Below are 45124 nucleotides of genomic sequence, written 5' to 3'. Positions count from 1 at the left end.
GATGCCCCCGTCCCTCATGTCTGTCCCTAGGAGACCGTTCCTTTGGGGGCTTCCCGACAGTCCTTGTCTTTCCGTGTCGGGACGGGCGGTCAAGGGTGGTCGAAGGCCATCGCGAAGCGACGCGACGAAGGAGCGCCCTTGAGGGCCCGGCCCGGCACGGAAGGACCCTGGGACTGACGGGAAGCCCCCAAGACATCCCTGATTCGGTCGAGGGATAAGAGCCCCCCGTAGCCCCCGCCCCTCCGGCGATTCGTGTCGGCCTGTCAGGTTGTGCCAGAAGTCTGGTCCCGGTCAGCATTTCTGACGTACCGTCACATCTGCGCGCCACGCCCGCCCCCGCCACGCCGTCCAGGAGGTCCGCCATGCCCGCCGACCGGCCCGTTGCCCTCGACGAATACCCCATCCACCAGGCTCCGTTGTCGATGAAGCACGTGGTCAGCAGTGACCGCAACGCCTACGACCGTTGCATCTTCCACGTCTTCGACCACGCCGGCCGCGCCGTCCTCATCCTCGGCCTCGGTGTCTATCCCAACGCCGGGGTCATAGATGCCTACGCCACCCTCCGGATCGGCGGGGAACTCCTCGCCGTCCGGGCCTCCGACGCCCTCGGCGACGACCGGATGAACCTCTCGGTGGGCCCGTTGTCCATCACCGTCGACGTCCCGCTCAAGCAGCTCACCCTGCGCTGTGCGGCCGATCCGGACGACCCGCAGGGGCTCTCGTACGACATCACCTGGACCGCCGAGTTCCCCGCCGTCTGGGAGCCCCACCACGTCCAGCGGCGCGGTGACCGGCTGATCCTGGAGGGCCGCCGCTTCGTCCAGGCCGGCCAGGTCACCGGCACCATCCGGGCCAAGGGCGAGGAGTTCGCCCTCACCCCGGGGGAGTGGACCGGCACCCGGGACCGCAGTTGGGGCGTGCGGCCGATCCCCGGGGAGGACGGCGGCCGGGCCGCCGAGGAGTACCGGCCCGAGGGTTTCCACTGGCTCTGGATACCGGTCCGCTTCGAGGACCGGTTCGTCATGGTCATCGCCCAGGAGGACGCGGACGGCCACCGCACCCTCAACGAGGCCGTGCAGGTCTTCCCCGAGGACGGCGGACGCCATGACGTGCAGCTCGGCTGGCCGCACACCGAGATCCGCTACCGCCCCGGCAGCAGGCACCCCGAGAGCGCCGTCGTCCACCTGAGCGACCCCTCGCGCAAACCCCTCGAACTCGGCGTGGAGATCCTGAACTCCTCCCCGCTCGCCGTCGGCGCCGGCTACCCGCCCGCGGCCGACTGGCAGCACGGCACCTGGCAGGGCCGCGGCTGGACCGACCGCCGGGTCTACGACCTGTCCGACCCCGCGGCCCACCCCATGGCCGCCTTCGGCGTCACCGACCACTCGGCCCGTTTCACCCTCGACGGCCAGGTCGGCCACGGCATCTTCGAGCACGGCAGCTTCGGGCGGCACGACCCCAGCGGCTTCGCCGACTACTCCTCCGTCGCCCCGTAAGGGCAGCAGGCACCCGCAGATGCCCGCCGGTGCCCACCAGCACCCGCAGAACCCCGCAGGCACGACCGCCACCCGCAGGAAGGGGCTCAACCATGGCCACCGCACCCCGTCCGCGCACCTCCACCCGGGAGCCCGAGGAGCTCGGCCGGCGGCTCGCCGCCTGGCTGGACGGCGAACTCCCCGGCGCGCAGGTCACCAACGTCTCCGTCCCCGGATCCAACGGCATGTCCAGCGAGACCCTGCTCTTCGACCTGGAGCACCCCGACGCCCCGGTCCGCGCCTGCGCCCTGCGGCTGGCCGCCGACCCCGCCGCCTACACCGTCTTCCCCTCGTACGACATGCCGCGTCAGCACCGCGTGATGAGCCTGGTCGCCGAGCACACGGACCTGCCCGTGCCGCGCGTGCTGTGGCTGGAGGAGGACCCGGGGCCGCTCGGGGCGCCGTTCTTCGTCATGGCCCGCGCCGAGGGGCGCGTACCGCCCGACGTCATGCCCTACACCTACGAGGGCAACTGGCTGCACTCCGCCACGGACGCCGAACGTGCCGCGCTCCAGGAGGCCAGCATCGCGCTGCTGGCCCGCCTGCACGACCAGTTCCCGGCCAAGGAGGCCGAGTTCCTGCTCCCCGAAGGGGAGGGCACCGCGCTGCGCCGGCACGTGGAGGCCCAACGGGCCTACTACGCCTGGGTGGTCGAGGGGCTGGCCCCGTCCCCGCTCATCGAGCGGGCGTTCGCCCGGCTGGAGGAGCTGTGGCCCGCGGACGAGGGACCGGCGGTCCTCAACTGGGGCGACGCCCGCATCGGGAACGTCATCTACGACGGTTTCACGCCGGTCGCGGTCCTGGACTGGGAGATGGCCGCCTGCGCCCCGCGCGAGGTGGACCTCGGCTGGACCGTCTACCTCCACCGTTTCTTCCAGGACCTCACCGTCGGCTTCGGCCAGCCCGGCCTGCCGGACTTCCTGCGCCGCGAGGACCTGGAGCGGCGGTACGCCGAACTCACCGGACACACCCCGCGCGACATGGAGTTCCACACCCTGTACGCGGCGCTGCGGCACGCGATCGTGATGCTGCGCATCGCCTACCGGCAGGCGTACTTCGGTGAGGTGGAGGTCCCGGCGGATCCGGACAGCCTGATCCTGCACCATGCCAGCCTGGCCGCCATGGTGCAGGGCACGTACTGGTAGCTGCTCGGTCAGGCGGCCTGCGCGTGCTGCTGTCGCGTCTGCGGCAGCACGGGGCTCATGACACGGACCGGACGCGAGCCCGGGCCGCCGACGTGCGAGAAGGGCTGCGTCCGCCAGTCCAGGCCCTGGGGCAGGGTCAGCAGGACGACCGCGTCGAGTTCGGGGGCCGCGACCTCCGCCGGGAAGGCGCCGACGGTGGGCAGGGCGTCGGCGGCGGGCCGCCCGGTGCCGGCGCACACCGTGAGCCCGAACGGGTTCCACGGGGTCAGGCAGAGCGCGTGCTGCGGCAGGTACTCCTCGTCCGCGACGAGGGCGATCGCCTGGCCGCAGTCGGGGCAGATCGCGTGGTGGATCTCGAAGCCTTCGGCGTCCTCGAGGGTATCGAGGTACTCGTCGTCATCTGCGTCGAGAAGTTCCAGGGGCTCCGGTTCGGTGCGACCGGCGCGCTTGGTGTTCAGCATGGATGTTCTCCCCCTTGGGTGGGCCGGGCGGGCTGGTTCTTCGTCCACGGCCACAGCAAGCACTTCCCGTCGCGCGGCACGAGTAACCACAACGGGGCGTCGTACGCCGGTACAGCCTTGTGGCTTTGGTCACATGCCCGCCGCAGATGCCACCAGTGGGTGGACAGCGCTGTGCCTGGAGTGCCCTTGGGCCTTAGGTTGAGCGGCTATGAGCGCAATGGAGGAGCTGGACCGCCAGATCGTGGATCTGCTCGTGCGGGACGGCCGGATGAGCTACACCGACCTGGGCAAGGCGACCGGGCTGTCCACGTCGGCCGTGCACCAGCGGGTACGCCGTCTGGAACAGCGCGGGGTGATCCGCGGTTACGCGGCCGTGGTCGACCCGGAGGCCGTCGGCCTGCCGTTGACCGCCTTCATCTCGGTCAAGCCGTTCGACCCGAGCGCCCCGGACGACATCGCCGACCGGCTGGCGGGCGTCCCCGAGATCGAGGCCTGCCACAGCGTCGCGGGCGACGAGAACTACATCCTCAAGGTGCGCGTGGCGACCCCGCTCGAACTGGAGGACCTGCTGGGCCGCCTGCGCGCCCTGGCGCACGTGTCGACCCGTACGACCGTGGTCCTCTCCACTCCGTACGAGGCCCGCCCGCCCCGCGTGTAGTACCCCGGGCTCCGCGCAGGGAGCGGCAGGGAGGGTGCGGCGCCCGTACCCGGGTCGGGGAGCACCCCGCGGAGGGGCGAAACTGGTCCGCATGACCGAGCGCGCGATCCCCGCCCCCAGCGACCCCACCCGTACCGTCCTCCTGCGCGGGGGAGAGGTGCACAGCCCCGCCGACCCGTTCGCCACCGCCATGGTGGTCGAGCGCGGGCACGTCGCCTGGGTCGGCTCGGAGGGTGCGGCCGACGCCTTCGCGCAGGGGGTGGACGAGGTGGTGGACCTCGGCGGGGCGCTCGTCACGCCCGCCTTCACCGACGCCCACGTCCACACCACCTCGGCCGGCCTCGCGCTGACCGGCCTGGACCTGTCCGGTGCCCGTTCGCTGTCGGCCGCGCTGGACCTGGTCCGGGCGTACGCGGCGGACCGCCCGGCCGACCGGGTGCTGCTGGGGCACGGCTGGGACGCCGCCCGCTGGCCCGAGCGCCGGGCGCCGCGCCGCGAGGAGCTGGACCGGGCCGCCGGGGGCCGTCCCCTCTACCTCAGCCGTATCGACGTGCACTCGGCGGTGGTCACCACCGCCCTGCTCGACCTCGTCCCCGGGGTGACCCCCGAGGGGGACGAGCCGCTCACCCGCGACGCCCACCACGCGGTGCGCGCCGCGGCCCTGGCCGCGGTCACCCCGGTCCAGCGCGCCGAGGCGCAGCGGGCCGCCCTCGACCGGGCGGCGTCGCTGGGCATCGGCTCGGTGCACGAGTGCGGCGGCCCGGACATCTCCTCCGCCGAGGACTTCACGGCGCTGCTCGCCCTGGCCGGGGAGCGGCCCGGGCCGCGGGTGTTCGGGTACTGGGCCGACCGGGACCTCGCGGCGGTCAAGGAGCTCGGGGCGATCGGGGCGGCCGGTGACCTGTTCGTGGACGGGGCGCTGGGTTCGCACACCGCCTGTCTGCACAGCCCGTACGCGGACGCCTCCCACACCGGTACGGGCTACCTCGACGCGGGGGCCGTGGCCGAGCACGTGGCCGCCTGTACGGAGGCGGGTCTGCAGGCCGGGTTCCACGCGATCGGGGACGCCGCGCTGACGGCCGTGGTGGCGGGTGTCCGGGCGGCCGCCGGGCAGGTGGGCCTGGCCCGGATCCGTGCGGCCCGGCACCGGGTCGAGCACGCCGAGATGATGACCCCGGAGACGATCGCGGCCTTCGCGGAGCTGGGCCTGACCGCTTCCGTGCAGCCGGCCTTCGACGCGGCCTGGGGCGGCGAGGAGGGCATGTACGCGGACCGGCTGGGCGCCGAGCGGGCCCGCACGCTCAACCCGTACGCGGCCATGCTGAAGGCGGGTGTGCCGCTGGCCTTCGGTTCGGACGCGCCGGTGACCCCGCTGGACCCCTGGGGCACGGTCCGCGCCGCCGCCTTCCACCGGACGCCCGAGCACCGGGTCTCCGTCCGTGCGGCCTTCACGGCGCACACGCGGGGCGGCTGGCGGGCCATCGGGCGGGACGACGCGGGCGTGCTCGTGCCGGGCGCCCCGGCCGACTACGCCGTGTGGCAGACCTCGGAACTGGTGGTGCAGGCCCCCGACGACCGGGTCGCCCGCTGGTCCACCGACCCCCGTTCCGGCACCCCCGGACTGCCCGACCTGAGCCCCGGTGCGGAGCTGCCGGTGTGCCTGGCGACGGTGGTCGGCGGGCGGGAGGTATTCGTACGCCCACAGGGGTGATGCGGTGGGCCTCGGTTCGGTGCGGGCGGCCGGACCCGGATAGGTTCGGCCGGGTCCACCACAGGACGTCCGTGCCGGACGGATCCCTCTGCTCAGCGCGCCCGCGCCTCGGGGGCGAGGGAAGGTTTCGCCGGTGGGGGCACCCCCGGCGGCAGTCAGGGGACGGTGGCTCCGGGTCGGGGCCCGGCGGTCCAGTAGACAACGGTCAGGGCGGTCCGCAGCCAGCGAGCGCCCCGACCGGCCCGAAGGACCGCGGGCCCCGATCGCTGTTCTAAAATCATCCTCTGTGACAGGACGTGCAGGACGAACAGGAATACCTAAAGGGGACTCAGTGAGCGACGGCGGACAGCAGAACTACGGACCGCTCGGTACAGCCTTGGTGATCATTCCGACCTACAACGAGGCGGAGAACATCGGGCTGATCGTCGGCCGTGTCCGCGCGGCGGTGCCCGAGGCCCACATCCTCGTCGCGGACGACAACAGTCCGGACGGCACGGGCAAGCTGGCGGACGAGCTGGCGGCCGGTGACGAGCACGTGCACGTCCTGCACCGCAAGGGCAAGGAAGGCCTCGGCGCGGCCTACCTGGCCGGTTTCGCCTGGGGTCTGGAGAACGGCTACGGCGTCATCGTGGAGATGGACGCCGACGGTTCCCACCAGCCGGAGGAGCTGCCCCGCCTGCTCACCGCGCTGGCCGGTGCGGACCTGGTCCTGGGTTCCCGCTGGGTGCCGGGCGGCCGGGTCGTGAACTGGCCCAAGAGCCGCGAGATCCTCTCGCGCGGCGGTTCGACCTACTCCCGCCTGATGCTGAACGTCCCCATCCGGGACGTCACGGGCGGTTACCGCGCCTTCCGCCGCGAGACCCTGGAGGGTCTGGGCCTGGACGAGGTCGCTTCCGCGGGTTACTGCTTCCAGGTCGACCTGGCCCGCCGGGCGGTGCAGAAGGGCTTCCGCGTGGTGGAGGTGCCCATCACGTTCGTGGAGCGCGAGTTCGGCGACAGCAAGATGAGCAAGGACATCGTGGTGGAGGCCCTGTGGCGGGTCACCCAGTGGGGCGTCAAGGCCCAGGTCGCGAAGCTGACCGGCAAGGGTTCGGGCAAGGCCTGACCGTCCTGGTCCCCGGCCGCCGGGGTCCGGCGGCCCCTTAGGGGATGTCCGGTACCTCCGGCTGAGGCCGTCTTTACGCCGGCCCGGGCACACTGGATGGCATGACGACCGGCGTTCCCATTTCGACGGCCCCCCGGCGGCGCTCGCCCGCCCGTACGTTCCTTCCCCTGGCGGTAGCCGCCTGGCTGATCCTGGAGATCTGGCTGCTCGGCCTCGTCGCCGGTGCGGCCGGCGGTCTGACCGTCGCGGCGCTGCTCGCGGGCGGGATGGTGCTCGGCGTGGTGGTCATCAAGCGGGCCGGGCGGCGTGCCTTCAAGAACCTGGCGGAGACCTTCCAGCAGGCTCAGCAGGGGCAGCAGCCCACCCCGCAGCAGCCCGGCCAGGGCAATGGCCTCACCATGCTGGCCGGCCTCCTCCTGATCATGCCCGGCCTGATCTCCGACGCGGCGGGCCTGCTCCTCATGCTTGCGCCCGTCCGGGCCTGGATCGGCCGGCGTGCGGCCCGTTCGCTGGAGCGGAAGATGGCCGCGGCGCCCGCCGGGAGCTTCGGCGACGCCTTCCAGCAGGCCCGCATCCGCTACCCGGACGGCAAGGTGGTCCAGGGCGAGGTCATCCGTGAGGACCGGCCGCAGGGCCCTGGTCCCGGCCCTGACAGCGCTTACCGCCCGCCGCTCGCTCCGTAGCAGGACAGACAAAGCCGAGGGGCCCCGCCACACACTGTGTGGCGGGGCCCCTCGGCTTGTGCTGTCGTCCGGCTGTCAGGCGGACTTGCGGCTGTCCCGCGGATGCACGGCAATGTTCATGGCGCCGGAACGGAGGACCGCAAGCCTTTCGGCCAGCACTTCCTCCAGCTCCTCGCGGGTGCGTCGCTCCATGAGCATGTCCCAGTGCGTTCGCGCAGGCTTGCCCTTCTTCTCTTCGGGCCCGTCCCCGTCCACCAGGAGTGCCATGGCGCCGCACGCCTTGCACTCCCACTCCGGCGGAATGTCTGCCTCAACCGAGAACGGCATCTCAAATCGATGTCCGTTCTGGCATGCGTACTCCACCGCCTGGCGCGGGGCCAGATCGATGCCGCGGTCCGTCTCGTAGCTGGTAACCACGAGGCGCGTACCGCGGAGAGCTCGCTCACTCATGAATCGTGCCTCCCGGGCTTGTCGCCCACAGGACAGGTGTCGCTGTCGTCGTCATCCGGTCAACGTCCGGTCGGCGGTATAGATTCCCGCTCCGGGTCGTGCGTCGCCCGTCGTGCCGCCCCTTGTTGTACCCACCAATGCCCGTTTTGTCACATCTGGCAGCAGATGTCACCCAACGTCCACGCTTCTTGAGCGCGCAGTAACGGTCCGCCTGGCAGGCCAAAGGCGTACACTACCGGCCCTTTGCTTGAACGTCTAAATTCGTTCGGAATTCGTTCGCAGGTCCGGGCCGGGTGCACTCGCGGACCCCGCTCAGATCCGCTCGGGTACAGGATTGCCTGCCGCCTCCACCGCGCGCCGCACCGGCACTCGCGCGAGGAGCACGAAACCCAGTGCGAAGAACACCACCAACGAGATGATCGCGTCCCGGTAGCTGCCCGTGACCTGGTACGTCAGGCCGAAGACCAGCGGTCCCACCCAGCTCAGCCCGCGGTCGCTCAGCTCGTACGCCGAGAAGTACTCGGCCTCCTTGCCCGCCGGGACCAGGTGCGAGAACAGCGAGCGCGAGAGCGCCTGGCTGCCGCCCAGGACCAGCCCGATCATGGCGGCGAGTGCGAAGAACCACACCGGGGTCCGGGCGGGCAGGAAGTAGCCGACGGCCAGGGTCACCGCCCACGCGGCCAGCGAGCCCAGGATCGTCCGCTTGGCACCGAAGATCCGGGCCAGGCGGCCCATCCCCAGCGCCCCCGCCACCGCCAGGACCTGCACCAGGAGCACCGCCCCGATGAGGGTGGACTGCTCCAGCTCCAGCTCCTCCGAGCCGTAGATGGAGGCCTGGGAGATCACCGTCTGCACGCCGTCGTTGTAGATCAGGTACGCCAGCAGGAACGACAGGGTCAGCGGATAGCGCCGCATGTCCTTCAGCGTGGCGACGAGCTGCTTCCAGCCGCTCACGGCCGGACCCTTCCCCGCCTCCCGCACCACGGCCCGGTCCCGCAGCCTGCGCAGCGGGATCAGTGCGAAGGCCCCCCACCACAGGCCCGCCGAGGCCAGGCAGATCCGCACGGCCTCGCCCTCGGTGAGGCCGAAGGACTCGTGGCCCTGGTAGAGCACCAGATTGACCACCAGCATCACGGAGCCCGCGGTGTAGCCGAAGGCCCAGCCCCGCGAGGAGACCGTGTCCCGCTCGTCGGGCGTGGCGATCTGTGGCAGGTAGGCGTTGTACAGCACCATCGACACCGACAGGGAGGCGTTCGCCACGACCAGCAGCAGGCCTCCCAGCAGATAGCGCTCGCCGCCCAGGAAGAACATCGCGGCCGTCGCCGCGGCCCCCGTGTACGCGGCCACCGCCAGCAGCGGCTTCTTGCGGCCGGTCCGGTCCGCGACCGCCCCCGCCAGCGGCATGAGCACCACGGCCAGGAGCACCGAGGCCGAGACCGAGTACGCGAAGAAGGAACCGGCCCGCACCGGGATGCCCAGCGGGTGCACGAAGCCCTCGGCGTCCGCCGCGGCCTTCGCCACCGAGGTCAGGTACGGCCCCAGGAACACGGTGAGCACGCTCGCCGAGTACACCGAGACGGCGAAGTCGTAGAAGTACCAGCCCCGCTGCTCGCGCTTGCGCCCGGCGGCCGCTGTCGCCGCCGCTCTGCCGCCCTCGGCCCCCGGATCCGCCTCGTCCGTCGTCTGCGCACTCATCGGTGCCCCCTCGCTGGTCCCCGTACCGCAGCGGAAGCCGGATCCGGGGCGGCGGCCGGAGGGGGTGTCAGGCCCAGGCGCCGCGACGGTCCAGCACCGTGCGCAAGATGTCGATCCGGTCGGTCATGATGCCATCGACACCCAGGTCGAGAAGAGCTTCCATGCGTTGCGGTTCGTTCACGGTCCACACGTGGACCTGCAGGCCACGCTCGTGCGCGGTGCGCACGAACCGGCGGTCGACCACCCGGATGCCCGCCTGGGTCTCCGGGACCTGCGCGGCCACCGCCCCGACGCGCAGCGCCGCGGGGATCGCGTAGGACCGCAGCCGCAGGCCGACCACCCCGCGCACGCCGTAGGAGGTGGCCAGCCGGGGCCCGGCGATGTTCTGGGCCCGGGCCACCCGGCCCTCCGAGAACGAGCCCACGCAGACCCGGTCCCAGAGCCCGCGCCGGGCGATCAGGTCGACCAGCGGGTGCAGGGCCCGCTCCGCCTTGATGTCGACGTTCCAGCGGGCGTCGGGGAACTCCTCCAGCAGCTCCTCGAAGAGCGGCAGCGGTTCGGTGCCCGCCACCCTGGCCTCGCGGACCCGGCTCCAGGGCAGCTCGCCGATCTTGCCCCGTCCGTCGGTGACCCGGTCCAGGGTGGCGTCGTGGAAGGCCACCAGCTTGCCGTCGGCCGTGGCGTGCACGTCGGTCTCGAAGTACCGGTAGCCCGCTTCGGCGGCCCGGTGGAAGGCGGCGGCGGTGTTCTCCAGCCCGTCCGCGGCGCCTCCCCGGTGCGCGAAGGGGATCGGAGCCGGGTGGTCCAGATACGGGTGCCGAAGGCGTACGTGCGTCACGGCCGCAGTATCTCCCGTCCCGCGCGCCGGGGCAGCGCGAGGGCGGGTCGCACCCGGGCACCCGCCGCCCCTGGTGGAAGTGGACTGGCCCATGACAGTCTGTGCCGAGGACATCAATCCAATCCCGGCCCCGAATGCCCGCAGTCGAGGCCAATCCGAAGAAGGTGGACCGCACTCCATGGCCGAATGGACCTCGGCGGTCGGTGCCGCTCAGCTCGCCCGCCTCATCGGCTCCCAGCAGGACCGGCCCGCAGCGCCCGGCGCCCGCAAGCCGCCCGCGTACCGCACCCTCGCGGACGGGATCAGGCTGCTGGTCCTGGAGGGCCGGGTGCCGGTCGCCGCCCGGCTGCCCGCCGAGCGGGAGCTGGCCGTCGCCCTCTCCCTCAGCCGCACCACCGTCGCCGCGGCGTACGAGGCGCTGCGCGGGGAGGGGTTCCTGGAGTCCCGCCGCGGCTCCGGCAGCTGGACCTCCGTACCGGCCGGGAACCCGCTGCCCTCCCGGGGCCTGGAGCCGCTGCCGCCCGAGTCCCTCGGCTCGATGATCGACCTCGGCTGCGCGGCGCTGCCGGCCCCCGAGCCCTGGCTCACCAAGGCGGTCCAGGGGGCGCTGGAGGAACTGCCCCCGTACGCGCACACCCACGGGGACTACCCGGCCGGGCTGCCCGCGCTGCGCCGGATGCTCGCCGACCGCTACACCGAGCAGGGCATTCCCACGATGCCCGAGCAGATCATGGTCACCACCGGTGCGATGGGGGCCATCGACGCCATCTGCACCCTCTTCGCCGGGCGCGGGGAGCGGATCGCGGTCGAGTCGCCCTCCTACGCCAACATCCTCCAGCTCATGCGCGCCGCGGGGGTCCGTCTCGTCCCGGTGGCCATGGCGCAGGGGCTGACCGGCTGGGACATGGACGTCTGGCGGCAGGTGCTGCGCGACTCGGCGCCGCGCCTGGCGTACGTCGTCGCCGACTTCCACAACCCGACGGGGGCGCTGGCCTCCGAGGAGCAGCGCCGGGCGATGGTGGAGGCCGCCCGGTCGGCGGGCACGGTGCTGGTCGTCGACGAGACCATGGTGGAACTCCGGCTGGACCCGGAGCCGGCCATGCCGCGGCCGGTCTGTTCCTTCGATCCGTCCGGCAGCACGGTGATCACCGTCGGCTCCGCGAGCAAGGCGTTCTGGGCGGGCATGCGGATCGGCTGGGTCCGCGCGGCCCCCGACGTGATCCGGAGCCTGGTCGCCGCCCGTGCCTACGCGGACCTGGGCACTCCGGTGCTGGAACAGCTCGCGGTGAACTGGCTGATGCGGACCGGGGGCTGGCAGGAGGCCGTCGCGATCCGGCGGGACCAGGCCCGGGAGAACCGGGATGCGCTGGTCGCGGCGGTGCGCCGGGAGCTGCCGGAGTGGGAGTTCGAGGTTCCGGGGGGTGGGCTGACCCTGTGGGCGCGGGCGGGCGGGCTCTCGGGTTCGCGGCTGGCCGAGGTGGGGGAGCGGGTCGGCGTCCGCGTGCCCTCGGGGCCGCGGTTCGGGGTGGACGGGGCCTTCGAGGGCTACGTCCGGCTGCCGTTCACCGTGGGCGGCCCGGTGGCCGAGGAGGCCGCCGCCCGGCTGGCGGCGGCGGCCCGGCTGGTCGGTACGGGTGCGGGGGGCAGCGGGGCGGAGCCGCCGCGCACGTTCGTCGCGTAGCGCGTCCGTTGCGTGACGCCTCGGTCTACGGAGCCTCGACCCGGACCTCGGGGATCTCCGAGGTGTCGGCGGCCGGGCCCTGGGACTGGGCGGGGGGCTGGGACTGGAGGGACCCCGCGGGCGCGGCGTGGTCCGTGCCGCTGCTGCCGTGTTCGTTGCGCCGCTCGGGAAGCAGCTCCAGCACGGCCTGGCGGTACGCCGGATGCGCGGCGTCGTCGTAGGGGTCCGGGGTGGCGGGCACCTGGAGCCGGTGGACGGGGCCCGTGCCGAGCCGGGCGTACCCGCGGCCGGGCGGGACCTGGGCCGTGGGGGTGGTGTGCGGGGGCAGCCCGAGCACGTCGGCGATCTGCTGGACGGCGGCCGGGCCGAGGACGACCCGGGCCCGGGTGTGCTGCCAGACGGAGTCGCTGAGCAGTTCGAGGTGGTCGAACTGTTCGGCCACCACGACCGTGATGTGCGCGGCCCGCCCGTGCCGCAGCGGCACCTGGAGCTGGGCGAGCGGGTCGGGGCGGCCGTCGGCGGCCGCGAGGTGGGCGAGCACGCTGGGCCGGTCGAGCAGGATCCACAGCGGGCGGCGGGTGTCGTCCGGTGCCGGGCGGCCCGCCTCGCGGGCCCGGTGGGTGGCGACGAGCCGCCGCTCGGTCTCCTGGGCGGCCCATTCGAGGGTGGACAGCGCCCCGGTCGGCCCGCATTCCACGGCGAGGACGCCGGTGCGGCCGGCCAGGCAGGCGTACTCGCCGCTGCCGCCGCCCTCGACGATCAGTACGTCGCCCCCGTGCCGCAGGGCCTGCAGTGCGATCGAGCGCAGCAGAGTGGACGTTCCGCTGCCGGGCTGGCCCACGGCGAGCAGGTGGGGCTCGGTGGAGCGGGGGCCGGTGCGCCAGAGCACCGGCGGGACGTCGCGGGGCTCGCCGCCCTCCTGGACGGGCAGGGTCCGCTGGACGGTGCCCGCGTCGGTGAAGCCGAGGACGGTCTCGCCGGGTGAGGTCACGAACGGCTGGGCGGCGATGCCCGTCGGCAGCGCCGCCAGCACGCTCAGGTCGAGCTGGTTGCCCTCCTCGTCCCAGTCGAAGAGATACTCCCGTCCGCGCCCGGACTTGGCGTGCAGCAGTGTTTCGATCCGGGCCCGTGAAGCGGCCTCGCCATCGGTGAAATAGGCCGGGTACCGGATGCGCAGCCGGGTGACGCGGCCCGCCTCGTCGAACTCGTAGCCGCTGAAGGCCTTGTCCCAGTCCCCGCCGTGGGCGAAGAGCGGACTCGGGTCCTCCGGGATGGAGAAGTACGGCACGAGGGCTTCGTAGAGGGAGCCGAGCCGTTCGGTCTCGGCGTCGCTCGGCCCGGTCTTCACCGGGGTGCGGTCGCGTCCCTGCCAGGCCGCGGCCGCCATGACGGTGATCAGGGCGAGAAGCGGACCGTAGGGGACGAGCGCGACCACGAGGACGCAGGCGGCGCCCAGGAACAGCGCGGGACCACGCTTGTCCTTGGGCGTCTCGGCCCATTTGCGCCGCCCGGCCGAGGCCAGGATGCGCAGGCCGCGTCCGATGGTGAGGAGCGGATGGAGGACGTCCGTGGCGCTGTCGGCGGCCGTGCGAGCGAGGTCGCGGCCCCGTGCCAGCGACGTGGTGCCGCTGCTGAGGATGCGGGGAAGTGGGCGCCGGGCCACGGGCGTCTCCTGGAGTTGTGGAGTGTGTCGGTGCTTCGGGTGGGGCTGGGTGTTCGCCTGCGGGGCCCGGCCTAGAGCTTGATCCCGCCGAGCAGGCTCGCGAGGCTCGCGGTGCTCGCCGTGATGCTGGGGGCGATGGCGGAGCCGGCCAGGAAGAAGCCGAAGAGCGAGCAGACGAACGCGTGCGTCAGCTTCATCCCGTCTTTCTTGAAGAACAGGAAGCAGATGATGCCGAGCAGGACGACACCTGAGATGGACAGGACCATGAGAATTTCTCCTGGTGGGTGGGGACAGTCACCATCAGTTGTTCCAGGCTCACAGCAAGTATCAATGCGACAAAAGGTGCATACGGGTGAATCAACCGGTTTTTCACTTGACCGGCTCCCCCCGGCTGGCGCGTCGGCCGGGAAGGGGGCAAGGGTGATCTTTGCCTCGGCCCGGCCCCGGCATGTGCAGGCCCGGGCGCTACTCTGGCGATTCACCCGTACGGACGCAGTGCCGTGCATCCCCCTGCCCGCTCCCGGCCCGGGGACGGGTCACCGGGACCGGGCCGAGCGAGCAGCGAGTGAAAGGCGGTACGAACGATGAGCGAACACCCCGAGGGCACCGCCCCGGAAGGACCCGACGAGGACGTCATCGAGCTGGCCACGAAGCTCTTCGACCTGGCCCGCCAGGGTGACGCCGGGACGCTCGCCGCGTACCTCGACGCCGGGGTCCCGGCCAACCTCACCAACGACCGCGGCGACACCCTCGTGATGCTGGCCGCCTACCACGGCCACGCCGAGGCGGTCACGGTCCTGCTCGCCCGCGGCGCCGAGGCCGACCGCGCGAACGACCGGGGGCAGACCCCGCTCGCCGGAGCCGTCTTCAAGGGCGAGGAGGCCGTCATCCGCGCCCTGCTCGCCGGAGGGGCCGACCCGAACGCCGGAACACCCTCCGCGGTGGACACGGCGCGCATGTTCGCAAAGGCCGACCTGCTGGAACTGTTCGGAGCCAAGTAGTCCGCTTTTGGCCGGGCGCTGGCCGTTACAGACCTCACAGTCTGGTCACGGCGGCCGTAAATGTGGTCGCGGTGCACAAACCGCCTGGGTCATCATGGCGTCGGATTCGATTCGCGAGCACGGGGGGCGGGCCGGAGCGGGCAGGACACGAAGAGTGTCCCGGCCCGACCCGGCCACCATGGTCACGAAGAACTGACGAGAGTGAGAAGACAATGGTCTACATCGAGCGGAACATGACGGCGGACGACCTCACATGCTGTTACGCGGCCCTGTGAATCACGATTCCCGGTTGCGTCCCCAGCTTGATTTGAGGCCTATCCCATGTTCGAACCAGTCATAGCGCCAAGCGGCACCCTGCTCGGGCTCCTCCAGCGGGGCCGTGGCGACGGCACGCTGCACGCCCTGGCGGCGCCCCGTCCAGAGGCCCTCGCGGCCCTCGACCGGTGCGTACTCGGCGACCCGCGTCAGGACTGGCAGGTCGAGAACCGCTCCTTGTACTACGCCCGGCTGTACCTGGACCTCGACGGCCCCCTCGGCGAGATCGAGGCCCACCTCTTCAGCGCCGAGGACCTCGTCGACGACGAGGACCACCGGACGGGCCTCGCGCTGTCCGTGCTGGGCCACCTGGCCTCGTACGGCCGCGACGACGCCCTGATGCTGCTGCGCCGGTACGCCGCCTCCGGCGCCAACTGGGCCTGGGCCCTGGACGAGCTCGCCCTGCGCGACGACGACGAGGGGCTGCGTTCCCTCGGCGCCGCCGTCATCGCCCGCTTCCCCGCCACGGCGGAGGGCGAGGCGCGGCTGGCCGCCGCCGTCCGCGACGCCTACGAGCCCCGGCCGTGGTGCCTGTGGGAGGAGTCGCCCCAGTACGGGGAGCGCCTGCGCGCCGCCCGGCAGCAGGGCTCCTTCGACCGCTGGCAGCGCCAGCTCAACCCGAGCGGCCCCCGCCCCGGCTGGGGCGTCCAGGCCGTCTTCGACTGGGCCGCCGACGGGCTGCGCCGCGGCACACCGCTGCACGTGCCCGCCGCACGCTGCCTCGCCGCCGTGGCCGCACCCGAGGACCGGACCGCCATCTTCGAGGCGGCCGCCGGAGCGAGCGGCGAGGCCGCCCGCGCCACCGCCCTGCACCACCTGGTCCTCGCCGAACCGGAGAACCCGGCCGTGCTGGACCTCATCGAAGCCGCGGGCGACGACCCGGCCGTGGCCGCCTACGAGCGCATGTGCGGCCCTGCCGCCGTCGAGCGCGCCCGGCGCTGGATCCACCGCCCCGACGCCCTGGGCGCCGCCGCCGCGGCCACCCTGGCCTCCCGGGGCGGGGCCGAGGACGCGGGCCTGGTGCTCGGCGCCCTCCGTTCCACGGTCCGCGGCGAGGGTCCCGACACCCGGCGGCTGTACGCCCTGGTCGACGGGGCGGGCCGGCTCGCCATCGGCTGCGCGGCTCCCGTGCTGCGCCACATCTACCGCGAGACGGCCTCGTCGCACCTGCGCGGCCGGGCCGCACGCGCCCTCGCCAGCACGGACCCGACCTTCGCGGCGGGCTTCGCGGTGGAATGCCTGTGGGACTGCGAGGAGACCACCCGAGAGGTGGCCGCCCACCACGCGGAGACGGCCGACGCCCGCGTCGCACCGAGACTGCGCCGGCTCGCCACCGACCCGGCGGAGGAAGAGGAAGTGCAGTCGGCCGTACGCAGCCGCATAGCCCCGGAGTCGGCCGTGTAGGGCCACCGCCCACCCACCGACAGCACCCGGCCCGGCCCCCTGACATGAGGGCCGGGCCGCGTGCTGTGACGACGTGCCGTCACGGAGCGGAACGGGGCGCGACGGGGGTCGGTCTGCCGTCGGGCGGGGTGGAAGGCCCCGACCACCACTTCAGGAGCTCCTCCCGGTGGTCGACCGAGCAGGACGGGACGTGGGCGTCCTGGAGGATTTCCGAAGCTGAGAACCCATCGCAGCGAGGAAGACGTCGGCCGTCAGGTCCGCCGCCAGGTGCGGCTCGGCGACCCGGCGCGTGACGAAGCCGAGCACGGCGTCGATGTGTTCCTCGTAGAACGCCCCGAACCCTTCGGGCGTGGTGAGATCCGGTGGTCCGGTCTCGTGTCGTGGGCTGAGCACCCGGTTCCTCCCCTGCGCGGGGACCTGGCCGGCCCCCTCATCACGTACTTGGCCGCAGCCCCCTCGAACGTTTCACCGGGCTGCCACGAACCGGACCGAAGCCCCCGGCCGGGCCTGCGCCGCCGCGTCCAGGGCCTGCGCCGCGACGACGCCCACCACCGGGTAGCCGCCCGTCACCGGATGGTCGGCCAGGAACACCACCGGCAGGCCGTCCGGCGGGACCTGGACCGCGCCCAGGACCATGCCCTCGCTCGGCAGTTCACCGGACCGCTCGCGCACCAGCGGAGCCCCCGCCTCCGTGCGCAGCCCGATGCGGTTGGACATCGCCGACACCCGGAACGGCGCCCGCAGCAGCCCGGCGAGCGAATCCCGCGTGAACCAGTCCGCCCGCGGCCCCAGCCGCACCGGCAGCACCAGCTCCGCCGGGGCCCCCGGCACCCGCAGGGCGTCCGCCCCGCGTACGGGGTCCGGCCCGGGCCGCCCCACCGGCAGCACCGCCCCGGCCGCGGCGACGGCCGGGCCCAGGCCCGACAGCAGGTCCGTCGAGCGGCTGCCCAGCACCGGCGGGACGGCGATCCCGCCCCGCACCGCGACGTAGCCGCGCACCCCCGACTCCGCCCGGCCGACATCGAGCTCCGCCCCGGCCCGCAGCCGGACCGGAGCCCCCCAGGCCGCCGGGCGCCCGTCCACCCGTACCGCGCAGGGCGCGCCCGTGACCGCCACCGTCACCGGGGCCAGGGCCCGCAGCCCCACCCCGTCCAGGGTCGTCTCCAGCGCCGCCGCGTCCGCCGGGTTGCCGAGGAGCCGGTTGGCCAGCGCGTACGCCCCCGTGTCCAGCGCCCCCGAGCGGGGCACGCCCAGGTGCGCGTGGCCCGGCCGCCCCAGGTCCTGGACCGTGGTCAGCGCCCCCGGGCGCAGCACGAGCAGCCCGCTCTCACTCATCGCCGTCCTCCGTGAACCGCACCCGTACCCCCGGCGCGAACAGGGCCGCCGGTTCCCGCGCCGGGTCCCAGAGCACCGCCCGGGTGGAGCCGATCAGCTGCCAGCCGCCGGGGGAGGAGCGCGGGTAGACCCCCGCGTACTCGCCCGCCAGGGCCAGCGAGCCCGCCGGGACGGCCGGGCGGGGCGTGTCCCGGCGCGGCAGGTGCAGGTGCTGCGGCAGCCCCGTCAGGTAGCCGAAGCCGGGCGCGAACCCGCAGAAGGCCACCCGGAAGACGACCGCGCCGACGAGGGCCGCGACCTCCCGGGGCGCGACCCCCCACAGGGCGGCCACCTCGGCCAGGTCCGGCCCGTCGTACCGCACCGGCACCGTGACCAGCGGGCCTTCGGTCTCCGCGAGCGGCGGCACCTCCCAGCCCGCGATCCGGGCCGCCAGCGCCGCCGGGTCTGCCACGCCGTCCAGCAGGACCGTCCGGGCCGCCGGCACCACGTCCCGTACGCCGCCCAGCTCGCCCGCGTCCCGCCGGCGCAGCACCTCGGCGTGGAGCGCCGCCACCTCCGCGGCCGAGTCCAGCTCGATCAGCAGTGCCCCGGCGCCCACGGGCAGCGCCCGCATGCGCAGGCTCATGCGAAGGCCTCGACCCGTACCCCGGCCGCCTCCAGGGCCCCGCGCACCCGCACGGCCAGCCCCGCGGCCCCCGGGGTGTCCCCGTGCAGGCACAGGGAACGCGCGGCCACCGCGACGACCGAGCCGTCGGCGGCCACCGTCACGCCGTCGGCGGCCATCCGTACGGACCGCGCCACCACGGCGTCCGGGTCGTGCAGGACCGCCCCCGGCTCGCCGCGCGGCACCAGGGCCCCGGCGGGCGTGTAGGCCCGGTCGGCGAAGGCCTCGGGCACGGGAGCCAGCCCGGCCTCCGCGGCGGCCGCCAGCAGCAGCGACCCCGGCAGGCCCAGCACCGGCAGGCCGGCCGGCCCCGAGGCGAGCCGTACGCCCGCGACCACGGCCGCCGCCTGGGCCGCGTCGTGCACGGTGCGGTTGTAGAGCGCGCCGTGCGGTTTCACATACGACACCCGGGAACCGGCCGCCCGTGCGAACACCTCCAACGCCCCGATCTGGTAGGCCACCTCGGCCGCCAGCTCGTCCGCCGGGACGTCCATGGCACGCCGCCCGAACCCCGCCAGGTCCCGGTAGGAGACCTGCGCCCCGATCCGCACCCCCCGCCCGGCGGCCAGCTCGCACACCCGGCGCATGATGGAGGGGTCACCGGCGTGGAAGCCGCAGGCCACGTTGGCGCTCGTGACGACGGACAGCAGCGCCTCGTCGTCGGTCAGCGTCCACCGGCCGAACCCCTCGCCGAGGTCGGCGTTCAGGTCGATCGGGGCGGCGGGCCCGGGGACGGCCGCTGGTGTGATCATGGAAGCCATGCGGCGAGCGTAGAACAGCGCGCGCACCGTCTCCCCCGGGGCCGGGACGATCCGGCCGAACCGTGCCGTTTGGGTTGTTGTCAGGGTCAGCGCCTAGTCTTTGTCCGTGACTCTCCCCGCCCCGGCGAAGACCCTTCCGTCCCCGGCGCCGGGCCCTGCCGCCGACGAGGGCCTGGCCCGGCGGCTGCGCGCCCTCGCCTGCACCGCCCCGCTGCACGACCTCGACGTACGCAAGGCCAATCTGGCGGGCGAGTACGGGGTCTACGCGATGGCGGAGGTCGCGCTGGCCGCGATCGACCTGGTCACGCTCAACATGGACTTCGACACCGGCGCGGACCACGAGCAGATAGTGGCCAGGCTGCTGCCGCGCGTCGCGGCCCAGGCACCGTCCCGCCCGGCGGCCGAGCACGAGCGGGTGGCCCGCTGGGTGCTGGAGAACCTGATCAACGTCGGCAGCGTGGACCGGGGCTTCCGCGCGATCTACGGCACCTTCGGCCCGGACGGCGTCTACGTCCGCCGCGACTACGACTTCAAGCTGATCGAGGAGGTCCCGGGGTACGGCGGCGCGGTCTACCTGCGCACCACCGACGAGGCCGTCAACGTCCTGGTCGGCGCCCTCGACACCGATGTCACCAGCGCGCAGATCGCCGCCGAGGTCAAGCTGGAGGTGCTGATCAGCCGCGGCCGGCTCGCCGACGCCCAGCTCGCGGCCGAACAGGCCCGCTACCGGACCGTCCAGTACGCCGAGACCCTGCGCCGCACCCTCGACGCGACCCGGCGCAACGTGCGGGCCGTGGACTGGCTCCAGGCCGTCCCCGACATGATCGCGGAGGCCCTGGACCACGTCGCGGACCGCTACCGCCACGAGAACGCGATCCTCACCAACATCCGCAAGGCGCGCGACGAGGCGGAGGAGCCCGAGAACAAGCGGCGCGCCGCCGAACTCGTCGACATCGTCAAGGACTGCATCCGCCGGCACACCCAGCTCCAGTCCCGGCTGCTCGACGCGGGCCCGCTGTTCCGGGCCGAACAGGACCGCCAGGCCTTCGCGGCCCCCGCGCCGCGCTCCGGGATCGACCTGTACGGGCAGCTCGTCGCCCCGCTCCTGCCGCTGCCCCTGGCCCAGGCGGGCCGGGTCACCGACGCCTTCTTCGCCTCCGGCGCCGGGCTGCGCACGCCCGTCTCCGTCCGGGTCACCGACCTCGTCGACATCCTGCTCACCCCGCCGGTGGAGCGGGAGCACCTCGGCGCGGAGATGCCGGAGCCCGACCTCATCGCCACGCCGGACGACAGCCGCTTCAGCGAGGAGCAGCTCGCCCGCGCCACGGAGCTGCTGACCCTCCCGCACGACGCGCCGCGCCGCCTGTCCGGTCTGCTGGTGGAGGCCCGGCGCACGGACCCGGAGCTGCCCTACCTGGTGGCACTGCTGGCCGTCCACGCGGCGAGCCCGGCCGTCGGGACGGCGTACCGCCAGGGCGAGGAGCGGCTGCTCTTCGCGGTCGACGACGGCACGCCCCTGGACGACCCCGAGTTCGGCGGGGCCGACCTGATCGTCGGCACGGCCCTGCTGGACGCGGCCGGCATGGCCGCCGACCGCGCGGAGGCCTCATGACCCACCGACCCGCGCACCCGCCCGGGCGGGTCCTTGCGCCCACCCGGCCGCCCGCGCACCGGCCCAGGCGGCTGCTTGCGCCCACTCCGCCGCCTGCGCACCGGCCCACGCCGGTGTCGCCCCCTGCCGGAGCACGGCCACCCGCCTCCGCCGACGTGCCTGCGCGGCTGCCCGAGCCTGCCGGTGGTCTCGCCCCGTTCCGCGTCGCCGCCGACGTGCCTGCGCGGTTCCCGGTCGCCGCCGGTGTGCCTGCGCGGTTCCCGGTCGCCGTCGGTGTGCCTGCGCGGCTTCCCGTTCCCGCCAGTGGGCCTGCGCGGTTCCCCGTCGCTGCCGGCGCGCCTGCGCGGCTGCCCGCCTCCGGCGGAGGGTCTGCCCGGCTGTCCGCCTCCGGCGGAGCGTCTGCCCGGCTGTCCGCCTCCGGCGGAGCGTCTGCCCGGCTGTCCGCGGCCGCCGGCGGTGTCGCGGGGTTCCCCGTCGCCGCGGGTGGGCCTGTGCGGCTGCCCGCCTCCAGCGGTGTGCCCGCGCGCCTGCCCGCTTCTGTCGGTGGCCTCGCGCCGCTGCCCGTCGCCGCCGGAGTGCCTGTGCGGCTGCCCGTCGCCGCCGGCGGATCCGCGTGGCTGCCCGCCCCCGCCAGTGGGCCCGTGCGACTGCCCGTCCTCGTCCGCGTGCCCGCGCAGCCGTCCGGGTCCGCGCCCCTGTCCGTCCCCACCCGTACCGCCGAGGAGAGCCGCCCGTGAGCGACCACCACGCCGAGCACCCCGCGTGGAGCGAGCCCGACGCGCCGTCGGCTCCCGTCGCGCCCGCCCCCGCCGGGGCGCTGACCCCCGCCGACGCCGCCGACGCGGCCCGGCTCGTCGCGTTCGGGCTCCAGCCCAAGCTGCTCCCCGCCCGCGACGCCGAGTACGCCGAGCTGCTGCGCCGCTACCGCGAAGAGCCCGCCTTCGGCCGTCTCGCCGACGCCGTGGCCACCGGCCTCGGCCTCGTCGTCCTCGAGGTGTCCCCGCGCGCGGGCATGGCCGTCGCCGCGGGCGAGGACTCCGTCTTCGCCGTCCGCATGGGCGACTACGCCCGCCGCACCACCGCCGACTCCGCGGACCGCTTCCTGCACGGCCTCGCCCACCTGGCCGTCGCGGCCCTCGCCTTCCCCCGCCCCGAGGACCTCGCCGACGACGGTTACATCGGCCGTGTCACCGTCAACGGCGTCGACGCCTTCGTCCGGCAGACCTGCCGCCGCCTGGAGGAGCGCGCCGAGGAACTCGGCGAGAACACCGACCCCGCCACCGACGCCCCCGGCCTGGAGGCCGCCTGGCGCGTCTACGCCCGCCGCAGTGCGACCGGCGCCACCAAGGACGCCCGCCGCCTGGCCGGTTCCACCACCGGCATCGTCGGCAAGGCCGCCGCCTTCCTCACCGAATCCGGCTTCCTCCAGCGCACCGGGGACGACTCCGGCGGCACCTACCGCACCACCCCCCGCTACCAGCTCCAGGTCCGCGACATGGCGGGCAGCGCGGCCATGGCCGAACTCCTGGAACTCGGCGTCGTCGCCGTCAGCGACGGCAGTGCCACCCTCCTGCCGCCGCCCGAGGGCGACGACCTGGAGCTGGCAGCCGACGCCGGACTCCCCTTCCACGCCTGAGCCACCCGCCCTCAGGCCACCCGCCCCCGGCCACCTGCCCTCCGTACCAAGACACCACGAGAGTCCGCCGCCATGTACGAGCTGTCCCGGATCCGCCTCTACTCCATCGGGCCCGCCGGCGCGCGCTACGCCGACACCGTGCTCGACCTGCGCGGAGTCGGTGAGCCGGTGCCCCACCCGGCGCCCGCCCAGGCGGAGTTCTTCGAGGACGAGCCCACCGGCCCGCCGCGCCGCCCCGCGCCCGCCGGCGTGCTGTTCCTGGAGAACGGCGGCGGCAAGTCCGTCCTGCTCAAGCTGATCTTCTCGGTGATGCTGCCGGGCCACCGCAACACCCTCGGCGGCGCCAGCTCCGGCGTACTGCGCAAGTTCCTCCTCGCGGACGACTGCGGCCACGTCGCCCTGGAGTGGCAGCACACCCAGACCGGTGAGTGCCTGGTCGTCGGCAAGGTCAGCGAATGGCGCGGCCGCCAGGTCTCCAACGACCCGCGCAAGTTCGCCGAGGCCTGGTACTCCTTCCGCCCCGGCCCCGGACTGAGCCTCGACAACCTGCCCGTCGCCGAGGCCACCACCGTCCGGCCGCCCGTCGAAGGCGTCTCCGGCGCCCAGGGCCGGCGCCGCACCATGAAGGGCTTCCGCGACGCCCTCACCGACGCGGGCAAGGCGTACCCGCACCTCGAAGTGGGCTGGGAGGAGATCCACGACCGCTGGAACGAGCACCTCACCGAACTCGGCCTCGACCCCGAACTCTTCCGCTACCAGCGCGAGATGAACGCGGACGAGGGCGAGGCCGCCGGCCTCTTCGCGGTCAAGAAGGACTCCGACTTCACCGACCTGCTGCTGCGCGCCGTCACCGACACCCGCGACACCGACGGGCTCGCCGACCTCGTGCACGGCTTCGGCAACAAGCTCGGCCGCCGCGCCGAGCTGATGGCCGAACGGGACTTCACCGCGGGCTCGGTGGACCTGCTCACCAAGATCGTGGAGGCAGCCGGGACCCGCTCCCGGCTGCGCGACGTCCACGCGGGCGCCGAACGCCGCACCCGCACCCTCGCCCGGCGGCTGTCCGCCCGCGCCACCGCCGAACGCGGCCGCGCCGCCGACCTCGCCCAGCGCGTCACCGGCGCCGCCCACGAGGTCACCGCCGCCGAATCGGCCCGGGCCCGCAGCGCCGCGGTCTCCGCCGAACTCGCCTACCGGCACGCCTCGCTGGCCCTCACCGTCGCCGACAAGGCCGCCGCCGCCCAGCGCCGCGAACTCCTCGAAGCCCGGACGCTGCACTCCGCCTGGCAGGCCGCCGAGACCGTCCTGCGCCACCGCGCCGCCGCCGACCGGTCCGCCCGGGTCGCCGCCGCCATCCTGGAGGCCGAACGGGACGCCGCTCCCGCACTCGCCGCCCGCGCCACGGCCGCCGCCGACCTCGTACGCGCCCTGCACACCGCCGCCGAGCACGGGGAGCGCGTCGCCAACGAGGAGGAGGAACGCTCCGCCGTCCTGCAGACCGCGGGCGAGGCCGCCCACCGCGACGCCACCGCCGCCGCCACGGCAGCCCAGCGGGCCCGCAGCGAGGCCGAACACCTGCGCTCGCGCCTCGGTGAGGTCCAGCAGGAGACCGCCGAGGCCGTCCGCGCGGGCTGGCTCGACGACTCCGCGCCCGACGCCGACCCGGCCCGCGCCGCCCTCGCCGCCGCCGATGCGGAGCAGACCGCCGTGGCCGCCTGGGACGAGGCCAGGGAAGCCGCCAGGACCACCTCCGAAGCCGCCCGCGAGGCCGCCGCCGCGGAGTCCCGCGCCGAACTCACCGCCGCCCGCGCCGCCGACGCGGCCGAAGCGGCCGAAGCCGCCCACGACGCGGAACACCGCACCGCCGCCTCCCTCGCTGCCGCACCCCGGCTGGCCGACCTCCTCGGCCTGCCCTGCGCCACCGACGCCCCGGTGCCCTCGCCCAGGGCCGGCCAGGACCCCGCCGCGGACACCGGCCCTGCCGCGCCCGGGCAGCACCCCGGCTCCGGCCCGGGCACGGGACGCCGTACGCCCGGCGGCCCGCAGGCCGTCGCCCAGGGCGAGGCCCGCTCCGCTCTGGCCACCGCCGCCGGACGGCTCACCGCCGAGGACCTCGACCGCGGCGCCGACGAACTGCGCACCCTGCTCACCGACTCGGTCGCCTCGGCCGAACGCCAGCTGTTCGAGCTGCGCACCGCCGCCGCCGACGACGCCCGCATCCTCGGCGCGCTCGGCGACGGCGGCCTGCTGCCGCCCGGCCCCGACGTCCTCGCCACCGTCGAGTACCTCGGCGAGCACGGCATCCCGGCCCTCCCCGGCTGGCGCTACCTGGCCCAGTCCGTGGACCCCGCCGACCACGCCGCCGTCCTCGCCGCCCGCCCCGAGCTCGTCGACGGCGTCGTCATCACCGACCCCGACACCCACAGCCGGGCCCGCGAGGTCCTCTCCGGCGCCGCCCTGCTCCCGCGCTCCACCGTCGCCGTGGGCACGGCCGCCGCCCTGCTGGCGCCCGTACCCCCGGCCGGCTCCGGCTCCGGTACGGGCGAATCCGGGATCTTCATCGTGCCGCCGAACCCGGCCATGCACGACGAGCACGCCGCCGACGAGGAGCGCCGCGCGCTGCGCACCCGCGCCACCGACCGCGACGCCGAGATCCGCACCCTGGCCGCCCGCCTCTCCGGGGACCGCGAGCTCGCCGCCCGCCTCGCCTCCTGGCGCACCGGCTGCCCGCCCGGCCGCCTCGCCGAGCTCGCGCAGCAGGCCGAGGCCGCCCGTACGTTCGCCGAGGAGGCCGACGCCGAGCTCGCGGAGGCCCGTACGGTACGCGCTGAGGCCGAAGAGGCCGCCGCCGACGCCACCCGCCTGCGCGACGAGCGCCAGGACACCGCCCAGCGGGCCCGCCGCGTCGCCGACGCCCTTGCAGGCCTCGCCTTCCGGCTGCGCGAACGCGCGGGCTGGCAGGCCAGGCTGCGGGAACTCGCCGACGAGGCCGCCGAGTCGGAGGCCCGCGCCGAGGTCTGCCTGGACCGGGCCCGGTCCGCCGACGAGGACCGCCGGGCCGCCCAGCGGGCCGCCGACGACGCCCGGCGCACCGCCCGGGCCCTGCGGGCCGAGCGCGCCGAGATCGCGGGCGCCCCCGAACCCCTTCCCGAGGACGACGGCCGCGCCGACGGGCAGCGGCCCCCGCTGCCCGACCTGCGCGAGGCCTATCGCGCCGCCTCCCAGCTCTACGAGAAGGTCGGCGTCGGCGCCGACCTGCGCGCGGAACAGGCCCGCGCCGAGAGCGACGAGAGCGCCGCCCTCACCGAACTCGACCGCCTCACCAACAAGGTCCGTACCCGCGCGGCCCAGCTCCTCGAAGGGACCGACGGCGCCGACGGCCCGTCCCGCCAGGCGGCCGCCGCCCGCGCCGAGTCCTTCGTGCAGATGCTGGAGACCCGTGCCTCGCACGCCAGCGAGCAGCTGGGCCGGCTGCGCGGCGAGGCCGAGCGGCACGCCCCCGCCGAGGGCGAGGCGCACACCGAACTGCCCGAGGACCTGGTCCCGGCGGACGTGGAGCAGGCGCAGGCCCTGCTGCGTACGGCCACCGCCCAGCTCGGCGCCCACACCGCGGCCGTGGAGCACGCCCGCTCCGCCCACGCGGACCTGCTGCGCGCCCACCGGGCCGCCGAGGACGGGGCCGGCGGCTTCGAGGAGACCGCGGCCCTGCTCCGGGACCTGTTGCGCGACCACACGCACCCGGAGGACGAGCATGAGCCGGCGCCGCACCCCGGCACCCTGGAGGAGGCCCGGCAGTCCGCCACCGAGGCCCGCCGCTCCCTGCGCAGCTGCGCGGCCGACCTGTCGGCCGCCGAGTCCGCGGTGCGCGAGGCGAGCGACGTCCTGGTCCGGCACGCCAATGCCACCCGCTACGAGCAGGTACGCACCCCCGCGCGCCAGCAGATCCGCGAACTCCCCGCCTCCGCGCTGCCCGAGCACGCGGCGGCCTGGGCCGCGGCCTTCGCACCCCGGCTGCGCGTCCTGACCGACGAGCTGGCGCAGCTGGAACGCAACCGCGACAGCATCGTCGACCGGCTGCGCGGCCTCGTCGAATCGGCCCTGGCCACGCTGCGGTCCGCGCAGCGGCTGTCCCAGCTGCCGGAAGGCCTCGGCGAATGGTCGGGCCAGGAGTTCCTGCGGATCCGCTTCGAGGAGCCCGACCAGGCCACGCTCACCGAGCGCCTGGGCGAGGTCATCGACGAGGCCACCCGCGCGGCGGTGAAGAAGAACAGCACCGCCTCCTTCGGCGAGGGCCGCCGCGACGGCATGTCCCTGCTGCTGAGGGCGGTCCAGGCGGCGCTGGAGCCCAAGGGCATCTCCGTGGAGATCCTCAAGCCGGACGCGGTGCTGCGCGCCGAGCGGGTCCCGGTCGGGCAGATGGGCGACGTCTTCTCCGGCGGGCAGCTGCTGACCGCGGCGATCGCCCTGTACTGCACCATGGCGGCGCTGCGCAGCAACGACCGAGGCCGCGACAAGCACCGCCACGCGGGCACGCTGTTCCTCGACAACCCGATCGGCCGCGCGAACGCCACGTACCTGCTGGAGCTCCAGCGGGCCGTTTCCGACGCGCTGGGCGTCCAGCTGCTGTACACGACGGGCCTGTTCGACACCACGGCCCTCGCCGAGTTCCCGCTGGTGATCCGGCTGCGCAACGACGCGGACCTGAGGGCGGGCCTGAAGTACATCAGCGTGGAGGAACACCTGCGCCCGGGGCTGCCGCAGCCCTCCCCGGAGGGGGAGACCATCCACGGCGAGATCACGGCCACCCGGATGTTCCGCAGGGGCACGCCTTCCTGACCCGGCCCGCCCCCGCACCCGGCCCCGCCCCCTGCGCCTCGCGGCGCCGGGCGCGGGCCGGGCCGGGTGCGTTGCCGCCTAGCCCCGTCCGAAGCCGGCCAGGGGGCCGTCCTCCCGGGTTATCCGGCCCGGGCCGCGCTCGCGCGAGGCCCGCGCCGCCTGGGCCGCCCGCTGCGCCTCGCGGCGCCGGGCGCGGGCCGTGCTGCTCGGCGCGGACAGGACCCCGTACCGCTGGTTCCACGTCTGCCGGGTGATCCACACGTCCAGGACGCCCCAAGTGGCCACGACGGTCCCCGCTACGGCGCCTAGGGACATGGGGAAGGCCAGCCAGGACCCGGTGAGCGCGAGGAAGAAGCTGATCGTCGCCTGGGTCAGGGTCACGGCCACGATCAGCACCGCCCGCACCGCTGCGGTCCGCACCGGGTCCGGCATCCGGCGCCGGCGGGCCGGTTCCTCCACCCACAGGCCGGCCGGAGCCCGCACACCAGCTCCGGCGCCGCCGCTGCCTGCGTCTTCCTCGTACCTGCTCATGGTCCGCCCACTCCCCACCACGCGGTCCGCCGTGCCTGCCGCCCACGGCGCCTACCCGTCGTCTACCCCGTCGTCCGTCCCCATGCGTCCCCTCGAACAGACAGACGTCCGGCGGTCACCAGAGATTCCCGCATCGCGGACACCTCACCTGACCGTCCGATCGCGGAACGAATAATTCCAGCCATCCATCCGATTGCAGGAACTGACGCCCCACCAAGTGTCATCTGCCACATATCGGGCTGCTCTTGACCGGAAGTATCGGACAACTGGTGATCTTCGTCCAGGGGTCCGGCCGAAAACGTCCGGACACGCCTTCGAAGCCGCTGCGTGGCAGTAGTAGGCTCACGCCGTTTAAATGACGGAACACCGACCCCCGGCAGCGGGGTTGAGCTGGGGGAGGCTGGGGAGGCCATGCGCTTTCGCGGGAAGTCCATCCGCCGGAAGATCGTGGCGTTGCTCCTTGTGCCGCTCGTCTCCCTGACCGCCCTCTGGGGCTTCGCGACGGTCATCACCGGCCGCCAGGCCGTCCAACTCCTCGACGTCGCCTACGTCATCGACAAGGTCGGCTACCCCATCGAGGACGTCGTCCGCGTCGTCCAGAAGGAACGCCGCCAGAGCCTCGTCGTCCTCGGCGACCCCCGGGCCTCGGCCGCGACCGCCGAACTCGCCAAGCACCGCGCCGCCACCGACGAGGTCGTCGAACGCATCAGCGCCAACGCCCGCGACCCCGAGGTCACCGACGAACTGAGCGCCCCGAACGCCCAGCGCCTGCGCTCCATCCTGGCCGCCTTCCACGGCATCGGCGCCCTGCGCCGCTCGGTCGACCAGAACGCCCTCGACCCCAGCCAGGCCCTGGAGCTCTACAGCCGCCTCGTCGACCCCTGCTACGAGTTCCTGATGAACCTCCACGCCCTGGAGAACGTGGAGATGGACAAGCAGGGCCGCGCCCTCGTGGGCATCACCCGCGCCCGCGAGACCCTCTCGCGCGAGGACGCCGTGATCGCCTCCGCCCTCGCCGCCCACACCGTCAGCGCCGCGGACCTGCGCCGCATCTCCGACCTCGTCGCCAACCGCAGGCTGCTGTACGAGTTCAACCTCGCCATCCTCCCGTCCGCCGACCGCCAGCGGTTCGAGCAGTACTGGTCCGACCCCGAGACCAAGGCCCTGCGCGATACCGAAGAGCGGCTCCTCACCGGCGGCGCCGTCAAGAACCCCAAGGTCACGGCCGCCCAGTGGGACGAGGCCGCCACCAAGGTCCTCGACGACCTCGCCGTCATGGGCACCGACGCCGGGGACCGCTACCAAAAGCGCGTCGAACCCGTCGCCATGGACGTCCTGGTCCAGGCGGCCGTCGCGGGAGTCCTCGGCTTCATCGCCCTGACCGTCTCCCTGATCCTGTCCGTACGCATCGGCCGCGACCTGATCCGCGACCTGTCCCGGCTCCGCAAGGAGGCCCACGAGGCCTCCGGGGTCCGCCTGCCCGGCGTGATGCGCCGCCTGGCCGCCGGCGAGCACGTGGACGTGGAGACCGAGGCACCCCGCCTGGAGTACGAGAAGGACGAGGTGGGCCAGGTCGGACAGGCCCTCAACAGCCTCCAGCGGGCCGCCGTCGAGGCCGCCGTGAAACAGGCCGAACTGCGCCGCGGCGTCTCCGAGGTGTTCGTCAACCTGGCCCGCCGCAACCAGGTCCTCCTGCACCGCCAGCTGACCCTCCTCGACACCATGGAACGCCGTACGGAGGACAGCGAGGAGCTCGCCGACCTCTTCCGGCTCGACCACATGACCACCCGCATGCGCCGCCACGCCGAAGGCCTGGTGATCCTCTCCGGCGCCGCGCCCTCCCGCCAGTGGCGCAAGCCCGTCCAGCTGATGGACGTCGTACGGGCCGCCGTCGCCGAGGTCGAGGACTACGAACGCATCGAGGTGCGCCGGCTCCCGCGCCTGGGCATCGCCGGGCCGGCCGTCGCCGACGTCACCCACCTCGTCGCCGAACTCCTGGAGAACGCCACCGTGTTCTCCCCGCCGCACACCGCGGTCCAGGTCCACGGCGAACGCGTGGCCAACGGCTTCACCCTGGAGATCCACGACCGCGGCCTCGGCATGAACCCCGAAGCGCTGCTCGACGCGAACCTCCGGCTCGCCGAGAACCCCGAGTTCGAGCTCTCCGACACCGACCGGCTCGGCCTCTTCGTCGTCAGCCGCCTCGCCCGTCGCCACAGCGTCAAGGTCGTCCTCCAGCGCAGCCCCTACGGCGGCACCACCGCGGTGGTGCTCATACCGGCGGCCCTGCTCACCGAGGCTCCCGAGACCAACGGCACGGGAGTCCGGCTGGACGCGGCCAGGGGCGGGCGGGGAGCAGGGCCCCGCACGATCCCCTCCGGGCCGTCCGCCCGGACCGCGCCCGCCGTCGTGGAACGCGCCCCGGCCGGCCGCCCGCTCCCGGCCGGCGAACTGCGCGGCCCGGTCGAGCTGGAGGCCCCGCTGGGCGCCTTCGGCCTGGAGGCGGTGGACGGGCTCGACGACCCGGCCGTACCGGACCAGGCCATCGGCGTTCCCGGCGGCCCGGCCCGGCCCGCCATGGCCACCCTGGACGACGAGACCCCGCCGAACGGCACCTCGCGCAGCGCCCTGCTGGGGCTGCGCCCGGCGGACCGGCCGCACACCGACCGGCACGCGGAGCGGGGCGGCACCTGGAAGAACGACCGCGAGGGCTTCCACGACCGGGACGGCTTCCGCGACCGCGACCGGGACGGCTTCCGCGACCGGGACCGCGACGCGGACCGGCCCGGCCGCCGGCCCGCCGAACGGCGTCCCGGCGCCGACCGCGAACCGCTGGCCCCCACCGGTCCGGTCCGCCTGGACAACCCGCGCCGCGACGGGGCCCGCCCCGAGGGGGCGCGCACCTCCGGAGCCGTACCGCTCCCGCGCCGCCGTCCCGCCCCGACCCTGGTCGCCGACCACGGCCGCCGCGTCGAGCCCCGCCCCGTCTCCGTGGTCCCGCAGCCCGGCGCCGGCCCCGGGGACGGTGCGGCGCTGCCCGGCCCGGGAGCCGGGGTGCTGCCCCGGAGGGTCCGCCAGGCCAGCCTGGCGCCCCAGCTGAAGAACTCCGCGGACCACGCCCCCACCGCCGCCGAGACGGCCCCGGCCCCCGACCGTGACGCGGAGGAGGTGCGGTCCCGGATGGCCGCCCTCCAGCGCGGCTGGACGGCGGGCCGCCAACAGCACGCACAGCAGCAGTCCGAGTCCGGGTCCGAGGCAGGCACCCCCGCCGCCTCAGGTCCCGGATACGAGAACGAAGGGGACGGTCGATGACCGCACCGCAGACCGGCAACGACAGCAGGGGCCGCGGCTCCGGCCCGCTCAACTGGCTCCTCGACGAGCTCGTGGACCGGGTCGGCAGCATCCGCAAGGCGGTGGTCCTGTCCGGGGACGGCCTGCCCACCGGGAGCTCCAAGGACCTGACCCGGGAGGACAGCGAGCACCTGGCGGCCGTGGCCTCCGGCTTCCACAGCCTGGCCAAGGGGGTCGGCCGCCACTTCGACTCCGGCACCGTGCGCCAGACCGTCGTCGAGCTCGACGAGGCCTTCCTCTTCGTCATGGCGGCCGGCGACGGCAGCTGCCTGGCCGTCCTGTCCGACGCCGACTCCGACGTCGGGCAGGTCGCGTACGAGATGACGCTGATGGTCAAGCGGGTGGGCGACCACCTGGCGACGGCCCCGCGCACCGGGCTGCCAACCGGAGGGTGAGTCGTACGGCATGAGCGAAACCGGCCAGGACCACCCCACCGACCCGCCTGCCGACACTTCCGTCGAGGCGCCCGTCGACGTCCACGGCTACGAACACCCGCACTGGTTCGACGACGACGCAGGACCCGTGGTGCGCCCGTACGCGATGACCCGCGGCCGGACCAGCCACGCGGGCCAGCACCGGCTCGACCTGATCGCGCTCGTCGTCGCCGAACCGGCGGCCGACGACCCGGTCTGGGACATGACCCTGTCCCCGGAACACGCCCACATCCTCGGGCTGTGCCGGGGGCGGCCGCAGTCGGTCGCGGAACTGGCGGCGGACCTCGACCTCGCGGTCGGGGTCGTCCGGGTCCTGATCGGCGACCTGGTGGACGACGAACTGGTCCATGTGACCCGGCCGGTACCTCCGGCCGAACTTCCCGATGAATCCATTCTGCGTGAGGTGATCGATGGCCTTCGGGCGCTCTAGCCGCACCGGTGCCATGCATGCCGTGTCACCGGTCGAGCCGCTGACCCTGAAGATCCTGGTCGCGGGCGGTTTCGGGGTGGGCAAGACCACCCTGGTCAGTGCAGTGAGCGAGATCAGACCGCTGAGGACGGAGGAACAGCTGTCGGAGCCGGGCATCGGCATCGACGACACCGGGGGAGTGGAGGCCAAGAGCACCACGACCGTCGCCATGGACTTCGGGCGCATCACCCTCCGCGAGGACCTGGTGCTGTACCTGTTCGGCACGCCCGGGCAGGACCGCTTCTGGTTCCTGTGGGACGAGCTGGCCCAGGGCTCGCTCGGCGCCGTGGTCCTCGCCGACACCCGCCGCCTCGCGGACTGCTTCGCCGCGATCGACTACTTCGAGCGGCGCGGGATCCCGTTCGTGGTCGCGGTGAACTGTTTCGACGGCGCGGACCGGCACCCGGTGGTGACCGTACGGGAGGCACTCGACCTCGATGCCGGGGTGCCGGTGCTCCTGTGCGACGCACGCGACCGGGAGTCCGTGAAGGACGTACTGGTCGGGGTCGTGGAACACGCGATGTCGCTGGCCCGCGCGGCCCGGCGGCGGAGCCTGACGCCGTGCCCGTCGCCGGAGGCCTGAGAGGTCTGAGAGGTCCGAGACGCCTGAGAGGTCTGAGAAGGAGGTCTGGCGCAGGCCCGGGAGGGCGGCCCGACATGGAGGCGGCCCGTACCCCCGCCGACTGGGGTACGGGCCGCGGCTCTCACGGGGGGACGAGGGGGTCCCGGTCGCGGCGCGGGACCGTGGAGCGAGTGTGAACCTGCTGCCGGGGGCCGTCAAGCATCCCGACAACACGCGCTGTTCAGCGCACGGCCACCACGGCCGACCCGTGCCCGAACAGTCCCTGGTTGGCGGTGATCCCGGCCTTCGCCCCGGGCACCTGCCGGTCCCCGGCCGTACCCCGCAGCTGCCAGGTCAGCTCGCACACCTGGGCGATGGCCTGCGCCGGCACCGCCTCCCCGAAGGAGGCCAGCCCGCCGCTGGTGTTCACGGGGATCCGCCCGCCGAGGGCCGTCGCCCCCTCCCGTACGAGCTTGGCGCCCTCGCCCTCCGCGCACAGGCCGATGTCCTCGTACCACTCCAGTTCCAGCGCGGTGGACAGGTCGTACACCTCGGCCAGCGAGAGCTCGTCGGGCCCGATCGCGGCCTCCTCGTAGGCGGCCCGGGCGATCGAGGACCGGAACGACCCGGGCGCCGGGCGCACGGCCGCCGACGAGTCCGTGGCGATGTCGGGCAGGTCCAGGACGGTCCGCGGGTACGTCGGCGTCACCGTGGACACCGCCCGGATCCGCACCGGGTCGCCGATCCCGCGCGAGCGCGCGAAGTCCATGCTGCTCAGCACCAGGGCCGCGCCCCCGTCGGAGGTGGCGCAGATGTCCAGCAGCCGCAGCGGATCCGCGACCACGGCCGAGGCGGCTACCTCCTCGGCGGTGACGGCCTTGCGGTAGCGGGCGTTCGGGTTCAGCACCCCGGCCGCCGCGTTCTTCACCTTGACCTGGGCGAAGTCCTCCGGGGTGTCCCCGTACACGGCCATCCGGCGGCGTGCGTACAGTGCGAAGTACGCCGGGTTGGTGGCCCCCAGCACCCGGAAGCGCAGCCAGTCCGGATCGTCCGGCCGCTCGCCCCCGGCCGGTGCGAAGAACCCCTTGGGCGCGGCGTCCGCCCCCACGACGAGCACCACGTCGGCCAGCCCGGCCAGGATCTGCGCCCGCGCCGTCCCGATGGCCTGGGCCCCGGACGCGCAGGCCGCGTACACGCTGGTCACGCGGGCGCCCTGCCAGCCGAGCGCCCGGGCGAAGGTCGCCCCGGCCACGTAGCCCGGGTAGCCGCCGCGCACCGTGTCGGCGCCGACCACGGACTGCACGTCCGTCCAGTCCAGTCCGGCGTCCGCGAGCGCCGTCCGCGCGGCGGCCCGCCCGTACTCGACGAAGCTGCGCCCCCACTTGCCCCACGGGTGCATCCCGGCGCCGAGGACGGCGACGTCGGCGCTCACGAGGCGGCTCCCGCGGCGGGCACCGGCCGGAAGCGCCAGGTGGTCCAGGCCGTACCGGCGTCCTCGTCCTCGTTCAGCACGCCGCCCTCCACCTCGACCTCCATGCCGACCGCCAGGTCGGCCACGCCCACCCCGGGCGCCGCCTGCCCCAGCACGACCATCGCCTCGGCCTCCAGCTCGACCGCCACCAGGGTGTACGGCTCCCAGGGCTCGTCCGGGTCGGACACGTACGGGGCGGGTGGCCGGTAGCGCCCGTCGGTGTAGGACCAGACCCGGCCGCGGGCCGACAGGGGCACTTCGGCGAGTCCGCCGCCGCCCGGACAGTGAGGGTTGCGGCAGTACGCGTCCTCGCGCGGGAAGAACACGGTGGTGCAGGCGGAACAGCGGGTGCCGAGCAGCCGGAAGCCGCCGTCCGGTCCGTCCTCGGTGAACCACCCGGCCACGACGGGTGTGCGTGTGAGTGCCAAGACCCCTCCCCTACCGAATCTGACGCATCGTCAGGAGTCTGCCACGGCAGGGCCGCCCGGTCACCGGTTCTCGGCAAGCCACTTCTGGGCGATGGCGTCCAGCTCCGCGTCCCGGCCGGACAGCATCATCCGGATCATCTGTGCGTCCCCGCGCAGCGACCAGCCCGGATTCCCGAAGGTCGCCGGATTGTTCCCCTCGATCAGGAAGTGCGCGGGCCAGGCCGTCCCGTAGCCGATGAGGGGGAGCGCCGCCAGGTAGCGCCTGCGGCCGCGGGCCAGCCCGTAGGCCGTCACCGCCAGACCCGTGAGGGTCCCGGTGAGATGCACCCAGCGGGTGGCGGCCCGGGAATGCATGGCGACGTAGTAGGGCCAGAACTCCTCGTACGAACTGAAAGTCATGCGGGCACGGTACTCACGGCCGTACGGCGGCGACAGCTACGGGGAAGTCGAAATGCGTCCCGGGGAACGTCTCCGGCCGCAGCGTGAAGTGCCACCACTCCTCGGGGAGGTTGACGAAGCCCTCCACCTCCAGCGCCCGCCGGAGCACCTCCCGGTTGGCCCGGGCCGCGGCGCCCACCCGCGGATCGTCGGTGTGGGAGAGCGGATCGAAGTAGTCGAAGGCCGTCCCCATGTCCACCTCACGGCCCGAGAGTTCCTCCAGGGTCACGTCGACCGTGCTCCCGCGGCTGTGCCCGGACCTCTCCGCGATGTACCCCTCGGGGATCAGCCGGCTCCGCTCCACGTGCGGATAGAACTCGGCCTTGGCCCGCGCGTCCCCGGGACCCTCGGCCCCCCGCGCCCACCGCACGAAGTGGTCGACCGCCCGCTGCGGCCGGTAGCAGTCGTACACCCGCAGCACGTAGCCGCGCCGCAACAGCCCCCGCTGCGCCCGCCGCAGTGCCTCTGCGGCGGGCCGGCCGAGCAGGCAGACCGGCTCCTCGTACCCGTCCACGACCCCGCCCGTGAAGTTCCGCGCACCGGCGTACCGCATGTCCTGGCGGATGCTCGGATCCACCTCGCGCAGCGCCACGAACCCGGGCGGCGCCGCCCCGCCCGGCGAGACCGTGACCAGACCCGCGACCAACCCCGCAACAGCCGTCATCCACATACCCCTTGGCATACCATCGCGGGATGCCGGCACAGCTGAAGGACTCGCACTGCTCCACCTGCGGAGCGCCGTACGGCTCGACCGCATGGCCCCGCACCTGCACCGCGTGCGGCGCCACCGCCTACCGCAACCCGCTGCCCGTCGCCGTCGCCCTCCTCCCCGTCGAGGACGAGCACGGCACCGGCCTCGTCGTGATCACGCGCACCATCGAACCGGCCCTCGGCGGGATCGCCCTGCCCGGCGGCTTCATGGACTTCGGCGAGGACTGGCGCGAGGCCGTGGTCCGCGAACTCCGCGAGGAGACCGGCATCACCGCCGATGCCGAAGAGGTCACCCTCGCCGACGCCCTGAGCTCGCCGGCGGGCCACCTGCTCCTCTTCGGCCTCCTCCCGCCGCGCCCGGCCGCCGACCTGCCCGCCTCGAAGCCGACGGACGAAACCACCGGCTGGCACGTCCTGCGCACCCCCGAGGACCTGGCCTTCCCCCTCCACACCCAGGCCACGTCCAACTGGTTCGCGGGCACCTACACCTGACCCCACCCCCTGAGCGGCCCCCACCACCGCGCCACGGCACGCCCTGCGCCCCGGGTGCTCGGCGGGTCGGGGTGCGTCGTGACCCGTGAGTGCCTGTCGGGTCCGGGGTGCCTCACGGCCGGTGGGTGCCGACGGGTCCGGTGCCTCGTGCCTCGGGTGCCCGACGGGCCCGGGTGTCCCGCGACCCGAGCGTCCCGTGTTCCGTGGGCAGCTCTGCTGCCCGGCCCCCGCGGCGTGCGACGGTCCGCGTGCCCTGTGGTCCGGCTTTCCGCGGCCAGGGTGCCCCGGCCTCTGTCGTCCCGCGTCGTTCCGCGGATGCGGACCCGACACCGGGCCGCAGATGCCCGACGGCCCGGGCGCCCCGCTGTCTGACACTTCAGGGTCAGCGTGCCCACGTTCCCGGTGTCCCCGACCGTGGACGCCCTGCGCCGGAGTGCCGCACGGCCCGGGTGCCTCGCGGCCCGACGCCCCCCGGGTGCCGTCCCGGGGCAGGCCCCTGCCCGGCGCCCCGCAGGTGCGTCCCGGCCCGCCCAGGCCCGGCCGCCCCGCCCCGCCCCGGCCAGGTCCGGCCCGCGCCGCGCCCGCAGGTCAGAGGCCCCGACCTGCCCCGGCCGGCCCCGGCCCGCGCCGCGCCGCGCAGGTCACAGGCCTCGGACGACCGCGTTCTCGACCGGGTGGCCCGCCTCGTCCTCCACCACCACCGTGTCCCCGCGCCAGCGCACCACGTACCGTTCCACCTCTCCCGCCCCGAAGCCCGGCCCCGGGTCCCGGATGACCAGCCCTCCGCCCGTCCGCCCCCGCGCCGGAGCCCAGGCCTCCAGGGCCACCCCGTCCCCGCCGCCGGAACCGTCCCGCACCGCGAGCACCGCGCCCGCCCGCGCCAGCACCGGGATCCGGCCCGGCGGGGCGTCCAGCAGCACCTGGCCCGGACCCTCGTACGCCGCCCCGGTCACGGTGTCGTACCACCGCCCGCGCGGCAGCCGCACCGCCCGCCGGTCCGCCCCGCACTCCAGCACCGGCGCCACCAGCAGCGCATCCCCCAGCAGGAACGCGTCCTCGCAGTCCCGCAGCCCCCGCTCCTCCGGCGCCCCCCACCACAGCGGCCGCACATAAGGGGCCCCGGTGCGCCGGGCCAGGTGCGCCAGCGTCACGAAGTACGGCCGCAGCCGCTCCCGTTCCGCCAGCACCGCCCTGGCGTGCTCCTCCACCTCCGGCCCGAACTCCCACGGCTCGCGCCGCCCGGCCCAGAGCGCCGAGTGGGTCCGGAACAGCGGCAGGTACGCCCCCAGCTGCAACCACCGCAGGTACAGCTCGCCCGACGGCGACCCGCCGAAGCCCCCCACGTCCGGCCCCGAGTACGGCACCCCGCACAGCCCCAGCCCCAGGACCAGCGCGAGGGAGGACCGCAGCCCGTCCCAGCTGCTCTCCACGTCACCCGACCACGAGCCCCCGTACCGCTGCATGCCCGCCCAGCCCGACCTGGAGAACAGGAACGGCCGTTCGTCCGGCCGCAGCCGCACCAACCCCTCCCAGCCCGCCCGCGCCATCGCCAGCGCGTACACGTTGTGCCCCTCCCGGTGGTCCCCGCCCGCGCCGTCCATCGCGTGCCGCGCCGACCGGGGCAGCGTGGCGTCCCCGAACGGGGTGAAGGACACCGGCTCGTTCATGTCGTGCCAGAAACCGGCGAAGCCCTGCGCGAGCCGCTCCGCGTACAGCCCGCCCCACCACTCCCGCACGGCCGGATCGGTGAAGTCCGGATAGGCGCACGTGCCCGGCCAGACCTCCCCACGGACCTCCCCGCCCCGCGCGTCCCGGACGAAGGCGCCGCCCGGCCCCACCGCGAGCCCCGCCTCGTGCACCGGGTCCCCGGCCTTCACCGCCGGATCCACGATGGAGACCAGCCGCACCCCCCGCTCACCCAGCTCCCGCGCCAGCCCCGGCAGGTCCGGGAACCGCTCCCCGTCCACCGTGAAGACCCGGTGGCCGTCGTAGTGGTCGATGTCCAGATGTACGGCCGACAGCGCCAGCCCGCGCTCCGCATAGCCCGCCACCACCCGCCGCACCTCGGCCGCGCTCCCGAACCCCCACCGCGCGTGCTGGTACCCCAGGGCCCACGCGGGCGGCACCGCGGCCGCGCCCGTCAGCGCGGACCAGCCCTGCAGCACCCGCGCCGGCGTCCCCGTCAGCACCCAGCACCTCAGCGGCCCGCCCTCCACGCGCAGCTCGCTCGACCCCGGCCGGTCCGCCCCCGAGCCCGCACCCTCCTCGCCCTCGCGCAGCGTCACCCGCCCGTCCCAGGAGTTGTCGTGGAACACCAGGTGCGTGCCCGCATCCGCGACCACCATCTGCACCGGCATCGTGATGTACAGCGGATCCGTCCCCGGCCCGAAACCCCCCTTCGGATCGGTGTTCCACAGCCGGTACACCCCGTCCCGCAGCCGCGGCCCCGCCGCCCGTCCGCCCAGCCCGAAGAACCTCGCGTCCGCCGCCACCTCGCTGCGCTGCAGCCACCGCGCCCCCGCCCCCTCGGCGGCCTCCACCGGTTCCCACCACCGGGGCGGCAGTTCCCGCCGCAGCACCACCCCGCCAGGAGTGCGCACCTCCACCGCGCCGTGCCGGGACACCGCCACCGTCACCCGCTCCGACACCACCCGCCAGCCGCCCCCGGTGTCCGGCTCCAGCACGGCCCGCGGATCCGGTTCCGGCCCGGTGCCCGTCACCGCGTACGAAGGCGCTGCCTCCGCCCCGTCCCAGCCCCAGAACACCGCACCGCCCACACCGACCCGCACCACGAGCTCCGAGCGGGCGAACCGCAGCAGCCCCCCGCCCGGCCGCGGCTCCGTACCGGACAGCAGTCCCGGCACCCGCGCCCGCTCCGCGCCCCGGCGCGGGAGCCCCACCGCATCCGCGCGCCGGTGGCGCCAGGCGGACAGCCACGCCCGCCGTCCGCGCTCCGTACCGATGTCCTTGACCGCACGCACCAGATCACGACCGTCCATGGAGATCACCCTGCCACCGGGCCACGGCCGAGGGTGCGGCGTTCAACTGTCGTTCACCCGCAGGCGATCACCGCCGACCGGTGGCCGCCCACATACGGGCCGCCCCGAGAGCGGCGATGACGACTCTGGTGCGGATGTCGATCACGTGGCATGGTCCCCTGTGAGCCGCCGCGCACCCACCCGCCGCGCGATGGCACCGTACGCACACGAAGCGCGAGCCACAGACTTGACCGGGAGCCGACCCATGACCTCAGCCACGCAGCCGGAACCCCTCTGGGCCCCGGGCCCCGACCGGATCGCAGCGGCCCGGATCACCGCCTTCCAGGCCTGGGCCGCCGAGCGGTACGGAGCCCCCGTGGACGGCGGCTACGCCGCCCTGCACAGCTGGTCCGTCGACGAGCTCGACACCTTCTGGCAGGCCGTCGCCGACTGGTTCGACGTCCGGTTCACCACCCCCTGGACCTCGGTCCTCGACGACCGGTCCATGCCCGGCGCACGCTGGTTCACCGGCGCCACCCTCAACTACGCCGAGCACGCCCTGCGCGCCGCCGAGGACCCGGCCCGCGCCGCGGACCCCGCCCTGCTGCACGTCGACGAGACCCACGAGGCCACCCCCGTCACCTGGGCCGAGCTCCGCCGCCAGGTCGGCGCGCTCGCCGCGCAGCTGCGCGCCCTCGGCGTACGCCCCGGCGACCGGGTCAGCGGCTACCTCCCCAACATCCCCGAAGCCGTCGTCGCCCTCCTCGCCACCGCCGCTGTCGGCGGCGTCTGGACCTCCTGCGCCCCCGACTTCGGCGCCCGCAGCGTCCTGGACCGCTTCCAGCAGGTCGAGCCCGTCGTCCTCTTCGCCGTCGACGGCTACCGCTACGGCGGCAAGCAGCACGACCGCCGCGACACCGTCGCCGAACTCCGCGCCGAGCTGCCCACCCTGCGCGCCGTCGTCCACATCCCGGTGCTCGGCTCGCAGACCCCCGAGGGCGCCCTCGACTGGTCCGCGCTGACCGCCGGCGACACCGAGCCCGTCTTCGAGGCGGTCCCCTTCGACCACCCGCTGTGGGTGCTGTACTCCTCCGGCACCACCGGCCTGCCCAAGGCCATCGTCCAGTCCCAGGGCGGCATCCTCCTCGAACACCTCAAGCAGCTCGGACTGCACTGCGACCTGGGTCCCGAGGACCGGTTCTTCTGGTACACCTCCACCGGCTGGATGATGTGGAACTTCCTCGTCTCCGGCCTGCTCACCGGCACCACGGTCGTCCTCTACGACGGCAGCCCGGGCTACCCCGACACCGCCGCCCAGTGGCGCATCGCCGAACGGACCGGGGCGACCCTCTACGGGACCTCCGCGGCCTACGTCATGGCCTGCCGCAAGGCCGAGGTCCACCCGGCCCGGGACTTCGACCTCTCCGCCGTGAAGTGCGTGGCCACCACCGGCTCCCCGCTGCCGCCCGACGGCTTCCGCTGGCTCCACGACGAGGTGGCCGAGGACCTGTGGATCGCCTCCGTCAGCGGCGGCACCGACGTGTGCAGCTGCTTCGCCGGCGGCGTCCCCACCCTCCCCGTCCACATCGGCGAGCTCCAGGCCCCCTGCCTCGGTACGGACCTCCAGGCCTGGGACCCGTCCGGCAAGCCCCTCGTCGGCGAGGTCGGCGAACTCGTCGTCACCAACCCCATGCCCTCTATGCCGGTCCGCTTCTGGAACGACCCCGACGGCAGCCGCTACCACGAGAGCTACTTCGAGATGTTCCCCGGCGTCTGGCGCCACGGGGACTGGATCACCCTCACCGACCACGGCTCGGTGATCATCCACGGCCGCTCGGACTCCACGCTCAACCGCCAGGGCGTCCGGATGGGCTCCGCCGACATCTACGAGGCCGTCGAACGGCTCCCCGAGATCAAGGAGTCCCTCGTCATCGGCCTGGAGGAGCCGAACGGCGGCTACTGGATGCCGCTCTTCGTCCACCTCGCCCCCGGCGCCACCCTCGACGACGACCTGCGCGCCCGCATCAAGGCGACCATCCGCGAGGAGCTCTCCCCGCGCCACGTACCCGACGAGGTCATCGAGGTCCCGGCCATCCCGCACACCCTCACGGGCAAGCGCATCGAGGTCCCCGTCAAGCGCCTCCTCCAGGGCACACCGCTGGCCAAGGCCGTCAACCCGGGCTCGGTGGACAACCTCGACCTCCTCCACTTCTACGAGGAGCTGGCCCGCACCCGCCGCTGAGACCACTGTCAGTGGCGGTGATTACTCTGAGTGAGCAAGTGATGGCGATACTCAGGGGGAGCCGGCCATGCCACCGACCGACCGCACCAGCAGCGCGGGACCCACGCACCAGACGAGCAGCAGCACGCGCGGCAGCAGGCGCAGCAGCACGCGCACCAGGACGCGCGACAAAACCCGCAGCAGCCACAGGCGCCGCACGCTGCGCCGCGAAGTCCCCAGCACCGTCGGCCTCCTGGCCGACGCCGGGGACTTCGCGGCCATGTGCGGCTACCCCAGCTTCACCTTCGACGACCACACCGACTATCCCGACTACCTCCACCACGTGGACGGCCTGCTCCGCACCCTCGCGGCCCAGGGCATCCACACCACCGTCGCCCTCTTCGACCCCGACCAGTACACCGACTACTGCGCGGAACACGGCCTGGACCCGGACACCGCCGCGACCCGCGCCCGCTTCACCGCGGAACTCGCCGGCACGGGCTCCGGACTGCCGTACACGGGCCGGCCCGTGGCGGAGATCCTCCCGCTCCTCGTCGACGAGGCCGTCCGCCAGGCCACCTGGGAGTACGCCACCGCCCTGCTGTCCCAGGTCGGCAGCTGCGCCGACTGCGGGGAGGACATCGGCCAGGCCTCCTTCGCGCGCGCCGCCGAAGCACTGAAACGCCTGGTCGCCGGAGCCGGCCCGGGCCGTCACCACCTCGTCTGCAGCGTCCCCACCGAGGCGGAACAGCTCGTCGCCGTCCTCCAGGCCCAGTCCTCCGCGGACCCGGCGGACCCGCCCTGGTTCGAGGGCAGGGAAGGCCTCGACTTCGTGACGGTGCTGGCCGCCGGACTCGCCCTCGGCGGCCCCGGCGGACTGGTCCTGCGCAGCTCCGCCGAGGGCCGCCAGGACCGGGTCCACGGCTGGCGCCTGGACCGCGGCCGCCTCACCACCCTCTCCGCGGCGGCCGTGTTCAACGCCTACTGCACGGACGCCGACACCGGGGAGCCCGTCGCCCCGGAACCAGGCGTCGAGTACTGCCCGGGCTACGAGGTGGACGACCCCGGCCCGCACGGGTAGCTCGGGAAGGAACGGCCGAGGGGCCCCCGCCACCGGCGAAGGCCCCTCGACTCCACTACGACCCGGCCGCGCGGGCCGGGCTCCGGCTACTCGCCGGACAGCACCGCCTGCGCGGCCACGCGGGCCTCCTCGGCACTGTCCGCGGCACGCGCCGCGGCCGCGGCACGCTCGCACTGGGCGAGCGTGTACTTGGCGAGCGTCGCCCGCACGTACGGAATCGAAGCCGCACCCATCGACAGCGAGGTGACACCGAGACCGGTCAGCACACACGCCAGCAGCGGGTCGGCCGCCGCCTCACCGCACACGCCGCAGCTCTTGCCCTCCGCCCTGGCGGCATCCGCCGACAGGGCGATCAGGTCGAGCAGCGCCGGCTGCCACGGGTCCTGCAGCCGGGAGACGGCCCCGACCTGACGGTCGGCGGCGAAGGCGTACTGCGCGAGGTCGTTCGTGCCCAGCGACAGGAACTCGACCTCCTGCAGGATCGAACGCGCCCGCAGCGCGGCGGAGGGGATCTCCACCATCGCACCGAACTTCGCCTGCAGCCCCGCCTCACGGCAGGCGTCCGCGAACGCCTTGGCGTCGGTCCGGTCCGCCACCATCGGGGCCATGACCTCGAGGTAGACCGGCAGCCCCTCGGCGGCCTTGGCCAGAGCCGTGAGCTGCGTACGCAGTACCTCGGGGTGGTCGAGCAGGGCCCGCAGACCGCGCACGCCCAGCGCCGGGTTCGGCTCGTCGGCCGGAGTCAGGAAGTCCAGCGGCTTGTCGGCGCCCGCGTCCAGGACGCGTACGACGACACGGCCCTCGGGGAAGGCCTCGAGCACCTTGCGGTAGGACTCGATCTGCTTCTCCTCGGAAGGAGCCTTCTTGCTGTCGTCCAGGAAGAGGAACTCGGTGCGGAACAGGCCCACACCCTCCGCCCCGGCTTCGACGGCGGCGGGCACGTCGGCAGGACCGCCGACGTTCGCCAGCAGCGGCACCTTGTGACCGTCGGAGGTCGCACCCGGACCGGAGGAGGCGGCCAGCGCCGCCTTCCGCTCGGCGGCCGCGGCCTCCAGCTCGGCCCGCTTCTGCGGGGTCGGCTCGACGAACAGGTCACCCGTGCTGCCGTCGACCGCGATGACGGTGCCCTCGGCGATCTCACCGGCGCCGGGCAGCGCCACGATCGCCGGCACGCCCAGCGCCCGCGCGAGGATCGCGCTGTGGCTGGTCGGACCGCCTTCCTCGGTGACGAAACCGAGGACGAGCGTCGGGTCGAGCAGCGCGGTGTCGGCCGGAGCCAGGTCCCGCGCGATCAGGACGTACGGCTCGTCGCTGTCCGGGACACCCGGCATCGGCACGCCCAGCAGGCGGGCCACGATGCGGTTCCGGACGTCGTCGAGGTCGGCCACGCGGCCGGCCATGTACTCGCCGGCCCCGGCGAGCAGATCGCGGTAGGACGCGAAGGCGTCGTACACGCCCCGCTCGGCCGTGCTGCCGACGGCGATCCGCCGGTCGACGTCCGCCATCAGCTCAGGGTCCGTGGCGATCATCGCCTGGGCCTCGAGCACGTGCTGAGCCTCGCCACCGGCCAGCTGGCCGCGCGCGATCAGGTCGGCCGATACAGCCTCCACGGCCTTGCGGGCGCGCCCCTGCTCGCGCTCCGCCTCATCCGCGGTGATCTGCTTGGCCGGCGGCTCGAGAACCGCCGTGCCCATGTGCCGAACCTCGCCGATCGCCACACCGTGGCTCACGCCGACGCCTCGCAGCGTTGTCTCCATTTCACCCGTCTCCGATTGAGCGGCGGACCGTGGCCGCCGCGGTGGATGTCCGACTCGCGCCTCTTGGGGCGGAGGGGTCAGGCGGACGTCACTTCCAGTTGAAGAGAACGTCGCCGGCCTTCATGTCGCCGCTCTCGGCGACGTCGGAGAGGGACTCGGCAGAGGCCTCCAGCGCCACGACCGGGCAGATGGGGGACTTGCCCGCGGCCTCGACGGCGGCGGGGTTCCAGCGGATGACGACCTGGCCGCGCGTCACCGTGTCGCCCTTGTTGACGAGCAGCTCGAAGCCTTCGCCGTTCAGCTGGACGGTGTCGATCCCGAGGTGGGTGAGGACACCGTGCCCGTCGCTGTCGACGACCACGTACGCGTGCGGGTGCAGGGAGACGACCACGCCGTCGACGGGGGACACCGCCTCCGTGGAGTCACGCGCGGGATCGATGGCCGTGCCCGGTCCCACCATCGCGCCGGAGAACACCGGATCCGGCACTGCCGCGAGTCCGATGGCGCGCCCGGCAAGTGGGGACGTCACGCTGGTCATGGGGGCCTCCCAGGGGTGGGGCTTCTTCGTGTCGCCGTCACTGCCTGTTGCGAACGGCGTACTCTCAGAAGGATAAGTCACGGGATGTACCGGTTCGCCCGAAGTTGGTCCCGACTCGGACGGTCCTTCGGCACGGAGACTAGTGGACTAGACCGGTGGACTAGACCATACGCCTGAATCGATTTGCCTGGCCACCACCGGACCTGTACTGTCGTGACTCCCGCCACGGCGCTTCGTGTGAACTTCTCGCGAACAGCCGGTGGATCGGGAACCTCCTCTTCAGTGCAAATCTTGATCTTCCCAATTCTTTCCGCATGCCTATTCGGTAAACGGTCGAGTGGTCAGAGAGACGGAAAAGCACTGATAGAGTCGGACTCGCCGGAAAGGGAAACGCGAAAGCGGAAACCTGGAAAGCGAAACCCGCTTCGACCGGGAATCGGACACGAAAGAGTCTGATAGAGTCGGAAACGAAG

At 74.1% G+C, this 45124-nt stretch carries 39 protein-coding genes; 20 read left to right on the top strand and 19 right to left on the bottom strand.

Annotated elements, in window-relative coordinates; genetic code table 11:
• Positions 1 to 362 precede the first annotated feature (362 nt).
• Together IO30_RS0126075 and IO30_RS0126070 are read left to right on the top strand one after the other, a co-directional pair.
• Positions 363 to 1496 carry an Rv3169 family protein gene (locus IO30_RS0126075; protein WP_031146702.1) on the top strand — a complete coding sequence of 378 codons (1134 nt, stop codon included), beginning with the start codon at positions 363 to 365 and terminating at the stop codon, positions 1494 to 1496.
• 92 nt (positions 1497 to 1588) lie between these two features.
• Positions 1589 to 2680 (top strand): phosphotransferase family protein, encoded by a 1092-nt coding sequence (locus tag IO30_RS0126070; RefSeq protein WP_031146701.1) that lies wholly within the window; start codon positions 1589 to 1591, stop codon positions 2678 to 2680.
• 8 nt (positions 2681 to 2688) lie between these two features.
• Here the strand turns inward: IO30_RS0126070 and IO30_RS0126065 are convergent, their stop codons facing one another.
• Positions 2689 to 3141: a hypothetical protein gene (locus tag IO30_RS0126065; protein WP_031146700.1), complete on the bottom strand. Its 453-nt coding sequence runs from the start codon at positions 3139 to 3141 to the stop codon at positions 2689 to 2691.
• Between the two features lie 217 nt (positions 3142 to 3358).
• Between IO30_RS0126065 and IO30_RS0126060 the strand changes: the two genes are divergently transcribed.
• The 4 genes from IO30_RS0126060 (at position 3359) to fxsA (ending at position 7298) form a co-directional block, all read left to right on the top strand.
• A complete protein-coding gene (locus IO30_RS0126060; RefSeq protein ID WP_030011705.1) occupies positions 3359 to 3799 on the top strand; it encodes an Lrp/AsnC family transcriptional regulator in 441 nt (146 codons plus the stop codon).
• A gap of 91 nt (positions 3800 to 3890) precedes the next feature.
• Positions 3891 to 5510 (top strand): amidohydrolase, encoded by a 1620-nt coding sequence (locus tag IO30_RS0126055; protein WP_031146699.1) that lies wholly within the window; start codon positions 3891 to 3893, stop codon positions 5508 to 5510.
• Between the two features lie 331 nt (positions 5511 to 5841).
• Positions 5842 to 6615, top strand: coding sequence for a polyprenol monophosphomannose synthase (locus IO30_RS0126050; protein ID WP_031146698.1), 774 nt, complete (start codon positions 5842 to 5844; stop codon positions 6613 to 6615).
• A 101-nt stretch (positions 6616 to 6716) separates the two neighbouring features.
• A complete protein-coding gene (gene fxsA / locus IO30_RS0126045; protein ID WP_031146697.1) occupies positions 6717 to 7298 on the top strand; it encodes an FxsA family membrane protein in 582 nt (193 codons plus the stop codon).
• Between the two features lie 75 nt (positions 7299 to 7373).
• Here fxsA and IO30_RS0126040 read toward each other — a convergent pair whose 3' ends face one another.
• From IO30_RS0126040 to IO30_RS0126030, 3 genes are all read right to left on the bottom strand, one after another.
• A complete protein-coding gene (locus IO30_RS0126040) occupies positions 7374 to 7748 on the bottom strand; it encodes an RNA polymerase-binding protein RbpA (protein WP_031146696.1) in 375 nt (124 codons plus the stop codon).
• 312 nt (positions 7749 to 8060) lie between these two features.
• Positions 8061 to 9443 (bottom strand): MFS transporter, encoded by a 1383-nt coding sequence (locus IO30_RS0126035; RefSeq protein WP_031146695.1) that lies wholly within the window; start codon positions 9441 to 9443, stop codon positions 8061 to 8063.
• 67 nt (positions 9444 to 9510) lie between these two features.
• The gene (locus IO30_RS0126030; protein ID WP_031146693.1) at positions 9511 to 10281 is read right to left on the bottom strand and encodes a glycerophosphodiester phosphodiesterase family protein; all 771 of its coding nucleotides are present in this window, start codon (positions 10279 to 10281) and stop codon (positions 9511 to 9513) included.
• Between the two features lie 178 nt (positions 10282 to 10459).
• On the opposite strand from IO30_RS0126030, the gene IO30_RS0126025 reads away from it, so the two are divergent.
• Entirely contained in the window at positions 10460 to 11962 is a 1503-nt protein-coding gene (locus tag IO30_RS0126025; RefSeq protein WP_031146692.1) for an SCO1417 family PLP biosynthesis transcription factor, read from the top strand.
• A gap of 25 nt (positions 11963 to 11987) precedes the next feature.
• Here the strand turns inward: IO30_RS0126025 and IO30_RS0126020 are convergent, their stop codons facing one another.
• Together IO30_RS0126020 and IO30_RS0126015 are read right to left on the bottom strand one after the other, a co-directional pair.
• Positions 11988 to 13625 (bottom strand): ATP-binding protein, encoded by a 1638-nt coding sequence (locus tag IO30_RS0126020; protein ID WP_031146690.1) that lies wholly within the window; start codon positions 13623 to 13625, stop codon positions 11988 to 11990.
• Positions 13626 to 13696: 71 nt separating this feature from the next.
• Positions 13697 to 13891 (bottom strand): hypothetical protein, encoded by a 195-nt coding sequence (locus IO30_RS0126015; protein ID WP_030031218.1) that lies wholly within the window; start codon positions 13889 to 13891, stop codon positions 13697 to 13699.
• Between the two features lie 318 nt (positions 13892 to 14209).
• Here IO30_RS0126015 and IO30_RS0126010 point away from each other — a divergent pair, with 318 nt between their 5' ends.
• Together IO30_RS0126010 and IO30_RS0126005 are read left to right on the top strand one after the other, a co-directional pair.
• Positions 14210 to 14626, top strand: a complete 417-nt coding sequence (locus tag IO30_RS0126010; protein ID WP_031146688.1) for an ankyrin repeat domain-containing protein — start codon at positions 14210 to 14212, stop codon at positions 14624 to 14626.
• Positions 14627 to 14947: 321 nt separating this feature from the next.
• Positions 14948 to 16345, top strand: coding sequence for a hypothetical protein (locus IO30_RS0126005; protein WP_031146686.1), 1398 nt, complete (start codon positions 14948 to 14950; stop codon positions 16343 to 16345).
• A gap of 150 nt (positions 16346 to 16495) precedes the next feature.
• Here IO30_RS0126005 and IO30_RS0126000 read toward each other — a convergent pair whose 3' ends face one another.
• From IO30_RS0126000 to IO30_RS0125985, 4 genes are all read right to left on the bottom strand, one after another.
• Positions 16496 to 16738 (bottom strand): RNA polymerase sigma factor, encoded by a 243-nt coding sequence (locus tag IO30_RS0126000; RefSeq protein WP_031146684.1) that lies wholly within the window; start codon positions 16736 to 16738, stop codon positions 16496 to 16498.
• A gap of 72 nt (positions 16739 to 16810) precedes the next feature.
• A complete protein-coding gene (locus IO30_RS0125995; protein ID WP_031146682.1) occupies positions 16811 to 17680 on the bottom strand; it encodes a 5-oxoprolinase subunit C family protein in 870 nt (289 codons plus the stop codon).
• On the bottom strand, positions 17673 to 18293 hold the full coding sequence (locus tag IO30_RS0125990) for a 5-oxoprolinase subunit B family protein (protein ID WP_031146681.1): 621 nt from the start codon (positions 18291 to 18293) through the stop codon (positions 17673 to 17675). Before IO30_RS0125990 ends, IO30_RS0125995 begins: the two co-directional genes overlap by 8 nt.
• An 8-nt stretch (positions 18294 to 18301) precedes the next feature.
• Complete coding sequence (locus tag IO30_RS0125985) at positions 18302 to 19096, bottom strand: LamB/YcsF family protein (protein WP_051902597.1); 795 nt, start codon at positions 19094 to 19096, stop codon at positions 18302 to 18304.
• A gap of 115 nt (positions 19097 to 19211) precedes the next feature.
• On the opposite strand from IO30_RS0125985, the gene IO30_RS0125980 reads away from it, so the two are divergent.
• The 4 genes from IO30_RS0125980 to IO30_RS0125965 all read left to right on the top strand — a co-directional run bounded on the left by IO30_RS0125980 (position 19212) and on the right by IO30_RS0125965 (position 27189).
• Positions 19212 to 20717, top strand: coding sequence for a hypothetical protein (locus IO30_RS0125980; RefSeq protein WP_031146677.1), 1506 nt, complete (start codon positions 19212 to 19214; stop codon positions 20715 to 20717).
• A 491-nt stretch (positions 20718 to 21208) separates the two neighbouring features.
• Complete coding sequence (locus tag IO30_RS45560; protein ID WP_157853371.1) at positions 21209 to 21454, top strand: hypothetical protein; 246 nt, start codon at positions 21209 to 21211, stop codon at positions 21452 to 21454.
• Positions 21451 to 22353 (top strand): hypothetical protein, encoded by a 903-nt coding sequence (locus IO30_RS0125970; RefSeq protein ID WP_031146676.1) that lies wholly within the window; start codon positions 21451 to 21453, stop codon positions 22351 to 22353. The genes IO30_RS45560 and IO30_RS0125970 overlap by 4 nt, the downstream gene beginning before the upstream one ends.
• A 72-nt stretch (positions 22354 to 22425) precedes the next feature.
• Positions 22426 to 27189, top strand: coding sequence for a hypothetical protein (locus IO30_RS0125965; RefSeq protein ID WP_031146674.1), 4764 nt, complete (start codon positions 22426 to 22428; stop codon positions 27187 to 27189).
• 78 nt (positions 27190 to 27267) lie between these two features.
• Here IO30_RS0125965 and IO30_RS0125960 read toward each other — a convergent pair whose 3' ends face one another.
• Entirely contained in the window at positions 27268 to 27720 is a 453-nt protein-coding gene (locus IO30_RS0125960; protein WP_031146671.1) for a hypothetical protein, read from the bottom strand.
• A gap of 411 nt (positions 27721 to 28131) precedes the next feature.
• Between IO30_RS0125960 and IO30_RS0125955 the strand changes: the two genes are divergently transcribed.
• From IO30_RS0125955 to IO30_RS0125940, 4 genes are read left to right on the top strand one after another with little or no spacing between them, the layout of a single operon-like run.
• Entirely contained in the window at positions 28132 to 31032 is a 2901-nt protein-coding gene (locus IO30_RS0125955; protein WP_051902594.1) for a sensor histidine kinase, read from the top strand.
• Positions 31029 to 31466: a roadblock/LC7 domain-containing protein gene (locus IO30_RS0125950; RefSeq protein ID WP_031146667.1), complete on the top strand. Its 438-nt coding sequence runs from the start codon at positions 31029 to 31031 to the stop codon at positions 31464 to 31466. The genes IO30_RS0125955 and IO30_RS0125950 overlap by 4 nt, the downstream gene beginning before the upstream one ends.
• A 10-nt stretch (positions 31467 to 31476) precedes the next feature.
• Positions 31477 to 31935, top strand: a complete 459-nt coding sequence (locus tag IO30_RS0125945) for a DUF742 domain-containing protein (RefSeq protein ID WP_031146665.1) — start codon at positions 31477 to 31479, stop codon at positions 31933 to 31935.
• Entirely contained in the window at positions 31916 to 32557 is a 642-nt protein-coding gene (locus tag IO30_RS0125940) for a GTP-binding protein (protein WP_031146663.1), read from the top strand. The genes IO30_RS0125945 and IO30_RS0125940 overlap by 20 nt, the downstream gene beginning before the upstream one ends.
• A 220-nt stretch (positions 32558 to 32777) precedes the next feature.
• Here the strand turns inward: IO30_RS0125940 and IO30_RS0125935 are convergent, their stop codons facing one another.
• From IO30_RS0125935 to IO30_RS0125920, 4 genes are read right to left on the bottom strand one after another with little or no spacing between them, the layout of a single operon-like run.
• Positions 32778 to 33968, bottom strand: coding sequence for a lipid-transfer protein (locus tag IO30_RS0125935; protein ID WP_031146661.1), 1191 nt, complete (start codon positions 33966 to 33968; stop codon positions 32778 to 32780).
• A complete protein-coding gene (locus IO30_RS0125930) occupies positions 33965 to 34435 on the bottom strand; it encodes a Zn-ribbon domain-containing OB-fold protein (protein WP_078904825.1) in 471 nt (156 codons plus the stop codon). Before IO30_RS0125930 ends, IO30_RS0125935 begins: the two co-directional genes overlap by 4 nt.
• A gap of 60 nt (positions 34436 to 34495) precedes the next feature.
• A complete protein-coding gene (locus tag IO30_RS0125925; RefSeq protein ID WP_031146658.1) occupies positions 34496 to 34834 on the bottom strand; it encodes an Mpo1-like protein in 339 nt (112 codons plus the stop codon).
• A 13-nt stretch (positions 34835 to 34847) separates the two neighbouring features.
• Positions 34848 to 35537: a M15 family metallopeptidase gene (locus tag IO30_RS0125920; RefSeq protein ID WP_234321846.1), complete on the bottom strand. Its 690-nt coding sequence runs from the start codon at positions 35535 to 35537 to the stop codon at positions 34848 to 34850.
• A 29-nt stretch (positions 35538 to 35566) separates the two neighbouring features.
• Between IO30_RS0125920 and IO30_RS0125915 the strand changes: the two genes are divergently transcribed.
• The gene (locus IO30_RS0125915) at positions 35567 to 36076 is read left to right on the top strand and encodes an NUDIX domain-containing protein (protein ID WP_031146656.1); all 510 of its coding nucleotides are present in this window, start codon (positions 35567 to 35569) and stop codon (positions 36074 to 36076) included.
• 641 nt (positions 36077 to 36717) lie between these two features.
• Here the strand turns inward: IO30_RS0125915 and IO30_RS0125910 are convergent.
• Positions 36718 to 39075, bottom strand: a complete 2358-nt coding sequence (locus tag IO30_RS0125910; protein WP_031146654.1) for a glycoside hydrolase family 31 protein — start codon at positions 39073 to 39075, stop codon at positions 36718 to 36720.
• A 244-nt stretch (positions 39076 to 39319) separates the two neighbouring features.
• On the opposite strand from IO30_RS0125910, the gene IO30_RS0125905 reads away from it, so the two are divergent.
• On the top strand, positions 39320 to 41296 hold the full coding sequence (locus tag IO30_RS0125905) for an acetoacetate--CoA ligase (RefSeq protein ID WP_031146652.1): 1977 nt from the start codon (positions 39320 to 39322) through the stop codon (positions 41294 to 41296).
• Between the two features lie 51 nt (positions 41297 to 41347).
• On the opposite strand, the gene IO30_RS46450 is transcribed toward IO30_RS0125905, so the two are convergent.
• Positions 41348 to 41518, bottom strand: a complete 171-nt coding sequence (locus tag IO30_RS46450; protein ID WP_199921094.1) for a hypothetical protein — start codon at positions 41516 to 41518, stop codon at positions 41348 to 41350.
• On the opposite strand from IO30_RS46450, the gene IO30_RS0125900 reads away from it, so the two are divergent.
• Positions 41496 to 42356 (top strand): hypothetical protein, encoded by an 861-nt coding sequence (locus IO30_RS0125900; RefSeq protein WP_037895167.1) that lies wholly within the window; start codon positions 41496 to 41498, stop codon positions 42354 to 42356. The genes IO30_RS46450 and IO30_RS0125900 overlap by 23 nt on opposite strands.
• An 86-nt stretch (positions 42357 to 42442) precedes the next feature.
• Here the strand turns inward: IO30_RS0125900 and ptsP are convergent, their stop codons facing one another.
• Both ptsP and IO30_RS0125890 read right to left on the bottom strand, forming a co-directional pair.
• Positions 42443 to 44113, bottom strand: coding sequence for a phosphoenolpyruvate--protein phosphotransferase (ptsP, locus tag IO30_RS0125895; RefSeq protein ID WP_031146648.1), 1671 nt, complete (start codon positions 44111 to 44113; stop codon positions 42443 to 42445).
• Between the two features lie 88 nt (positions 44114 to 44201).
• Positions 44202 to 44651, bottom strand: a complete 450-nt coding sequence (locus tag IO30_RS0125890; RefSeq protein ID WP_031146646.1) for a PTS sugar transporter subunit IIA — start codon at positions 44649 to 44651, stop codon at positions 44202 to 44204.
• Between the last annotated feature and the right edge of the window lie 473 nt (positions 44652 to 45124).

Origin of the sequence: Streptomyces xanthophaeus (genome assembly GCF_000725805.1) — a bacterium.
Classification (GTDB): domain Bacteria; phylum Actinomycetota; class Actinomycetes; order Streptomycetales; family Streptomycetaceae; genus Streptomyces; species Streptomyces xanthophaeus.
This window is presented reverse-complemented; position numbering and strand designations above follow the sequence as displayed.

Excerpts from the sequence above, each read along its gene's own strand:
- ptsP (WP_031146648.1), bottom strand. The coding sequence starts at position 44,113 with ATGGAGACAACGCTGCGAGGCGTCGGCGTGAGCCACGGTGTGGCGATC.
- IO30_RS0126075 (WP_031146702.1), top strand. The coding sequence starts at position 363 with ATGCCCGCCGACCGGCCCGTTGCCCTCGACGAATACCCCATCCACCAG.
- IO30_RS0125950 (WP_031146667.1), top strand. The coding sequence starts at position 31,029 with ATGACCGCACCGCAGACCGGCAACGACAGCAGGGGCCGCGGCTCCGGC.
- IO30_RS0125905 (WP_031146652.1), top strand. The coding sequence starts at position 39,320 with ATGACCTCAGCCACGCAGCCGGAACCCCTCTGGGCCCCGGGCCCCGAC.
- IO30_RS0126025 (WP_031146692.1), top strand. The coding sequence starts at position 10,460 with ATGGCCGAATGGACCTCGGCGGTCGGTGCCGCTCAGCTCGCCCGCCTC.
- IO30_RS0125920 (WP_234321846.1), bottom strand. The coding sequence starts at position 35,537 with ATGACGGCTGTTGCGGGGTTGGTCGCGGGTCTGGTCACGGTCTCGCCG.
- fxsA (WP_031146697.1), top strand. The coding sequence starts at position 6,717 with ATGACGACCGGCGTTCCCATTTCGACGGCCCCCCGGCGGCGCTCGCCC.
- IO30_RS0125890 (WP_031146646.1), bottom strand. The coding sequence starts at position 44,651 with ATGACCAGCGTGACGTCCCCACTTGCCGGGCGCGCCATCGGACTCGCG.
- IO30_RS0126070 (WP_031146701.1), top strand. The coding sequence starts at position 1,589 with ATGGCCACCGCACCCCGTCCGCGCACCTCCACCCGGGAGCCCGAGGAG.
- IO30_RS0125915 (WP_031146656.1), top strand. The coding sequence starts at position 35,567 with ATGCCGGCACAGCTGAAGGACTCGCACTGCTCCACCTGCGGAGCGCCG.
- IO30_RS0126055 (WP_031146699.1), top strand. The coding sequence starts at position 3,891 with ATGACCGAGCGCGCGATCCCCGCCCCCAGCGACCCCACCCGTACCGTC.
- IO30_RS0125960 (WP_031146671.1), bottom strand. The coding sequence starts at position 27,720 with ATGAGCAGGTACGAGGAAGACGCAGGCAGCGGCGGCGCCGGAGCTGGT.
- IO30_RS0125995 (WP_031146682.1), bottom strand. The coding sequence starts at position 17,680 with ATGAGTGAGAGCGGGCTGCTCGTGCTGCGCCCGGGGGCGCTGACCACG.
- IO30_RS0125910 (WP_031146654.1), bottom strand. The coding sequence starts at position 39,075 with ATGGACGGTCGTGATCTGGTGCGTGCGGTCAAGGACATCGGTACGGAG.
- IO30_RS0125965 (WP_031146674.1), top strand. The coding sequence starts at position 22,426 with ATGTACGAGCTGTCCCGGATCCGCCTCTACTCCATCGGGCCCGCCGGC.
- IO30_RS0126060 (WP_030011705.1), top strand. The coding sequence starts at position 3,359 with ATGGAGGAGCTGGACCGCCAGATCGTGGATCTGCTCGTGCGGGACGGC.
- IO30_RS0125925 (WP_031146658.1), bottom strand. The coding sequence starts at position 34,834 with ATGACTTTCAGTTCGTACGAGGAGTTCTGGCCCTACTACGTCGCCATG.
- IO30_RS0125940 (WP_031146663.1), top strand. The coding sequence starts at position 31,916 with ATGGCCTTCGGGCGCTCTAGCCGCACCGGTGCCATGCATGCCGTGTCA.
- IO30_RS0126065 (WP_031146700.1), bottom strand. The coding sequence starts at position 3,141 with ATGCTGAACACCAAGCGCGCCGGTCGCACCGAACCGGAGCCCCTGGAA.
- IO30_RS0126015 (WP_030031218.1), bottom strand. The coding sequence starts at position 13,891 with ATGGTCCTGTCCATCTCAGGTGTCGTCCTGCTCGGCATCATCTGCTTC.
- IO30_RS0125945 (WP_031146665.1), top strand. The coding sequence starts at position 31,477 with ATGAGCGAAACCGGCCAGGACCACCCCACCGACCCGCCTGCCGACACT.
- IO30_RS0125985 (WP_051902597.1), bottom strand. The coding sequence starts at position 19,096 with ATGATCACACCAGCGGCCGTCCCCGGGCCCGCCGCCCCGATCGACCTG.
- IO30_RS0126010 (WP_031146688.1), top strand. The coding sequence starts at position 14,210 with ATGAGCGAACACCCCGAGGGCACCGCCCCGGAAGGACCCGACGAGGAC.
- IO30_RS0126005 (WP_031146686.1), top strand. The coding sequence starts at position 14,948 with ATGTTCGAACCAGTCATAGCGCCAAGCGGCACCCTGCTCGGGCTCCTC.
- IO30_RS0126040 (WP_031146696.1), bottom strand. The coding sequence starts at position 7,748 with ATGAGTGAGCGAGCTCTCCGCGGTACGCGCCTCGTGGTTACCAGCTAC.
- IO30_RS0125955 (WP_051902594.1), top strand. The coding sequence starts at position 28,132 with ATGCGCTTTCGCGGGAAGTCCATCCGCCGGAAGATCGTGGCGTTGCTC.
- IO30_RS0125990 (WP_031146681.1), bottom strand. The coding sequence starts at position 18,293 with ATGCGGGCGCTGCCCGTGGGCGCCGGGGCACTGCTGATCGAGCTGGAC.
- IO30_RS0126035 (WP_031146695.1), bottom strand. The coding sequence starts at position 9,443 with ATGAGTGCGCAGACGACGGACGAGGCGGATCCGGGGGCCGAGGGCGGC.